The sequence below is a fragment of the Xanthomonas sp. AM6 genome (genome assembly GCF_025665335.1).
Taxonomy (GTDB): domain Bacteria; phylum Pseudomonadota; class Gammaproteobacteria; order Xanthomonadales; family Xanthomonadaceae; genus Xanthomonas_A.
Map to the genome: position 1 here is coordinate 3,025,903 of NZ_CP106869.1, position 57,671 is coordinate 3,083,573.

General features: G+C 70.6%; 41 protein-coding genes and 2 tRNA genes (1 of these 43 running past the window's edge). 10 read left to right on the top strand and 33 right to left on the bottom strand.

What is annotated here, in order from left to right; all coding sequences use genetic code 11:
• Positions 1–5 precede the first annotated feature (5 nt).
• From OCJ37_RS12710 to OCJ37_RS12725, 4 genes are all read right to left on the bottom strand, one after another.
• A complete protein-coding gene (locus tag OCJ37_RS12710; RefSeq protein ID WP_263109821.1) occupies positions 6–2,843 on the bottom strand; it encodes a TonB-dependent receptor domain-containing protein in 2,838 nt (945 codons plus the stop codon).
• Between the two features lie 336 nt (positions 2,844–3,179).
• Positions 3,180–5,549: a glucosidase family protein gene (locus OCJ37_RS12715; RefSeq protein WP_263109822.1), complete on the bottom strand. Its 2,370-nt coding sequence runs from the start codon at positions 5,547–5,549 to the stop codon at positions 3,180–3,182.
• A gap of 259 nt (positions 5,550–5,808) precedes the next feature.
• Positions 5,809–6,117, bottom strand: coding sequence for a flagellar basal body rod protein FlgC (locus OCJ37_RS12720; protein WP_263109823.1), 309 nt, complete (start codon positions 6,115–6,117; stop codon positions 5,809–5,811).
• Positions 6,118–6,603: 486 nt separating this feature from the next.
• Entirely contained in the window at positions 6,604–6,771 is a 168-nt protein-coding gene (locus OCJ37_RS12725; protein ID WP_263109825.1) for a hypothetical protein, read from the bottom strand.
• 194 nt (positions 6,772–6,965) lie between these two features.
• On the opposite strand from OCJ37_RS12725, the gene OCJ37_RS12730 reads away from it, so the two are divergent.
• Positions 6,966–7,397, top strand: a complete 432-nt coding sequence (locus OCJ37_RS12730) for a hypothetical protein (protein WP_263109826.1) — start codon at positions 6,966–6,968, stop codon at positions 7,395–7,397.
• A gap of 139 nt (positions 7,398–7,536) precedes the next feature.
• Here the strand turns inward: OCJ37_RS12730 and OCJ37_RS12735 are convergent, their stop codons facing one another.
• The 11 genes from OCJ37_RS12735 to OCJ37_RS12785 all read right to left on the bottom strand — a co-directional run bounded on the left by OCJ37_RS12735 (position 7,537) and on the right by OCJ37_RS12785 (position 22,808).
• On the bottom strand, positions 7,537–9,867 hold the full coding sequence (locus OCJ37_RS12735) for a S9 family peptidase (RefSeq protein WP_263109828.1): 2,331 nt from the start codon (positions 9,865–9,867) through the stop codon (positions 7,537–7,539).
• A gap of 114 nt (positions 9,868–9,981) precedes the next feature.
• Entirely contained in the window at positions 9,982–11,553 is a 1,572-nt protein-coding gene (locus tag OCJ37_RS12740; RefSeq protein WP_263109829.1) for an APC family permease, read from the bottom strand.
• A gap of 193 nt (positions 11,554–11,746) precedes the next feature.
• On the bottom strand, positions 11,747–13,570 hold the full coding sequence (locus OCJ37_RS12745; protein ID WP_263109831.1) for a DUF885 domain-containing protein: 1,824 nt from the start codon (positions 13,568–13,570) through the stop codon (positions 11,747–11,749).
• Positions 13,567–15,402: a DUF885 domain-containing protein gene (locus OCJ37_RS12750; RefSeq protein WP_263109832.1), complete on the bottom strand. Its 1,836-nt coding sequence runs from the start codon at positions 15,400–15,402 to the stop codon at positions 13,567–13,569. Before OCJ37_RS12750 ends, OCJ37_RS12745 begins: the two co-directional genes overlap by 4 nt.
• Before the next feature lie 79 nt (positions 15,403–15,481).
• A complete protein-coding gene (locus OCJ37_RS12755; RefSeq protein ID WP_263109834.1) occupies positions 15,482–16,690 on the bottom strand; it encodes a M24 family metallopeptidase in 1,209 nt (402 codons plus the stop codon).
• Complete coding sequence (locus tag OCJ37_RS12760) at positions 16,687–18,279, bottom strand: aldehyde dehydrogenase family protein (RefSeq protein ID WP_263109836.1); 1,593 nt, start codon at positions 18,277–18,279, stop codon at positions 16,687–16,689. The genes OCJ37_RS12755 and OCJ37_RS12760 overlap by 4 nt, the downstream gene beginning before the upstream one ends.
• A 1-nt stretch (position 18,280) precedes the next feature.
• Positions 18,281–19,186 carry a dihydrodipicolinate synthase family protein gene (locus OCJ37_RS12765; protein ID WP_263109838.1) on the bottom strand — a complete coding sequence of 302 codons (906 nt, stop codon included), beginning with the start codon at positions 19,184–19,186 and terminating at the stop codon, positions 18,281–18,283.
• A complete protein-coding gene (locus OCJ37_RS12770) occupies positions 19,183–20,532 on the bottom strand; it encodes an FAD-dependent oxidoreductase (protein WP_263109839.1) in 1,350 nt (449 codons plus the stop codon). Before OCJ37_RS12770 ends, OCJ37_RS12765 begins: the two co-directional genes overlap by 4 nt.
• Positions 20,525–20,773 (bottom strand): 2Fe-2S iron-sulfur cluster-binding protein, encoded by a 249-nt coding sequence (locus tag OCJ37_RS12775; RefSeq protein WP_263109841.1) that lies wholly within the window; start codon positions 20,771–20,773, stop codon positions 20,525–20,527. Before OCJ37_RS12775 ends, OCJ37_RS12770 begins: the two co-directional genes overlap by 8 nt.
• Positions 20,770–21,870, bottom strand: coding sequence for an NAD(P)/FAD-dependent oxidoreductase (locus OCJ37_RS12780; RefSeq protein WP_263109842.1), 1,101 nt, complete (start codon positions 21,868–21,870; stop codon positions 20,770–20,772). Before OCJ37_RS12780 ends, OCJ37_RS12775 begins: the two co-directional genes overlap by 4 nt.
• Positions 21,867–22,808, bottom strand: coding sequence for a 4-hydroxyproline epimerase (locus OCJ37_RS12785; protein WP_263109843.1), 942 nt, complete (start codon positions 22,806–22,808; stop codon positions 21,867–21,869). Before OCJ37_RS12785 ends, OCJ37_RS12780 begins: the two co-directional genes overlap by 4 nt.
• 175 nt (positions 22,809–22,983) lie before the next feature.
• Between OCJ37_RS12785 and OCJ37_RS12790 the strand changes: the two genes are divergently transcribed.
• The 4 genes from OCJ37_RS12790 (at position 22,984) to OCJ37_RS12805 (ending at position 26,709) form a co-directional block, all read left to right on the top strand.
• Entirely contained in the window at positions 22,984–23,691 is a 708-nt protein-coding gene (locus OCJ37_RS12790) for an AraC family transcriptional regulator (RefSeq protein ID WP_263109844.1), read from the top strand.
• 162 nt (positions 23,692–23,853) lie between these two features.
• Positions 23,854–25,185: a signal recognition particle-docking protein FtsY gene (ftsY, locus tag OCJ37_RS12795; RefSeq protein WP_263109846.1), complete on the top strand. Its 1,332-nt coding sequence runs from the start codon at positions 23,854–23,856 to the stop codon at positions 25,183–25,185.
• Between the two features lie 153 nt (positions 25,186–25,338).
• On the top strand, positions 25,339–26,400 hold the full coding sequence (mutY, locus tag OCJ37_RS12800; protein WP_263109848.1) for an A/G-specific adenine glycosylase: 1,062 nt from the start codon (positions 25,339–25,341) through the stop codon (positions 26,398–26,400).
• Between the two features lie 30 nt (positions 26,401–26,430).
• Entirely contained in the window at positions 26,431–26,709 is a 279-nt protein-coding gene (locus OCJ37_RS12805; protein WP_263109849.1) for an oxidative damage protection protein, read from the top strand.
• A 562-nt stretch (positions 26,710–27,271) separates the two neighbouring features.
• Here OCJ37_RS12805 and OCJ37_RS12810 read toward each other — a convergent pair.
• Complete coding sequence (locus OCJ37_RS12810; protein WP_263109850.1) at positions 27,272–27,730, bottom strand: DUF6491 family protein; 459 nt, start codon at positions 27,728–27,730, stop codon at positions 27,272–27,274.
• Between the two features lie 476 nt (positions 27,731–28,206).
• On the opposite strand from OCJ37_RS12810, the gene OCJ37_RS12815 reads away from it, so the two are divergent.
• Positions 28,207–29,679 (top strand): vWA domain-containing protein, encoded by a 1,473-nt coding sequence (locus OCJ37_RS12815; protein ID WP_263113682.1) that lies wholly within the window; start codon positions 28,207–28,209, stop codon positions 29,677–29,679.
• A gap of 66 nt (positions 29,680–29,745) precedes the next feature.
• Here the strand turns inward: OCJ37_RS12815 and OCJ37_RS12820 are convergent, their stop codons facing one another.
• Positions 29,746–30,657 carry a M48 family metallopeptidase gene (locus OCJ37_RS12820; protein ID WP_263109852.1) on the bottom strand — a complete coding sequence of 304 codons (912 nt, stop codon included), beginning with the start codon at positions 30,655–30,657 and terminating at the stop codon, positions 29,746–29,748.
• Positions 30,658–30,739: 82 nt separating this feature from the next.
• Positions 30,740–32,632: a formylglycine-generating enzyme family protein gene (locus OCJ37_RS12825; RefSeq protein ID WP_263109853.1), complete on the bottom strand. Its 1,893-nt coding sequence runs from the start codon at positions 32,630–32,632 to the stop codon at positions 30,740–30,742.
• A 104-nt stretch (positions 32,633–32,736) separates the two neighbouring features.
• Here OCJ37_RS12825 and rnd point away from each other — a divergent pair, with 104 nt between their 5' ends.
• The gene (rnd, locus tag OCJ37_RS12830) at positions 32,737–33,822 is read left to right on the top strand and encodes a ribonuclease D (protein WP_263109855.1); all 1,086 of its coding nucleotides are present in this window, start codon (positions 32,737–32,739) and stop codon (positions 33,820–33,822) included.
• 427 nt (positions 33,823–34,249) lie between these two features.
• Here rnd and OCJ37_RS12835 read toward each other — a convergent pair whose 3' ends face one another.
• The gene (locus tag OCJ37_RS12835; protein ID WP_263109857.1) at positions 34,250–34,654 is read right to left on the bottom strand and encodes an H-NS histone family protein; all 405 of its coding nucleotides are present in this window, start codon (positions 34,652–34,654) and stop codon (positions 34,250–34,252) included.
• Positions 34,655–35,053: 399 nt separating this feature from the next.
• Between OCJ37_RS12835 and OCJ37_RS12840 the strand changes: the two genes are divergently transcribed.
• Positions 35,054–35,129 (top strand) — tRNA-Ala (locus OCJ37_RS12840).
• 128 nt (positions 35,130–35,257) lie between these two features.
• Here the strand turns inward: OCJ37_RS12840 and OCJ37_RS12845 are convergent.
• From OCJ37_RS12845 to OCJ37_RS12860, 4 genes are all read right to left on the bottom strand, one after another.
• Complete coding sequence (locus OCJ37_RS12845; protein ID WP_263109859.1) at positions 35,258–35,425, bottom strand: hypothetical protein; 168 nt, start codon at positions 35,423–35,425, stop codon at positions 35,258–35,260.
• Positions 35,426–35,620: 195 nt separating this feature from the next.
• The gene (locus OCJ37_RS12850; RefSeq protein ID WP_263109861.1) at positions 35,621–36,151 is read right to left on the bottom strand and encodes a chemotaxis protein CheW; all 531 of its coding nucleotides are present in this window, start codon (positions 36,149–36,151) and stop codon (positions 35,621–35,623) included.
• Positions 36,152–36,161: 10 nt separating this feature from the next.
• Positions 36,162–37,829 carry a methyl-accepting chemotaxis protein gene (locus OCJ37_RS12855; protein ID WP_263109863.1) on the bottom strand — a complete coding sequence of 556 codons (1,668 nt, stop codon included), beginning with the start codon at positions 37,827–37,829 and terminating at the stop codon, positions 36,162–36,164.
• 464 nt (positions 37,830–38,293) lie between these two features.
• Complete coding sequence (locus tag OCJ37_RS12860) at positions 38,294–42,652, bottom strand: DEAD/DEAH box helicase (RefSeq protein ID WP_263109864.1); 4,359 nt, start codon at positions 42,650–42,652, stop codon at positions 38,294–38,296.
• A gap of 581 nt (positions 42,653–43,233) precedes the next feature.
• On the opposite strand from OCJ37_RS12860, the gene OCJ37_RS12865 reads away from it, so the two are divergent.
• Positions 43,234–43,551: a DUF3175 domain-containing protein gene (locus OCJ37_RS12865; RefSeq protein ID WP_263109865.1), complete on the top strand. Its 318-nt coding sequence runs from the start codon at positions 43,234–43,236 to the stop codon at positions 43,549–43,551.
• Positions 43,552–43,667: 116 nt separating this feature from the next.
• Positions 43,668–45,041, top strand: a complete 1,374-nt coding sequence (locus tag OCJ37_RS12870) for a sensor domain-containing phosphodiesterase (RefSeq protein ID WP_263109866.1) — start codon at positions 43,668–43,670, stop codon at positions 45,039–45,041.
• A 437-nt stretch (positions 45,042–45,478) separates the two neighbouring features.
• On the opposite strand, the gene pnp is transcribed toward OCJ37_RS12870, so the two are convergent.
• The 10 genes from pnp to OCJ37_RS12920 all read right to left on the bottom strand — a co-directional run.
• Entirely contained in the window at positions 45,479–47,587 is a 2,109-nt protein-coding gene (gene pnp / locus OCJ37_RS12875) for a polyribonucleotide nucleotidyltransferase (RefSeq protein ID WP_263109868.1), read from the bottom strand.
• Positions 47,588–47,751: 164 nt separating this feature from the next.
• Positions 47,752–48,012 carry a 30S ribosomal protein S15 gene (gene rpsO, locus OCJ37_RS12880; RefSeq protein ID WP_003467392.1) on the bottom strand — a complete coding sequence of 87 codons (261 nt, stop codon included), beginning with the start codon at positions 48,010–48,012 and terminating at the stop codon, positions 47,752–47,754.
• Between the two features lie 209 nt (positions 48,013–48,221).
• Positions 48,222–49,148 (bottom strand): tRNA pseudouridine(55) synthase TruB, encoded by a 927-nt coding sequence (gene truB, locus OCJ37_RS12885; protein ID WP_263109886.1) that lies wholly within the window; start codon positions 49,146–49,148, stop codon positions 48,222–48,224.
• Between the two features lie 244 nt (positions 49,149–49,392).
• Positions 49,393–49,800 carry a 30S ribosome-binding factor RbfA gene (rbfA, locus tag OCJ37_RS12890; protein WP_263109888.1) on the bottom strand — a complete coding sequence of 136 codons (408 nt, stop codon included), beginning with the start codon at positions 49,798–49,800 and terminating at the stop codon, positions 49,393–49,395.
• 135 nt (positions 49,801–49,935) lie between these two features.
• Positions 49,936–52,635: a translation initiation factor IF-2 gene (infB, locus tag OCJ37_RS12895; RefSeq protein WP_263109890.1), complete on the bottom strand. Its 2,700-nt coding sequence runs from the start codon at positions 52,633–52,635 to the stop codon at positions 49,936–49,938.
• Between the two features lie 95 nt (positions 52,636–52,730).
• A complete protein-coding gene (nusA, locus tag OCJ37_RS12900) occupies positions 52,731–54,242 on the bottom strand; it encodes a transcription termination factor NusA (protein ID WP_263109892.1) in 1,512 nt (503 codons plus the stop codon).
• Positions 54,239–54,847, bottom strand: coding sequence for a ribosome maturation factor RimP (rimP, locus tag OCJ37_RS12905; RefSeq protein ID WP_263109894.1), 609 nt, complete (start codon positions 54,845–54,847; stop codon positions 54,239–54,241). The genes nusA and rimP overlap by 4 nt, the downstream gene beginning before the upstream one ends.
• A 207-nt stretch (positions 54,848–55,054) precedes the next feature.
• A tRNA-Met gene (locus OCJ37_RS12910) sits at positions 55,055–55,131 on the bottom strand.
• 211 nt (positions 55,132–55,342) lie between these two features.
• Positions 55,343–56,818: an NADH-quinone oxidoreductase subunit NuoN gene (nuoN, locus tag OCJ37_RS12915; RefSeq protein WP_263113683.1), complete on the bottom strand. Its 1,476-nt coding sequence runs from the start codon at positions 56,816–56,818 to the stop codon at positions 55,343–55,345.
• Between the two features lie 37 nt (positions 56,819–56,855).
• On the bottom strand, positions 56,856–57,671 hold the 3' portion of the coding sequence (locus OCJ37_RS12920) for an NADH-quinone oxidoreductase subunit M (RefSeq protein ID WP_263109895.1). It continues 687 nt past the right edge of the window; the window shows 816 of its 1,503 coding nt (coding positions 688–1,503); its start codon lies off the right edge, out of view — the gene reads right to left on this strand; the stop codon is at positions 56,856–56,858.

The following is a 57,671-nucleotide window of genomic DNA, read 5'->3' on the forward strand; positions in this document are numbered from 1 at the left end:
CAGGCTCAAAACTCGGTCCTGAGCCGCGCCCAGAAATACCGCCCCAGCGTGTCGTAGGTGAACGCGTCGGTGTTGGCCGCGCTGGCGTAGCCGTAGTACTGCGGCGGCTTGCGGTTGCCGACGTTGTTCGCGCCAGCCGACAGCGTGGTGTGCAGGCTTTCGAACTTCCGGCTCAGCGACACGTCGTGGTAGGTCACCGTGCCGACCCGGAAATAGACGCAGCTGCCGTCGGCGGCGGTGTTCACGCAGAAGTCCTCGTAGGCGCTGCCGACCGTGGTCGGACCGAGCAGGCGCGTGTTCCAGCTCGCGTGCCACGGCCCGTTGTCCCAGCCCAGGTTGAAGCTGGCGCGCCAGCGCGGCATGTTGCCGTAGCTGGAGGTCTCGCCGACGTAGTTGTGGCTGTCGCCGCTGAAGGTGTAGCTGGACAGGAACGTGGCGTCCACGCCGGCCTGGAAGCTGCCCCAGGCGGTGTCGCGCAGTGCGTACTTGATGCCGATGTCGTAGCCGCGGATGTCGACCTTGCCGCTGTTGATCGCGAACGGCACGGTCACGCTGACCAGCTGCCCGCTGGCGTTGCGCTGGATCAACGGACAGTACGCGCTCTGGCCGTCGTAGCAGTTCTGCAGCACCTGGTCCAGGCCGGAGCCGTTGATCATGTCGTCGAGCGTGACCCGCCAGCTGTCCAGGTTCAACGACAATCCCTCCGCCCAGCCCGGATCGTAGACCGCGCCGAGGTTGTAGGAACGGCCCTGCTCGGGCTTGATCGCGAACCCAGCGTTGGCCGAACCGGTGGTCAGCACGGTGAACGAGGAGGTGTTGGCGAAGCTGCCGTCGGTGGGCACGTTGGCGCAGGCCGCGGGATTGCCGCCGCCGGTGTAGCCGACGCACGGATCGGTGAAGTCGCCGGTGGCGTCGACCACCGCGTTGAACGGCGAGCCGTACAGGTCGCCCAGCGCCGGCGCGCGGAACACCTCCGAGCCGGTGGCGCGGATCAGCAGGTTGTCGATCGGCCGCCATTCCAGCGCGATCTTGCTGTTGGTGGTGTCGCCCCAGTAGTCGTACTTGGAATAGCGCGTGCCCAGGTTGAGGTTCAGCGCCTGCGCGCCGGGCAGGTCCTTGAGCAGCGGGATCAGCACTTCGGCGTAGGCCTCCTTGATGGTCTCGTCGTGGCCCTGGTTCATGATGCAGCCGTCGTTGTAGTCGCAGTTGCCGCCCGCATCGGCGGCGGCGACCGGATTGCTGGTGCCCTGCGAGAAATCGTTCTTGCGCAACGACAAGCCGAACGCGGCCTGCACCATGCCTGCCGGCATCTTGAACAGGTCGCCGTTGACGCTGGCCTCGGCGAACTTCATCGTGCTCTCGTCGATCAGGTCGACCGCGCTCTGGGTGGCCTTGATCGCGGCGATGGTCGCCGGGTCGTCCGGGTTGAACACGTTGATCGGGGTGCAGCCGGCGATCACGTTGCCGGGCGTGCCGCACTTGACCACGCCGTCGCTGTCCAGGAACGAAGCGCCGGCCGCGTTGTTCAGCGCCGAGGTGATCGAGAAGCCGTTGCGCACCAGGGTGTCCTTGTAGCGCGCATAGCCGGCCGCCGCGTCCCATTGCCAGCTGCTGCTGTCGGCGAACTTGCCGCGCAGCCCGGCCACGATGTTGGTCTGGTACATGGTCGAGGAATAGACGCGGGTATTGGCCGGCACCGAGCGCAGCAGGTAGCGCGACAGGTCGGCGCCGAACGGGTTGTAGTAGTTCTGCGCGGCGTTGGGCAGCTCCAGGCCGTAGGCGGTCAGCTGCGAGGTGGTCTCGCTGCGGGTCCAGAACATGTCCAGGTAGCCCTGCACGTTCGGGGTGAAATCGAAGCTGGCGTGCGCGGAGAAGTTGGTGCGCTGCACCGGGGTGATCAGGTATTGGCCAGTGTAGGAGTTGTAGCCCTCCACCGCCTGGTCGTAGGGATGGAAGTCGCCGGCGTCGACCGCGCCGGGCGCCAGGCCGCTGTTCGGGGTCAGCACGCGGCCGTCGCCGAGGAAGGCGCGGGTGCCGTTGCCGCGGCGTTCCACCACCTGGCCGTTGAGATAGTTCACCGCGGTCCTGGCGTAGCTGCGGTCCGCGTCGAACAGCGCGTTCATCGAGCTGCGGCTCAGGCCCAGGATCAGCCCGCCGCGCTCCCAGGTCTTGCCCCACTCCAGGCCGACCGAGCGGCGGTTGCCGTCGCCGTGGGTGCTCTGGCCGTAGTCGACGGTGGCCGCGGCGCCGTCGTACTTGTCCTTGAGGATGATGTTGACCACGCCGGCGATCGCATCGGAGCCGTACACCGAGGAGGCGCCGTCGGTCAGCACCTCGATGCGCTCGACCATCGCCGCCGGGATCGCGTTGATGTCCACGCCCGGCGCGGCGGAGACGCTGCTGGCCGGCCCGGCCATGCGGTGGCCGTTGACCAGCACCAGGGTGCGCTCGGCGCCGAGGTTGCGCAGCGACACCAGCGCGCGGCCATGGCTGAAGCCGGAGTTGAGCGAGATGTTGGGCATGTTGCCGGCCATCGCCGGCAGCTGCTGCAGCAGTTGCCCGAGCGTGTTCTGGCCGCTGTCCTCGATCCGCTGCCGGTCGATGGTGATCACCGGGCTGGCGGTCTCCGCATCGACGCGGCGGATGTGGCTGCCGGTCACGGTGACCCGTTCCAGCGTGGTCGCCGCCGCGTCTTCGCCGGCGCCGGCGTCCTGCGCCGCTGCGGCCGGCGCAGCCGCGGCCACGACCAGGGCGGTACAGATCGCCGCAGCCAGCGGGCCGCGCCGCTGCGCGTGGCGCCAGGACGACGGGAACAGCGCTGCGCGTTCAGACAAAGACGACATCGGAATCTCCTGGGGCGGGCGACGCATGGCGATCGGCAGGGCCGGCGCGCCCATCCCCAGGCGGCCGTCCCCATCGCCACGGTCGTTGGCGAGTACGGAAGGACGTCGTCGTGGCGCGCGGCTGGCAGGACATTCCCGTCGTCGCGCGCACGGCGACGCGGGTGACTGCGCGTTGCGTGCGGCACTGCTTCGTGCAGGAATCTCCCCCGGAGAATTCACTGCACGGCCACAATGTGCGCGTAGGGTGACGGCCCCGTCTTGTCGTATTTATCGGGAAAATGTGCGGAATATCGCACTGCGCGGCGCGCAGCGGGACGTTTCCGACTTTTTCGCCACTCAGCCGTAGGCGGCCGAAATCGTCATTTGCCGCGCGGCGCCGGCAGGCACCGCCACGCGCTCGTTGCGCGGCCCGGACACCGCCACCGCGCGCCCGTCGATCCGCACCTCGCGCAGCTGCGTGCCGGCCGGCACGCGCAGGGTCAGCCAGGTCCGCGCCGGCGCCTGCGCCGGCAGGGTCAGCGTGCCTTCGATGCGCTTGCGCGCCGGATCGCCGCGCAGGGCCAGCGACACCGGGCCCCAGCGGGTCGGCGCGGCCTCGATCGCGATCGCCTCGCCGCTGCCCAGCCACGCGCGCGGCAGCGCGCGCGCTAGGAACAGTCCCTCGCCGGCGCTGTCCTCGAACACCAGCATCCAGCGCAGCAGCAGCGGGATGGTCATCTGCGCCGGGATGCAGAACAGCGGCATGCCGCCGGTGATGCCGCTGACCTCGCCGGCGGTCCAGCTGCCGCGGGTGTGCACGTGGTAGCGGTGCGCGTACAGGAACAGCAGGTATTCCTCGATCCGGTCCAGGCGCAGCAGCTGCTGCGCGTAGCCATAGGAGATGAAGCCGAGCAGGTCGCGGCCTTCCGGCGTGGGCGGGGCGATGTTGCCGACCACGCCCAGGCTGGTGCCGCCGTGGCCGCGCACGCAGTCGATGACCAGGTGCGCCAGATCGTCGGGCAGCACGTCGGCCTGCAGCAGTTCGGCGTAGACCCGGTGCGGCCAGCCCTGTTCGCTGGGCTTTTCCTGCAGCAGCGACTGGCGGAAGGTCAGCGTCACCCCCGGCAGCGGGCCGATGTAGGGCGGGCTCAGGTCGCGGCGGATGTTGCCGCGCAGGGTCTTGTGCAGCTGCGCGGTGAGCTGCCGCGCGCGCCGCTGCCATTGCGCCGCGGTGCCCTGCGCGCCCGCGCCGGCGATCGTGGTCCACACCGCGGCGATGTCCTGCCAGCCGCGCACGGCCAGCGCGCTGTTGGCGTAGTACGGCTTCCACCACAGCGTGGGATCGGGGAACAGGCAGGCGTCGGATTCGTTCCAGCCGTGGATCAGGCCGTACCCAGGCGCCTTGGCCGGCAGTTGCAGGCTCGCGTCGTGCAGTTCCAGCAGGAGTTGCGCGGTGGCCTCGATCTTGCCGCGGTGCTTGCGCAGCAGCGCCGCATCGCCGGTGTAGCGCAGGTAGCGCGCCAGCAGCGACAGGGTCAGGCCGAACTGGCCGGTCTCCGCGCCGCGCATGTTGACCATGCCGTCGTCCTGCACGAAGTCGCTGAAATAGCCGTCGAGCACCGCCGCGGCCTGCGCGAAGCGGCCCCACTCCAGGTTCGCGTACAGCGAGCTGGTGAAGGTGTCCTGGAAACCGTCGTATTCGTTGCCGTAGTAGTCGCGGTCCACCGCGCCGTATTTCGGATAGGTGCCGCCGGGGCGCACCACCAGCTCGCGGGCGAAGGCGAAGCGCGCCATGTCGCTCCAGCTGGGGTCGGGCAGCGTCGCCTGCACGGTGTCGGCCAGCAGCCCCTGCCAGTAGCCGGCGAAGGCGAGCAGGCCGCGGTAGAAGTCCTCGGCGCTGCGCGGGCCGCGCCGCGGCGGATAGTCGGGGTAGCTGTAGCCGTACACCACCTTGGTCACCTTGCCGTGCTCGACCAGCGCGCTGCGGTGCCAGGTCTGCACGATGAAGCGGTCGGTGGCCAGCACGTCGGCGAACAGCAGCACGTCGTAGTAGCGGCCCTCGCCGGCCGGCACCACCTTGCGCACCGCCGGCATCCAGCCGCCGATCAGGCCCTCGTGGCGGCGTTCCACCAGTTCGGCCTTGCCCAGGTCGGGAAACGCGTGCAGCGCGCGATAGCAGCGGGTGCGCCCGTCCGGGTACACCGGCATGGTGTCGGCGCATTCGCGGGTGCCGACGAAAGTGGTCCACGGCAGGCGGCCGTTGTAGTCCTTCGGATCCAGCTTGGAGGCCGGCGGCGGCGCCGCGTCGCGCACCTCCTCCGGGCGCGGATCGCCGTCGCGCAGCAGGCGGTCGGCGAGCAGGTCGGCCTCGGCCATCGCCACCTCGGCCAGCTGCATGCCGAAGTACGGCGGCTGCGCGCTGGGGTAGACCGGTTCGGTGCGCTTGCCGAGCACCAGCGCGCCGCCCGGGCCGAGCAGGGTCAGGTCGCCGTCGGCGCTGCGCAGGTCCTCGTACACCTGCCATTGCGCGCCGGCCTCGACGAAGCGGCATTGCAGGGTGTGGCCGGCCAGCGCGTCGGCGGCCAGCGGCTGCAGCCGTGGTGCGGCGGGCGCGGGCGCCGTCGCCGGTGCCGCGTTGGCGGACGCCGCGACGCTGCCGGCGAGCGCCTCGACCCCGGCCACCGCGCCGACCGCCAGCCCCTGTCGCAGGAAATCTCTCCGATCCATGTCCCGTCCCCGATGAGCAATAGCGCATCATCGTGCGCCGCAGGCGCGGCGACGTCTTGTGCGCTGTGCCGAGGATCGGTGCGGAAAATCGCATAGCCGGACGAGGTGGAAGCGGCGGCACGCGGCTCCGCGCGCGCCCTCATCCGCCCGTTCGGGACCTTCCTCGAAAGGGGGCCATGGGCCGAGGGAGAGAGCTGAAGCAAGCCTGCCTAGCCCTTTCGGGGCACCACTCTTCCGGTGGAGAAGCGAGCGGCGCGACTCAGGCGAGGATGTCGAGCAGGCTGCCGATGGTGTCGTCGGCCGCGCGCAGCACGCGCGCGTTGGCCTGGAAGTCGTTGCGTGCCGACAGCCCGCCGACCATGTCGTCGACCAGGTCGCTGCCCTCGCCGCCGGCCGCCTGCACCTGGACGCGCACGCCGCCCCCGGCCGCTTCCTGGTTGGCCGTGACCTGGCGCTGGAAGCCCTCGGTGGCGGCGTTGGCCACGTTGTGCGCGCGCGCCTGCAGCCCGGACGCGGCGGCGCGCATGCCGGACAGGGCGATCGAGGACACCGAGGCGATGGAACTCATGCGCGTTTGCTCGTCGGGCGGCCGCGGTGCGGCCGCAAGGTCGGTAGGGTGCCACAATCGCCCGCGGCACGGCGGATCGCTGCATGGGTACCGAGCCTGCAGTCGGCCCGTCGCCGTTCGCCAGCGTACGAACCGATCACTGCCATCGACGCGGCGGCCCTGCTCCATGCGCAGCGGTTGTCCATCCTCGGCATCGGCACGACCGCGGACAACTTCAATCCGGGAATTCAAACCTGTGACCAGGGCCACATTCGACTGCCGTTCCCGCGCCAGCGCGCGCGGCAAAGGCGCGCATATCGACGTACACGTTCGCCTCCGGCTCGCCCTTGGCGCGCTACGCGCGAATGGAAGAAGGGATCAGCGGTGATCCATTTCAGCATGTAGCGCACCCGACGCCGGCGTCATGGCCGGAAGCCACCGCTCGTTCGTCGCGACTGAAGTCGCTCCCGCATCTTCCGGTTCTTCCGTTGCCGCGCGGCAGCGCGATCAAGCGCAACCCGATGACGAGGTCGATTTCTTCCGGGAGGTTCCTGCCGTGCGCGCAGTGCGACGCGGCCAATGCTTCGACGCTTCGATCGTCGTCATCGCCAGGCCGGCTGCGAATGCTTCCGGTGCACCGGCAACTTTCAGCACGACATCGATCAGCTGCACCATGCGCAGCACCTGCGCAGACCCGGTCGTTTCTCGACGGCACGATCACGACGCTGTACGGCGCACCTCGATGGACAGCTGCACCGCTACCGCGTGCTTGTCGGGTATGCGAGGCTGGCTCGGACAGAACGCATTTTTGCGTATGCGAAAGCAACGGAGACAGCGTGGCAACAGTACAGACGAAAATGCTCGGGAAGATGCTGGCGATCGTCGCCATGGCCGCCGCCGGATCGACCGCCGGCACAGCGCTCGCCAGCGCCGACACCTCGCCCAAGCCCGGCGGAGTGTTCCTGCTCAAGCCCGGGGTCTTCGTGGCGGACGGCCAGCGCTGTTCGGATCCGGCCAATGCCGGGATCCGCATCTACGACGGCAAGGGCATCCACGGCTCGGCCACCCACGCCTGCGTCGCCAAAGTCGTCGAGAAGCGCGGCAACCGCTATCTGGTGGACCAGTCGTGCATCGACACGCCGGCCGGCGATGGCCCAAGGACGGTCGCACGCGAGTCGATCGTGGTACAGGACGCCCTCACCTTCGTCATGGGCAAGGGCCGGAAGGCGGCGAAGTTCAGCTACTGCCCGGCTTCGGAACTGCCTTCCTGGCTCAAGCCTTCGGCCAAGACCCACGATTGAACGGCACCGCTGCGCGAAGCGCTTGATCCGCTCCCTGTAGGAGCGGCTTCAGCCGCGACAGGATGTCCCCGCGCCGCCATCGCGCGGCTCCGGTGCCGCGGCTGAAGCCGCTCCCACAGGCGAGGCGACGCGTGGCTCGTCACCGCGCACGTTGCGACGGCAGCGCATTCCAGCGCGGCGTCGGCGCATCCAGCAGGTGCCGCACGAAGAAGTCGTACTGGCGGCGCTGCACGTAGTCGATCGGGCCGCTGGAGCGGCCCACCGAATGCTCGCCGCCGGGCACGTTCAGCAGGTCGAAATCCTTGCCGGCCTTGATCAGCGCATCCACCACCTGCGCGGTGGAGGCCGGATCGACGTTGCTGTCCTGCTCGCCGACGATCAGCAGCAGCTCGCCGCGCAGCTTGGCCGCGTTGTCCACGCCGGAGGCGGCGGCGTAGCTGGCGTCCACCGGCCAACCCATCCACTGCTCGTTCCAGCTGATCTTGTCCATGCGGTTGTCGTAGCAGCCGGCATAGGCCACGCCGACCTTGTAGAAGTCCGGATGCCGCTCCAGCGCGCCCAGCGTGCTCTGCCCGCCGGCCGAGGCGCCGTAGATGCCGACGCGGGAGACGTCGTAGGACGGATCCTGCGCGGCCAGCGCCCTGTGCCAGGCGATGCGGTCGGGGAAGCCGGAGTCGCCGAGGTTCTTCCAGGCCACGTCGTGGAACGCCTTGGAGCGGTTGGCGGTGCCCATGCCATCGATCATCACCACGATGAAGCCCAGGTCGGCCTGCGCCTGCATGCCGATCTGCTTGTCGCCGCCGGAGTGGTAGCCGAACGGCCAGAAGGTCTTGGGCACGAAGCTGTCGTGCGGGCCGGCGTAGATGTTCTCGATCACCGGATACTTCTTGGCCGGATCGTAGTCGCGCGGGCGCACCACCATGCCCCAGATGTCGGTGCGGCCGTCGCGGCCCTTGGCCACGAAGGTCTGCGGCGCGCGCCAGCCGGCGGCCTGCAGCTTGCCGATGTCGCCACGCTCGACCACCTGCAGCAGCGTGCCGTCGATGGCGTGCAGTTCCATCACCGGCGGCAGGTCCGGGCGCGAATAGGTGTCCACGTAGTGGCGGCCGTCGCCGGCGATGGCCACGTCGTGGTCGGCATCGGCCTGGGTCAGGCGGGTCAGCCCGCGGCCGTCGAAGCCGACGCTGAACAGCTGCCGGTAGTACGGGTCCTTGCCCGCGTCCATGCCGCTGGCGGAGAACCAGATGCGCCGCTGCGCATCGTCCACGCGCAGCACCTCGCGCACGATCCATTCGCCCTTGGTGATCTGCGTCTTGACCTTGCCGCTGTCGCCGTCGAACAGGTACAGGTGGCGCCAGCCGTCGCGCTCGGAGATCCACAGGATTTCCTTGCCGAGCCCGTCCACGTCGTGGCGAAAGCTGCGGTCGGCGTAGACGAAGGTCCTGGCGTCCTCGCCCACCGCCACGCGCGCGCGGCCGCTGGCCGCGTCCACCGCGATCGCGCGCATGCGCTGGAAACCGCGCTGCACGTAGTCGAACACGAAGCTGCGGCCGTCCGTGCGCCACTGGATCGGCGAGAGCTGGTACGGATTGGCGAACAGCGCATCGTCGATGGCGATGCGGCGCACGCCCGCGCCGGCGGACACCCCGGCGAGATCGAACAGCACCGGCCGCTCGATGTCCACCGCGTCGCCGGGCTTGGGATACAGCTGGGTGCGCACCCGCGGCTGGCCGCCGCCCGGCGGCGCCGCCTCCACCCGTGTCACCCGCCGCGCGAAGCCCGGGCGCACCCGGTACAGCGCCAGCCGCTGCGAATCGGGCGACCAGGCCAGCGTTTCCGGATCGTAGAAATCGTCGGCGCGGCCGTCCTCGCTCAGGCGCCGCAGACGGCCGTCGGCGACGCTGCGCAGCACGATGTCGTGGCCGTCGGCGAACGCCTCCCAGCGCCCGTCCGGCGAGCGCCGCGGCGTGTTGTCGGCGGCCACCGCCGGATCGCGGACCACGCCGAAGCCGCGCGGCCGCGGCGGCGGACCGCCGTCCAGGCGCGCGCACACGTAGTCGATCAAGGTGCAGCGCCACGGCGCGTAGTCGATCTGGAACTCGATCGCCGCATTGTCGCGACCGGCCTCGGCCGCATAGCTGAAACGCTCGAACGGCAGCCGCAGCGCCGGGTACTCGGTCCCGGCCGCGGCGCTCAGCGCGCGCGCCAGCCGCGCCGCATCGAACGCCGGCTGCTTGCGCTGGCCGGCCACGTCCTCGAGCACGAAGGCGAAACCGCCGGGCACGGTCTTGCGGTAGTAGAACGCGCCGCCGTCGCGCCACTGCGCCGGCCACGCGACGTTCTCGGTCAGGCCCATCCACGCCTCGCGCAGGCCGAGCGAGCGCTGGTAGTCGGCGGCGCTCGGCGCGGCCTGGGCGTAGCCGGCGCAGGACGCCGCGGCCAGCACGATCGATGCAACCAATCTGTTCATTGTGTTCCGATATCCCCTGAATTCCCTGCCTTTCTGTAGGAGCGGCTTCAGCCGCGACAGGCGCTCTGCAGCATGCTGTCACGGCTGAAGCCGCTCCTACAAAAAGCGAGCAACCTATTCCCCGTCGTCCTCTTCCAGCGCCAGCTCGTCGCTGCGCAGGCCGGTGCGCGCGCCCCAGTGGTAGCAGACGAACGCGATCGCCGCCACGCCCAAGGTGTCCCAGGGATGCGCGATCTGGCCGGTACCGCCGAAGGTGCCCAGGTAGGACACCAGCAGCACCAGCACGAAGAAGCCGATCAGCCACAGCGCGCCGCGCACCTGCCGCCACAGCTGCGCGCGCGCGGCCGCACGTGGCAGCTTGTACAGCACGTACAGCGCGAACATCGCGATCTGCAGGCCGAGCAGCCACGACAGCGTCTTCCAGGTGGACCAGTACACGATCAGCGCGGCGACAATGAACGACAGCGGGCCGAGCACGCCCATGCCGCGCAGCAGGAACGGCCGCGGCAGGTCCGGCGCGCTGCGCCGCAGCGCGGCCACGGTCACCGGCGCTACCGCATAGCTCAGCACCAGCGCCGCCGACACCACCTGGATCAGCGTCTCCCACGACGGGAACGGCAGGGTCCAGAACACCGACAGCGCGAAGCTCAGCCACAGCGCCGGGCGCGGGATGCCGGACTTGGCGTCGACCCGGGTCAGCACCGGCAGGAAGCCGCCGCTGCGCGCCCAGCCGTAGACCACGCGCGGGGTGGCGTTCATGTAGATGTTGCCGGTGCCGCTCGGCGAGATCATCGCATCGCAGATCACCAGCGCCGCCAGCCAGCCCATGCCCAGCGCCAGCGCGATGTCGTGGTACGGCAGCGCGAACGCCTTGTCGATGCCGCCCCAGCCCTGCGCCAGGGAGGCGCCCGGCACGCTGCCCAGGAACGCCAGCTGCAGCAGCACGTAGATGACCGTGGACAATGCGACCGACAGGATCAGCGCGATCGGAATATTGCGCTGCGGATCGCGCACCTCGCTGGCCACCGACACGATCGGGGTCAGCCCGAGGTAGGCGAAGATGATGCCGCCGGCCGAGATCGCCGCTTCCACGCCGGCCGCGCCGAACGGCGCGAAGCCCTGCACATGCAGGTTCTGCGGATTGAAATGCGCCATCAGCAGCACGATGATCAAGACCGGCACCAGGAACTTGAACACGCTGACGATGTTGTTGGCGGTGGCGAAGGTCTTGACGCTGAAGTAGTTGAGCAGGAAGAACACCACCAGCAGCGCGAACTGCAGCAGCCAGCCGGCCACGCTGGGATGGCTGCTGCCGGCCTGGTTCAGCGACGGGAACCAGGCCGCGGCGTACTGGCGCGCGGCCTCGACCTCGATCGCGATCAGGCTGGAGAACGCGATCAGGGTGATGAAGCCCATCAGCCAGCCGAGCAGCGCGCCGTGCGAGTACTCCGGGTAGCGCACCACGCCGCCGGCGCGCGGCAACGCCGCGCCCAGTTCGCAGTACACCAGTCCCAGCAGCAGCACCGCCACGCCGCCGGCGATCCACGACACGATGCCGGCCGGGCCGGCGATGGCCGACACGTGGCTGGCCGAGAACAGCCAGCCGGACCCGAAGATCGAACCGAGCCCGATGAAGGTCAGATCGGTCAGGCTCAGACGCTTGTGGAACTTGCCTTGTGTGGCCATGGTGCCCCCGCTGGAAAGGTTGTAACCGGCGATTCCCAACTACTGCAGCTGTCCCCTTCTCCCTTCGGGAGAAGGTGCCCCGAAGGGGCGGATGAGGGTACGGGCGCAGCCTCGTGGCGTTTCGACCCTGCGAGGCTTCGCTCCGTACCCTCACCCCAACCCCTCTCCCGATGGGAGAGGGGCTTTAGCGTGCCTACTGCTTTGGCGCCTCCTGCGCCCATGGCGATTTGCCGCCTTCGGCGATGAAGCGGTCGATGCGCTGCTCCAGCACCGGCAGCGGCACCGAGCCGGTTTCCAGGATCGCGTCGTGGAAGGCGCGGATGTCGAACTTCTCGCCGAGCGCGGCTTCGGCCTTGCGCCGCAGCTCGATGATCTTCAGCTCGCCCAGGTAGTACGACAGCGCCTGCCCCGGCCAGGCGATGTAGCGGTCGACCTCGGTGGTGACCTCGTGCTCGCTCAGCGCGGTGTTGTCGCGCAGGTAGGCGATGGCCTGTTCGCGGCTCCAGCCCTTGTGGTGGATGCCGGTGTCGATCACCAGCCGGCAGGCACGCCACATCTGGTAGGTCAGGTAGCCGAAGCGGTCGTACGGGGTGTCGTACATGCCCATCTCCTGCCCCAGGTATTCCGAGTACAGCGCCCAGCCCTCGCCGTAGGCGGAGATGTAGCCGTAGCGGCGGAAGTCCGGCAGGCCCTGCTGTTCGGCCGCCAGCGGCATCTGCAGCGCGTGGCCGGGCGAGGATTCGTGCAGGGTCAGCGCGGTCAGGTTGTACAGCGGCCGCGACGGCAGATTGTAGGTGTTGACCAGGTAGATGCCCGGGCCGCCGCGGCCGCCGGTGTAGAACGGCGCCAGGTCCGGCGGCACCGGCTCGATCGCGAAGCGTTGCCGCGGCAGCCGGCCGATGTAGTCGCCGACCTTGGCGTCCACGCGCTTGGCGATCCACGCCGCCTGCTTGAGCAGTTCCTCGGGGGTCTTCGGATAGAACTGCGGATCGGTGCGCAGGAACTTCAGGAACGCGGGGAAGGTGGCCTGCCCTTTCGGCGCGACGAAGCCGCTGGCGGCGATGGTCTGGTCCATGTCCTTGCGCAGCTTGGCCACTTCGCGCAGCCCGATCCGGTGGATCTGCTCGGGCGTCAGGTCCAGCGTGGTGAACTCGCGGATCTGCGCGCGGTAGTAGTCCTTGCCGTCCGGCAACGCTTCGCCGGCGAGCGTGCTGCGCGCCTTGGGCTGGTACTCCTCGCGCATGAAGCGCAGCAGCTTGGCATAGGCCGGCACCACGCTGTGCGCGATGGCGTCCAGCGCCTGCTGCCGCAGTTGCGCCTGCACCTGCGCCGGGATGCTGGCCGGCATCTGCTTGAACGGGGTATAGAACAGGTTGGCCTCGCCGCTGGCATTGGCCACGTCGGCGATCGACTGGTCGCGGCCGGCCAGGGTCACCTTCGGCTGGCTGAAACCGCGCGCCAGGCCGGCGCGCATGTTGACGGTCTGCTCGTCGAAGTAGCGCGGGATGTCGGCCAGGATCTTCAGGTAGCGCTGGTAGTCGTCGCGGGTGCGCAGCGTGGCGCGGGCGCTGAAGCCGAGGTTGCTCCAGAACGCGGTGTCGCTGTTGAACGGCATCTCCCAGGCGCGGAAGCGCTGCTGGTCCAGGAATACCGCGATCTGCTGGCGGTAGACCTGGTAGTTCACCTGGTCCTGCGCCGACAGCTGCGCCGGCGCGATCGCGTCCAGGTCGCGCAGCACCTGCTGCCAGTACGCGGTGCGCTGGTTCTGCGTGGCCAGGTCGACCTTGGGCAGGTGGTCGGCGGCGGCGCCCTGGCTGTCCTCGTCGTCGGCGCCGGCGGACTGCTCCTGGCGCCATTTCCACTCGCGCAGGTACAGCGCCTTGAAGCGCGCGCCGGCGTCGCTGGACGCCGCCGCGGCGGCTGGCGCGGGCGGCGCGGCAGTGGCGGCGCCCTGCCCTGCGAGCGCACAGACCAGTGCCAGCAGCAGCGGCGCGCGGAATCGGGAGTTCAGGCTCATTGCGGTTTCTCCGGAGGGGCGGACGCGCCGGCCTTGGCCTGCGCGATCCAGGCGTCGATGCGCGCGTCCAGCAGGTCCAGCGGCATCGCGCCGCCGCCGAGGATCTGGTCGTGGAAGGCGCGGATGTCGAAGCGCGCGCCGAGTTCGCGCTTGGCCTTCTCGCGCAACGCCAGGATGTCCAGTTCGCCGAGCTTGTAGCCCAGCGCCTGGCCCGGCCAGGCGATGTAGCGGTCGGTCTCGGCCTGGATGCTGGGCTCGTCGTCGGACGGATGCGCGTGGAAGAAGTCGATCATCTGCTGCCGGGTCCAGCGCTTGTAGTGCACGCCGGTGTCCAGCACCAGCCGGTTGGCGCGCAGCAGTTCGCCGGCCAGGCGGCCATAGTCGCTGTACGGGTCGGTGTAGAAGCCCACGTCCTTGCCCAGCCGCTCGGCGTACAGCGCCCAGCCTTCGACGTAGGCGTTGTAGCCGGACTGCTGGCGGAACGGCGGCAGCGGCAGGGTCTGCGCCAGGGAAATCTGCAGGTGATGGCCGGGCACGCCCTCGTGGTAGGCGGTGGCCTCGATGTTGACCAGGGTGCGCTGCGCGTAGTCGCCGGTGTTGACCATCACCAGCGCCGGCTTGCTGCCCTGCGCGTCGCTCTGCCAGTACTCCGCGCCCGGCGCGGTGCTGCGGAACTCGGCCATCGCGCGCACGTCCAACGGCGTCTTCGGCAGCTTGCCGAACAGCTTGGGCAGCTGCGGCTGCATCTGCGCGATGTCGTCGCGGTAGCGCTGCAGGATCTGCTCGCGCGAACTGGCGAAGAACCTGCGGTCGCGCGCCACCGCCTTGCGCAGCGCGGGCAGATCGGCGTAGCCGAGCTGCGTGGCGATCGCGCGCATCTCGCCTTCGATGCGCGCCACTTCGGCCAGGCCGATCTGGTGGATCTGCTCGGGCGACTTGTCGGTGGTGGTCTGGGTATGAATCGCGTAGCGGTAGCGGCGCTCGCCGTCGGGCAGCGACCACAGCCCTTCGTGGGCGCGGCCCTGCGGCGCGTATTCGTCGGCGACGAAATCGGCCAGCCTGCCGTAGGCCGGGCGCACCTGCTGGTCGATCGCCGCCAGCATCGCCGCGCGCAGGCGTGGGCGCTCGGCCGCCGGCACCGCATCGGGGAAGCTCTTCAGCGGCAGCGCGAACGGGCTGTCGGCGCCGGCCGGCGCGGCGATCTCGCGCACCTGCGCCGGAATGCGCTCGAGCAGGTATCTCGGCTGCACCAGCCCGTCCCTGGCGCCGGCGCGCGACAGCGCCACCACCTGGTCGAGCAGCGCCGGGATCGCCTGCAGCCGCTTGATGTAGTCCTCGTAGTCCTTGACGCTGGCGAACGGGAATGCCTGCGCATAGCCCGGCAGCGCCAGCTGGATGCCGCCGACCGGCTCCAGCGGCATCGCGTCGTTGTTCAGCGCGATCGCCTCCAGCCGGTCGCGCAATTGCCGCAGCATCATCTGCAGGCTCAGCTGGTCCTGCGCCGACAGCGCCTTGGCGTCGATCGCCTCGAAGCGCTCGAGAAAATCCGCGGTCGCCTGCCGCTCGGCCTGCAGCGCCGCCGGCGAGTAATCGCTCCAGCGGTCGTTGTAGCGCGTGTCGCCGATGATGCTGGCGAATTCGGGATGGTGTTCGAGCTGGTACTGCCACTGCGCGTCGAGCAAGCCGGCGAAGGCCCGGTCGGGCGCCTGCGCCGGCGCGGCGGTGGCCGCGGCCGCCGTTGGCTGCGGCGGCGCCGGCGGCGTGGCCGGCTGGCAGGCGCCCAGCAACGCCATGGCCAGCGCGCTGGGGACGAACAGGCGGACGCATCTCATCGGCAGACTCCCGTAACCAGCTGCAACATGGGCGGCGGCACGCGCGATCGGCGCAAGGCGCTGGCGGCCGCCGCGCGCATCAGGCGAATGGCCGGTCGATCGCCGGCGACGGCGGCGTGAACCACTGCGCGCCGTCTTCGGTGACGTAGAAATGGTCCTCCAGGCGCACGCCGAACTCGCCCGGCACCACGATCATCGGCTCGTTGCTGCAGCACATGCCCGGCGCCAGTTCCAGCGCGTTGCCGCGCACCAGGTACGGCGCCTCGTGGATGCTCATGCCGCAGCCGTGGCCGGTGCGGTGCGGCAATCCCGGCAGGCGGTAGTCCGGCCCCAGGCCGGCGGCCTCGAGGACGTCGCGGGCCGCCTGGTCCACCGCCGCGCAGCTCACGCCCGGGCGCACCGCGGCGAACGCGGCGGCCTGCGCATCGTGCTCCAGCTGCCAGATGCGCCGCTGCTTCTCGCTCGGCTCGCCGAAGACGTAGGTGCGGGTGATGTCGGAGTGGTAGCCGTGCACGGTGCAGCCGGTATCGATCAGCACCAGTTCGCCCGGGCGCAGCGCCTGCACGCCGGGAATGCCGTGCGGGTACGCGGTGGCGTGGCCGAACTGCACGATGCAGAAGGTGGAGCCGTTGTCGGCGCCGAGCGCGCGGTGCGCCTGGTCGATGAAGCGCACCAGTTCGGCGGTGGTGATGCCCTCGTGGACCAGTCCGGCGGCCAGCCGCTGCACCTGCAGGGTCATGTCGCAGGCCTGCTGCATCAGCGCCAGTTCCGCCGCCGACTTGCGCATGCGGCAGCCGTCGACGATCGGCGCCGCGTCGCGGATCGCGATCCTGCCCAGCACCGCGGCCAGGCCGCTGTGCACGGCGAAGGCGATGCCCGGATCCAGCGCCAGCGCCTGCGCGCCGAGCTCGCTCAGCGCCTCGGCGACCAGCGCATGCGGGTCCTCGTGTTCTTCCCACAGGCGCTTGCGCACCGGGATGCGCAGCACCGCATCCAGCGAGCCTTCCTCGAACGCCGGGCAGATCAGCAGCGGATCGCCCTCGGCGGTCAGCAGCATAGCCACCAGGCGCTCGCTGGCGCCCCACGGCACGCCGGTGAAATAGCGCAGGGAGGCGCCGGCGCCGATCAGCAGCGCATCGGCGCCGTGCGCGCGCAGCAGCTCGCGCGCCCGCGCCAGCCGCTGCTGGTACTCCTGCGGCTGGATCGGCGGCGCCGGCGCCGGCCACGGGGCCAGCTGCGCCTGCGCCATCGCCAGGCTCAGCCCGCCGATCTGCGCCGCCGCGCTCATGCCGCCTGCCCCACGTCGGCAGTGCTCCACTGGCCGTCGATCAGGCGCTGCACGCCGCCGGGATTGCGGTCGCGCAGCAGGTCCGGCAGCAGCGCATCGGGCAGGCCGTCGTAGCTGTGCAGCGCGGCGAAGCGGCGGATCGCGGCCGGCATGCCGACCGCGGTGAAGCCCGGATGGCCGGTGCTCGGATACGGCCCGCCGTGGTTCATCGCCGCGCTGACCGCCACGCCGGTCGGCATCTTGTTGCAGATCAGCCGTCCCACCCGCGGCCGCAGCGCCGCGGCCACCGCGGCGAACAGCACGTCGTCGCTGCCGTCGGCTGCACGGTACACGGTGCCGGTGAGATTGCCTTCCAGGCTGTGCGCCAGCGCGGTCATCTCCGCCAGGCCGGCCGCACGCACCACCAGGCTGACCGGGCCGAACGCCTCGGTCTGCAGCGCCTCGGGCTGTTGCAGGAAGGCCTGCGCCGAGACTTCCAGCAGGGTCGGCGCATGCCGGTAGCCCGGCGCCGGCGCGGCCTCGCCGCCGGCCAGCAGCGCGGCGCCGGCATTGCGCAGCGTGGCCACGCCGCGCTGCAGGTGCTCGAGCACGCCGCGCGAGAACAGCAGGCTCGGTGCGGCGCCGGCGAAGTGCGTGCTGGCCGCGGCGACGAACGCATCGCCGGCCTCGCCCTCGGGCACCACCAGGATGCCCGGGTTGGTGCAGAACTGGCCGCTGCCCATCGTGCACGAGGCAAAGAATTCCTGCGCCAGCGCCGCGCCGCGCTCGGCCAGCACGCCCGGCAGCAGGAACACCGGATTGACGCTGGACAGCTCGACGTAGGCCAGCACCCCGGCCCGGTCGGCCGCGGCCTTCAGCGCCAGCCCGCCGGCACGGCTGCCGGTGAAGCCGATCGCGCCCAGCCGCGCGTCGCCGGCCAGTTCCAGGCCCAGCGTATTGTCGAAGTGGTACAGCAGTTGCACCGCCGCGGCCGGCAGGCCGTTGTCCAGCAAGGCCTGATGCGCGAGCTGCGCCAGGCGCTGGCTGGTGGCCGGATGCGAGGGATGCGCCTTGGCGATGACCGGATTGCGCGCGGCGATCGCCGAGGCGAAATCGCTGCCGGCCACCGCGTTGAACGCGAACGGGAAATTGTTCGGCCCCAACACCAGCACCGGCTTGTGCAGCGGCCCCAGCTGCGCGCGCAGCCCGGCCGCGGTGTCGATCACCGGCTGCGTCCAGCTATGGCTGCGCACCGCCTGCGCGGCCTGGCGCAGCTGGCCGCTGGCGCGCGGCAGCTCCACCTTGGCCAGGCGCGGTTCGGCCGGCAGGCCGGTCTCGGCATGCGCCAGCGCGACCAGCTGCTCCGCGTCGGCCTCGATCGCCGCGGCATAGGCGTCGAGGAAACCGGCGATGCGCTCGGGCGAGGCCGCGGCCAGCGCATCGGCGACCAGCACCGCCGCGCTCAGCGCCGCTTCCAGGTCGGCGGCGCCGCTGACCGGGAACTCCGGGCCGAAGGCGTTGCCGTCGCGCGGATCCTCGGCGCGGAAGCTGCCGCGCAATTCCAGCGATGGTTGCCATTGGCCGGCAAGCAACAGCGGCTGCATGCTCATCTCAGAGCCCGGGGTGGGTGGCGATGGCGTGGTCGATCACCTTCAGCGCCGCTTCGCGCTCGGCGCCGTCGATGACCAGGCGCGGGGCGCGCACGCGCTCGCTGCCCAGGCCGACCTTCTCCTGCACCAGCTTGATCAGCTGCACGAACTTGGGCACGGTGTCCAGGCGCAGCAGCGGCAGGAACCAGTCGTACAGCGCCTTGGCCGCCGGGTAGCCGCCGTCGCGGGCCAGCTCGAACAGCTTCACCGACTCCTTCGGATACGCATTGACCAGACCGGCGATCCAGCCCTTGGCGCCCATGCTGATGCCTTCGACGATCGCATCGTCCATGCCCACCAGCAGCACCAGGCGGTCGTTGAGCAGCTCGCCCAGCGCGGCGAAGCGGCGCACGTCGCCGGAGGATTCCTTGACCGCTTCCAGGTTCGGGAATTCGGCGGCCAGCTCGGCGATCTGCACCGGGCTGAAATCGGTCTTGTAGGCCACCGGGTTGTTGTACAGGATCACCGGCAGGTCGGTGGCGGCGATCACCGCGCGCGCATGCGCGCCCATCTCGCGCCAGTCGGTGGAGTACACGTACGGCGGCAGCACCATGATCCCGCCGCAGCCGACCTGCTTGGCCGCCTGCGCCAGGCGCACCGCCTCGTCGGTGGACAGCGCGGCGATGCCCGGCACCACCGGGATGCGGCCGTCCAGCGCCTGCACCAGGGTCTTCAGGATCGCGACCTTGTCGTCGAAGCTGAGCGTGGCGGCCTCGCCGAGCGAGCCCAGCGGCACGATCGCGGTGCAGCCGGCGTCGACCATGACCTGCGCATGCTTGGCCAGGAACGCATGGTCGATGCTGCCGTCGGCGTTGAACGGAGTGGTGATGGCCGGCAGCACGCCGTACCAGAAGGAAGCCTTGCTCATGGGATGACACCTTGGTCTAGGGTTGCGAGGGGAAGTGCGGAAGCGAGCGGATCGGCCGGCGCATGCGCGAGCGCATCCAGCCGCACCGGGAACAGCGGCGGCCGGCGGCCGTCGTCGGAGAAATCGTCGGGCCGCGGCGCCAGCCCCAGCTCGGTCAGCGCGCTGCCGCAGATGCGGCCCTGGCAGGCGCCCATGCCGCAGCGCGAGGCCAGCTTGGCGTCGCGCAGGTCGTGGTAGCCGCGCAGCGCCGACAGCGGCACGTCCTCGCAGCGGCACACCAGCGTGTCCGGCGCGGCCAGCGCGTGGATGCGCCGGTCCAGCGCGAAATGGCGCTGCAGCAGCGCGGCGAAGGCGCGCGCGCGGCGCCGCCGCGGTTGCAGCGCCTGCGCCGCGGCGCCCTGCCCGGCCGCCATGTGCCCGGCGATCGCGCCTTCCACGCGCGCGCAGTCGCGGCCGCCGATGCCCAGCGCTTCGCCAGCGGCGTAGACGCCTTCGACGCTGGTGCGCAGCTGCGCATCCACCGCCACGCACGGATGCGCGCCGCTGTGCGCCAAGCGGCAACCCAGCAGTTGCGCCAGTTCCACGTTCGGCACCAGGCCGTAGCCCACCGCCAGCTGGTCGCAATCGATGCGGCGGCGGCCGCGCGGGCCGTCGATCTCGACGGACTGCAGCTGGCCATCGCCCTGCGCCGACAGCACCACGCTGCCGCTGTGGTACGCGACGCCGGCCAGCTGCGCGCGCAGCGCCAGCGCCTGCAGCGCCTTGTCCGGCCAGCGCCACGGCAACTGCGCGGCGAAGCCGGCCAGCGCGCGCAGCGGGGCCTGTTCGACGATGCCCAGCACCTGCGCGCCGTGGCGGCGCAGCGTCGCCGCGCTGGCCAGCAGCAGCGGGCCGCTGCCGGCGACCAGCACGCGCTTGCCGACCAGCGGCCAGCCCTGCTTGGCCAGCGCCTGCGCGCCGCCGGCGCCGGTGACGCCGGGCAGGGTCCAGCCCGGGAACGGCAGCAGCAGTTCGCGCGCGCCGGTGGCCAGCACCAGCGCGTCGTAGCCGAGCCAGCGCGCGCCCTGCGGGCCGTCGGCCAGCAGCTGCCGCGGCTGCGCCATCAGCAACTGGGTCTGCGCCAGGAACTCGATCTTGCTCGCCGCCAGCTGCGCCAGCACGCGCGCGGCCAGCCGCGGCGGCGCATGCGCCACGTCGTGGCGCCAGATCTGGCCGCCGGCGCGCGCCTGCAGGTCGACCAGCGCCACGCGCCGGCCGTGTCCGGCCGCGGCCAGCGCCGCCGCCAGCCCGGCCGGGCCGGCGCCGGCCACGACCACGTCGTAGTGCAGCGCGCGCGGCTCAGCCATCGGTCCACACCTGCATTCCGTCGCGTGCGGGAGTGACGCAGGCGCGCAACTGACCGACGCCGTCGATGCGCACCCGGCATTCGCTGCACACGCCCATGCCGCACAGCGGCGCGCGCGGCTGGCCGCTGCGCGAGCGGCGGAAATGCACCGCGACCTGCGCCACCGCCGCGGCCACGCTGCTGCCGGCCAGCACTTCCAGGCTCTGCCCGTTGACCTGCAGGCGCAAGGTCGGCGCGCTCACGACAGCGCCCGCGCCGGTGCGAACGGCGCCGGGTCCAGCGCCGGGGTGCGCTGCAGCAGCAGGTCCAGCAGCAGCCGCGCGCTGCCCAGCGCGGTGGTCACGCCCAGCCCTTCGTGGCCGGCCGCGACCCACACCCCGCTGCGCTCGGGCACTGCGCCCAGGTAGGGACGCCCGTCCGGCGTGGCCGGGCGCAGCCCGGTCCAGACCCGGATCGCCTGCAACTGGCGCAGCCCGGGCAGGAACGCGAACGCGCGCTCGAGCATGCGCTGCAGCATCGGCATCGACACGCCGCGGTCGCTGGCGTCGAACTCGCGCGAGGAACCGATCAGGATCTGCCCGGTCGGCCGCGGCTGCACGTTGAACGCCACGCTGCTGCCGTCGCTGCCGTGCGCGCTGTCGGCATAGCCCAGCTCCAGCAACTGGTGGCCGACGAAGCCGGGATAGCGGTCGGTGATCACCAGTTGGCCCTTGCGCGCGCGCATCGGCAATTCCGGCAGCAGTTCCGGCAACGCGCAGCCGGTGGCGACCAGCACCGGCCCATGCAGGCGGGTGCCGTCGTCCAGGCGCACGCCTTCGGCAGCCAGCGCCAGCGCGCGGCGCCCGGCGAACAGCTGCGCGCCGGCAGCCAGCGCGCGCTCGACCAGGTGCCGCGCCATCCGCGGCGGATACACCACCGCCTCGGCGGCCACGCGCATGCCGCCGGCCAGGCCCGGCACCAGCGCCGGCTCCAGCCGGTACAGCGCATCGGCGTCGATCGCCTCGGCGCGCACGCCGGCGGCGGCCAGGCGCTGGATCTTGGCCGGGATCGCCTCCAGCTCGTGCGCCTGCCGCGCCACCCACAGCGTGCCGCAGCGGCTGTACTCGGCCGCCGGCAACTGCGCGAATTCCTCCCACAGGCGCAGCGAATACGCCGACAGCGCCAGCTCCGCCGGGTCCTCGTCCATCGCCACCAGATGGCCCATCGCCGCGGCGGTGGAACCGCCGCCGATGCCGCCGGACTCGACGATCGCCACGCGCAGGCCGGCGGCCGCGGCCGCATCGGCGCAGGCCGCGCCGACGATGCCGGCGCCAACGACGATCAGGTCGAAACCGCTCATTCGGCGCCGATGCCCCAGGCGAACGGATCCTGCGCATCGATCAGCAGTTGCGCGCGCGCGGTGATGTGCGCCTGCCCGGTGATCCGCGGCAGCACGCCGCGGGTGCCCGGCACGTAGCTGCCTTCGAACAGGCTGCCGAGGATGCCTTCCTGGCGCCACACCTGGCCGGCCGCCAGCTTGCCGTCGGCGGCCAGGCACGCCAGCTTGGCGCTGGTGCCGGTGCCGCACGGCGAACGGTCGTAGGCCAGGCCCGGGCACAGCACGAAGTTGCGCGCGTCGGCGCCGGCGCCCGGCGCCGGGCCGTTGATCTCGATGTGGTCGATCTCGCCGTCGTCGGCGCCGCGGATGCCGGCCGCCTCCAGCGCCAGCCGCAGCGCCTCGGTGTAGGCGGTGAGCTCGCGCTGGTTGCGCAGCTCCAGCGCGCACGGGGTCTGCTCGGTGATGAAGAACCAGTTGCCGCCCCAGGCCACGTCGCCGCGCACGCGGCCGTAGCCGGGCACCTGCACCTCGACGCCGGCGGCGTGGCGGTAGCTCTCCACGTTGTCCACCGACACCCGGCCGTCGCCGTGCAGTTCCACCCCGACCGTGCCCACCGGGGTCTCGATGCGGTGCGTGCCCGGTGCCAGCCGGCCCAGGTCGGCCAGCGTGCGCACCAGGCCGATGGTGCCGTGGCCGCACATGCCCAGGTAGCCGACGTTGTTGAAGAAGATGACCCCGGCGCAGGCGTCGGCGGCGATCGGCGGCAACAGCAGCGCGCCGACCATCGTGTCCGAGCCGCGCGGTTCGCAGGCGATGGCGCTGCGCCAGCGATCGAAGCGATCGCGGAACAGATCGCGCCGCTGCGCCAGCGGCCCGGAGCCCAGGTCGGGGAATCCGGCGACGACGACACGGGTCGGTTCGCCGCCGGTATGCGAGTCGATCACATCGAGTGTATGCATAGGTCCATGCTCACATTCCGGGCTGCGGCGGGCTAGCAGCGTTTGCCTGTCATAAATGCGGAAGTTCGCACAACCCCGGTCGCCCTCGGCGCCACACATAGGCTAGGATCGGCCATACAGGGGTACGCCGCGGCGTACCTGCCGCAGCCGCCCTACAACCGCCCGGTGAATGCAGATGGAGACGATGATTTCGGCGCTGGAAATGCAGACGCTGTTCGATGCATTGCCGGACGTGGTGTTCTTCGTCAAGGACCGCGACGGCCGTTACACCCACGTCAACCTGACCCTGGTGCGGCGCCTGGGCAAGAAGTACCGCACCGACCTGATCGGCAAGTCGGCACTGGAAGTGTTCCCGCTGCCGCTGGGCGGCAGCTACCTGATGCAGGACCGGCGCGTGCTGTGCGGGGAGATGATCGAGAACCAGCTGGAAGTGCACCTGTTCCCGAACCGCACCCCCGGCTGGTGCCTGACCTTCAAGCGCCCGCTGTGCGAGCACAACGAGGTGATCGGCGTGGTCGGCATTTCCCGCGACCTGGGCCAGCCCGACAGCCGCCATTCGGCCTACGAACGCATCAGCCGCGCGATGGAGCACATGCAGGCGCACTACGGCGACAACCTGCGCGTGCAGACCCTGGCCGACCTGGCGGAACTGTCGGTGGCGCAGCTGGAGCGGCACTTCCGCCGCGTGTTCCAGCTGACCCCGCAGCAGCTGCTGACCAAGATGCGGATCGAGGCGGCGATGCGCCTGCTGCACGGCGAGGAGAGCATCGCCAGCATCGGCCAGGCCTGCGGCTTCGCCGACCAGAGCGCGTTCGCGCGCCAGTTCAAGGCCACGGTCGGCATGACGCCGCGCGATTACCGCTCCATGAAGGGCAAGCTCTGAGGGGCCGGGATTGGGGATTGGGGATTCGCAAAGGCGCCGCATTGCGGTGCCGCGGGATCGCCGCTTTTACGAATCCCCAATCCCCAATCCCCAATCCCGGCCCCACAAGGGCCTAACAGGCGCAAGTGGTAGCATTCCCGGTTTCCGGTTCACGCGTTACCCATGGTCAGCCTATTCCGCCGCAACAAGCCCCAGGACCACGCCGGCGACAGCCGCAGCACCCAGCGCTACAGCGTCGAGGAACTGGCCGCCGCCTTCCCCAAGCCGGCCGCTGAAGCCGCCACTGCGGCGCCTGCGCCTGCCGCACCTGCGGCGCCAGCGGTCGAAGCCGCCCCGGCATCGCCGCCGTCGGAGGTAGCCGCGCCCGTCGCCCTGCGCGAGGCGCCGACGGTCGCACCCGACCCGATTCCCGCGCCCGGCCACGTCGCGCTGCCGCCGCAGGCGCCCACGCCGCCGCCCGAGACGCGGGTGCCGGCGCCCGCGGCGGCCCCGGCCGCCGCGCCGCTTCCCGATCCGGCCGCGGCCTTCGCGGCGGCGTTCGACGTGCGTGCCGACGCGCCGCCCGCCGCCAGCGCCGGCAAGACCGGCTGGCGCGAGCGCCTGCGCAACAGCACCATCGCGCGCAGCTTCGGCGGCCTGTTCTCGCGCAATCCCAAGCTCGACGACGACCTGCTCGACGAGATCGAGACCGCGCTGATCACCGCCGACGTCGGCGTGCCGGCGACCACCGCCCTGATCGAGAACCTGCGCAAGCGCATGAAGGCCCGCGAATTCGTCGATGCGCAGGCGCTGCTGCGCGCGCTGCGCGCCGACCTGATCGCGATCCTGCAGCCGGTGGCCAGGCCGCTGCAGATCGACCGCAACGCCAGACCCTTCGTGGTGCTGACCGTCGGCGTCAACGGCGTCGGCAAGACCACCACCATCGGCAAGCTGGCCAAGCGCTTCAAGGACGAGGGCCACAGCCTGATGCTGGCCGCCGGCGACACCTTCCGCGCCGCCGCGGTGGCGCAGCTGCAGGCCTGGGGCGACCGCAACGGCGTGACCGTGATCGCGCAGGGCCAGAACGCCGATGCCGCCTCGGTCGCGTTCGACGCATTGCAGGCCGGCAAGGCGCGCGGCACCGAGGTGCTGATCGCCGACACCGCCGGGCGCCTGCACACCCAGACCGGGCTGATGAACGAACTGGGCAAGATCCGCCGCGTGCTCGGCAAGCTCGATCCGGCCGCGCCGCACGAAGTGCTGATGGTCATCGACGGCACCACCGGCCAGAACGCGCTGTCGCAGCTGCGCCAGTTCCACGCCGCGGTCGGCGTCACCGGTCTGGTGGTGACCAAGCTCGACGGCACCGCCAAGGGCGGCGTGGTGTTCGCCCTGGCGCGCGAGTTCGGCATCCCGATCCGCTTCGCCGGCATCGGCGAGCGCCCGGAAGACCTGCGCGTGTTCGACGCCGAAGCCTTCGTCGACGCCCTGCTGCCGGAAGCCCTGGGCGCCTGACCTAAAGCCCCTCTCCCATCGGGAGAGGGGTTGGGGTGAGGGTACGGCGCGAATGCGTCTCGCTGCCCCAGCTACACGGGACTTCGCCCGCACCCTCATCCGCCCCTTCGGGGCACCTTCTCCCGGTGGGAGAAGGAACGACCCAATGCCAGCATGCGCCAGCCCCCAGACACCTTCGCCCCCCGCCTGCTCGCCTGGTTCGACCGCCACGGCCGCCACGACCTGCCCTGGCAGCATCCGCGCAGTCCCTACCGCGTGTGGCTGTCGGAGATCATGCTGCAGCAGACCCAGGTCGCGGTGGTGATCCCGTACTTCCTGCGCTTCCTGCAGCACTTCCCGACCCTGCCGGACCTGGCCGCGGCCGACAGCGACGCGGTGATGGCGCAATGGGCCGGGCTGGGCTACTACGCCCGCGCGCGCAACCTGCACGCCGCGGCCAAGCGCTGCGTGGAGCTGCACGGCGGCGAGCTGCCGCGCGATTTCGACGCGCTGCACGCGCTGCCCGGCATCGGCCGCAGCACCGCCGGCGCGATCCTCAGCCAGGCCTGGAACGACCGCTTCCCGATCCTGGACGGCAACGTCAAGCGCGTGCTGACCCGCTACCACGGCATCGCCGGCTACCCCGGCCTGCCGGCGGTGGAGAAGCCGCTGTGGGCGATCGCGCAGGCGCACGTGGCAGCGGTCGCCGACGGACGCATGGCCGACTATACCCAGGCGCAGATGGATTTCGGCGCCACCCTGTGCACCCGCGCCAACCCCGCCTGCGTGCTGTGCCCGCTGCAGGACGACTGCGTGGCACGCCGCGACGGCCTGGTCGACGCGCTGCCCACGCCCAAGCCGGGCAAGATCCTGCCCGAACGCGAGGCGCTGGCGCTGCTGCTGGAGAACGCCGCCGGCGAACTACTGCTGCAGCGGCGCCCGCCGAGCGGCATCTGGGCGTCGCTGTGGACGCTGCCGCAGGCCGAGAGCGAGACCGAACTGCGCGCCTGGTTCGAACGCGAGACCCGCGGCCGCGCCTTCGACGACGCCGAACCGATGCCGCCCATCGTCCACACCTTCAGCCACTATCGCCTGCACCTGCAGCCGCTGCGCCTGCGCAAGGTCGCCTTGCGCGACGCGGTGCGCGACAATGACGGCCTGCGCTGGGTCGCGCGGGCCGGCCTGTCCGCGCTCGGCCTGCCCGCACCGATCCGCAAACTGCTCGACGGCCTCTGATCGTCGCCCGCCGCGCCACCAGGAACCGCCATGTCCCGCACCGTCTTCTGCCAGTACCAGCAACGCGACGCCGAAGGCCTCGACTACGTGCCGTATCCCGGCGAACTCGGCCAGCGCGTGTTCGCGCAGATCGGCAAGGCCGGCTGGCAGGCGTGGCTGGCGCACCAGACCATGCTGATCAACGAGAACCGGCTGTCGCCGCGCGATCCCAAGCACCGCGCGTTCCTGGAGGCGGAGCTGGAGAAATTCCTGTTCCAGGGCGGCGCGCCCAAGCCCGAGGGCTACGTGGAACCCGAACGGGAATCCTGAGCGCGGCGGAAGACCGCCGCGCTGCGCCGCGCCGACGGCGCCAGCAGCCGAACGCGCGTGCGGCACTCCCATCCCAGCCGCCGCAAGCCCCTGCAGGAGCGACTTCAGCCGCGACGCATGAAACCCTGCACCGCAGTCCACCGCTCCCTGCAGCAACGATCCCGGGTCGCCGCGCCCATCCATCACGACGGGCCACGTCCCTGTAGGAGCGACTTCAGTCGCGACCCATGAACTCCTGCACCGCAGCCCACCGCCCCTTGCAGCAACGATCCCCGTCGTCTCGGCCCATCCATCACGATGTGCCGCGTCCTTGTAGGAGCGACTTCAGTCGCGACCCATGAACCCCTTGCACCGCAGTCCGCGCTCCTCTCAGCAGCCATTTCGGATCGCCCCGGACCACCCATCGCGATGGGCTGCCGGTATCGCGCGTCGCGACTGAAGTCGCTCCTACAGGGACTTGCGGCGAACTATCCCGACGGCGTATGCGAGCGACTTCGGCCTACCAGTCGCTGACGCCGACCGGCCCGCCGGACCGCATCTCAGCTGCAGGCCCCCGGGCCGCCTACCCGCCCTGCCCCTGCTGCGCCCGCTCCTGCACCTTGGCCTCGCGCAGTTCCTTCTCCGAGGTGCGCAGCGCCTTGACGTCCAGCGGGCGGATGCTCTGGATGCGGCACGGCAGGCGGATCGCGCCCGGGCTGCCGCCGATCACCAGCACGTCGTCGAAACGCGCCGAGACGCGGTCGCCGAAATGGGTAATGGCGATCGTCGGCGCGTAATCCAGGTCGGCGCAGCGGCCGCTCAGCTCGAGCAGGTAGGCCTGGTTCGGGCGCGTCCACACCGCCAGCGCGCTGTCGCCGAGCGCGGTCCAGCCGCTGATCCGATTGAAGTACTGGAAGTCGCGCACCGGCGCGGCGGCATGGGCGCGGTACAGCGCCAGCCGCTCGTCGTCGCCGAGGCGGTTGGTGGCGCAGCCGGCCAGCAGCGCGGCCAGCCCGAGCGATGACAGCAAGAGGCGTTTCATGGCGAATGCTCCCGTGGCGATACGCGCATGATGCACCCGCCCCGATGCCACGCCGTGCGCGCGCAGGCGGGGCATTCAGCCGCAAGGCAGCAAGACGGGATGGCCCCGAGTCCAACCCCGATCCTGCCCGTCGCGCGTTTGCAGCCTCGGACCATCACCGAGCGCCCGCCATGCACCCACGCCCGTACCGCCCCGCCCTGCCGTCCCTGCTCCTTGCCGCGCTGCTGGCAAGCTGCAGCACCGCCGACGATCGCGCCGACGTACGCGCGCCGGCACCGAGCGACGCCTTCGTCCGCGTCAAGGCGCAGGCATCCCCCGAACCCCTGGTTGAAACCACCGCGCAGCCGGCGTCGCAATCGCCGATGACGCCGCCCGCGCCACCCGCGCCGCCGGCACGGGCCTTGGCGCCGGCCACGCCTGCCGCGCCTTCGCCGATTCGCCAGCGGGCCGTTGCCGCCCAGCGCGCGCAGCTGTCGATGGACGCCGCGCAGATGCCGCCGTTGGACCGCGAACACTACGAACGCCCGGCGGACAACCCGGTGCACAGTGCGCGCGAACAGCCGCTGTCCACCTTTTCGATCGATGTGGACACCGGCAGCTACGCCAACGTGCGGCGCATGCTGCGCGACGGCCAGCGCCCGCCGGCCGACGCGGTGCGCGCGGAGGAATTCATCAACTACTTCGACTACGCGCACCCGGCGCCGCGCGACCGCGACGTGCCGTTCCGCGTGTCCACCGAACTGGCGCCCGCCCCGTGGAACCCGCAGCGGCAGCTGCTGATGATCGGCATCAAGGGCTACGACGTCCCGCGCCAGGCCTCGCCGCCGGCGAACCTGGTGTTCCTGATCGACACCTCCGGTTCGATGGCCTCGGCCGACAAGCTGCCGTTGCTCAAGCAGGCCTTCGCCATGCTGGTGCCGCAGCTGCGCGCGCAGGACCGGGTCTCGATCGTGGTCTACGCCGGCTCCGCCGGGCTGGTGTTGCCGCCGACGCCCGGCGACCGCCATGCCGAGATCCTCGCCGCGCTGGAGCGACTGCAGGCCGGCGGCAGCACCAATGGCGGCGACGGCATCCGCCTGGCCTACGCGACCGCCCGGCAGGGCTTCGTCGCCGGTGGCAGCAACCGGGTGATCCTGGCCACCGATGGCGACTTCAACGTCGGCACGGTCGACCGCGCCGCGCTGGAGACGCTGGTCGCCGACCAGCGCCGCAGCGGCGTGGCGCTGAGCACGCTCGGCTTCGGCCGCGGCAACTACAACGACGCGATGGCCGAGCGCCTGGCCGATGTCGGCGACGGCAACCACGCCTACATCGATTCGGCGCGAGAGGCGCACAAGGTACTGGTGCAGCAGATGCAGGCCACGCTGCTGACCATCGCCCGCGACGTCAAGATCCAGGTCGAGTTCAATCCGGCGCAGGTCGCCGAATATCGGCTGATCGGCTACGAGAACCGGCTGCTGGCGCGCGAGGATTTCGCCAACGACAAGGTCGATGCCGGCGAGATCGGCGCCGGACACAGCGTCACCGCGCTGTACGAGATCACTCCCGTGGGCAGCGCATCGCGGCGCCTGCCGGCCCTGCGCTACGCCGGACCGGCGCAGCCGCAGACGCCGCTGCATGCCGGCGAATTGGCGCAGTTGCGCCTGCGCTACAAGCTGCCCGGGCAGGAGCGCAGCCGCCTGCTGCAGAGCACGGTCGCCACGGCCTCGGCGATGGCGCAGCCGAGCACGGATTTGCGCTTCGCCGCCGCGGTCGCCGCCTACGCCGACCTGCTGCGCGGCGGCGCGCACATCGATGGCTGGGACTGGGCGCAGGTCACCGCCGCGGCGCGCGCGGCGACCGGCGCGGATCGCAGCGGCGAGCGCCGCGAGTTCGTCGAGCTGCTGGCGATCGGGCAACGCCTGGCCCTGCCGGAGGCGACGCCGCCGGTGCAGGTCTCCACGCGCTGAGCGCAGGCGCGCGGGCTGCACACGCCACGGCGTGCGCAGCTCAGCCGCCCGCGCCTGCCGCCTCGCTCAGCGCTGCGCGGTCTTGGCCGACTCGCAGAAACGCTGCCGGTACTCCAGCGCTTTGGGCATCAGCGCCTGCAGGTTCTGAATGCGCGTGCCCGGATTGGGATGCGTGGACGAGAACTCCGGCGGCGCCTGGCCGCCGCTGCTGGCGCTCATCCGTTCCCACAGCGGCACCGCTTCGCGCGGATCGAAGCAGGCCGCCGCGGCCAGCATCAGCCCGACCTCGTCGGCCTGGGTCTCGTGGCTGCGCGCGTACGGCAGCAGGTAGCCGTAGCCCATCGCCGCCATCGCCATCTGCTGCTGTTGCGGGTCCATGCCGCTGGCCGCGCCGGCCATCTGCCCGATCTGGGTCAGCTTCTGCTGCGCCATGCGCTGCGCGCCGTGGCGCAGCAGCGCGTGCGCGATCTCGTGGCCCATCACCACCGCCACCGCATCGGCGTTCTTGGCCACCGGCAGCAGGCCGGTGTAGACCGCCATCTTGCCGCCGGGCAGGCAGAACGCATTGGCCTGCTCGGACTCGATCACGTTGACGTCCCAGTCGAAGCCGCGCGCGTAGTGCTTGGCCTGCATGCCGTGCTCGGCGGCCAGCGCGTCCTCGACCACGTCGACCTTGGCGATCAGCCGCTGCGCGATCGCGCGCACCTGCTGCGCCACCTGCGACTGCGGATCGACCGGGCGCTCCTGCGCCAGGATCTCCTGGTAGGCCTGCAGGCCCAGCGCCTTCTCGTCCTCCACGCCGAGCGAACTGTCGATCAGCACCTTCTCACCGGTGTACGGATCCTCGCTGCGGTTGGAGAACCAGTAGAACCCCGCGTATACCGCGAAGCCCAGCAGCACCAGCCAGCGCACGCCGCCCAGCGGCCCGCGGCGGCTGCCGCCCTGCTCCCCGCCCTGGCGGCCGAAGACGTTGCTCATGTCCAATCCCCTTGCTGGCTGGTGGGCGGCGATGGCGCATGCCCGTGCGCGGCACTGTAGCCGCGGCGGCGGCGCGGCCGTGTCAAATTCCGCGCACTAGGCGGAACCCGACCCGGGCGCTGGTGGTGTCGGAGTCCTGCATCAGCCGCCAGGCGGCACGGGTCTGCTCCGGCGCGTTGGCCCAGTTGCCGCCGCGCACCACGCGCGAGCGGCAGCCGGGGTTGTACCAGGCGTTGCCGTCGGCGGGCGCGCGGCGGTAGCTGGAATGCCAGCAATCGGCGACCCACTCGCTGAGATTGCCGCCCATGTCGTGCAGGCCCCAGGCATTGGCCTTGAAGCTGGCGACCGGCGCCGGCCCCCAGAAGCCGTCGGCATAGCCGACGAAGGCGTTGTTCCAGTGCCGGCCGCTGGGCGAGACGTCGCCGCCGCCGGTGAAGTTGCCGGCGCCGCGCGGCGGCACGCCGGCGTTGCCCCACGGGTAGCGGCCGCGGCTGCCGGCGCGCAGCGCGTATTCGAACTCGGCCTCGCTGGGCAGCCGGTAGTGGCGCCCGGTCTGCTGCGACAGCCATGCCGCATAGGCTTCGGCATCGCGCACGCTGACGTGCATCACCGGACTGTTCGGCGCGGCGCGCGCGCCGTTGTAGTCGGACTGCCAGTCGGTGCCGCTGCGGCGCACGAAATTGCCGCTGCGCTCGTCGTAGACGATCGAATGCCCGCGCCGGGTCGCGCGCGGCCGCGCGCCGCTGGCCTCGACGAAACGGCGGAACTCGGCCACGGTGACTTCGGTAATCGACATCGCGAAGCCGCGCTCGAAGCGCACGTAGTGCAGCGGCTGCTCGGCCGGCACCGCGCCGGGCTCGGTCGCGCTGGCGCCCATGCGGAAACCGCCGTGCGGCACCACGATCATCTGCGGCCCGCGCTCGCCGCTGCTCATGCCGTCGGTGAACACCTGGCCGGGGCGGAAGCTGCCGTAGTGGGTGGCCAGGTCGATGCGCTCGCGCAGCATCGCCGCCACCGGGTCGCCCGGGTCGGCGATGCGCAGCACCTCGCCCAGCTTCTCGCGCGCGGCCTTCAGCCCGGCTGGCGTGGCCAGGTCGCGCAGGCCGGCATCGCGCAGGCCGGCGATGCGCGCGGTGCGCACGCCTTCCACCCGCACCCGCGCATCGTGCACGGTGGCGGCGCCGTCGCGGATGCGCGCGGCGCGCGCCAGCCAGCTGCCGGCGGCGGCGAAATCGGACGCCGCCGCGGCCGCCTCGGCGCGCCGGATCACCGCGCTCTCCACCGCCGCCACGCCCTGCCGCGCGCGCGCATCGTCGGCGTCCAGCTGCAGGGCTTCGCGGAAATTGGCCAGCGCGCCGTTGCCGTCCTCGCCGAGCCGGCCGGCGCGCAGATCCTCCTCGCCGGCGCGGTTGTAGGCCAGCACCCGCAGCGCGATCTCCACCCGCTGCTGCAGGCGCCGCACCGCCGGATCGTCGGCATCCAGCGACAGCGCCACCATCGCGATGCGGCCGGCGCGCTCCAGCGCCTGCTCCTGCTGCTCCGAGGCCTGCAACAACGCATCGCCGAGCTGCAGCAGGCGCAGCCGCGCCTTGCGCAGGCCGTCGCGCGCCACCCGGTCCTGCGGCGCCAGCGCGCGGATCGCCAGGTACAGCGGAATCGCCGATTGCGCGTCCTCGAACAGGCGGTCGTCGGCCAGAGCGCGCGCGGCATCGCGCCGCGCCTGGGCCAGATCGGCGCGATCGAGCGTCGGCAGCGGCGGCTGCCAGCGCGCCACCGTCTCGGCGGCATCCTCGCCGCCGATGGTGACGCTGGGCGCCTGCGCCGGCTTGGCCGCCGCGGCCCTGGCCTGCGGCGCCGGCCCGGCAGGAGCCGGCGCAGGCGCGGGCGCCTGCCCGGTGCAGCCGCCCAGCAGCGCGGCCAGCAGGGCCCAGGCAATCGCAGAACCGCTCGTGCGCACGCATCCTCCCAACGACATTGGCCTTGCGACGGCGTTCGCGCCATCGGCGTCCGTGCGGCCGGCGGGCCGACGTTAGGCTATTCTCGCCTGCCTGAGCAAACCCTGCATTCGACGGAAACCACGTGCCCTATTGGATCAAGCAACCCGCCGAGCTGGCCGAGCGGCTGGCGCAGCGCCCGGCCAGGATCGGCCTGGATACCGAATTCGTCCGCGAACGCACCTACTGGCCGCAGCTGGCGCTGGTGCAGATGGCGGTGGCCGACGAGATCCTGCTGATCGACCCGCTGATCCCCGGCATGCCGCAGGCGCTGGCGCCGTGGCTGTCGGATCCCGCCATCCTCAAGGTCATGCACAGCGCCAGCGAAGACCTGGTCGCGTTCAAGTGCGCCTGCGGCGCGCTGCCGCGGCCGCTGTTCGACACCCAGATCGGCGCCGGCCTGGCCGGCATCGGCGCGGGCATGGGCTACCAGAAGCTGGTGCTGGAGATCACCGGGGTGCACCTGGCCAAGGGCGAGACCCGCTCGGACTGGCTGCGCCGTCCGCTGTCGCCGGCGCAGCTGGAATACGCCGCCGACGACGTGCGCCACCTGTTCGCGATCCACGACGCCCTGCAGCAACGGCTGCAGGCGCTGGACCGCAGCGCCTGGCTGCACGAGGACGGCGAGCGCCTGCTCGGCACCGTCGAGCACGACGAAGGCGAGCGCTGGCCGCACCTGGGCATGCGCGCAGCGCAGTTCATGGATCCGCCGGCGCAGCAGCGCCTGCTGCGCCTGCTGCGCTGGCGCGACGTGCAGGCCCGGCACAGCGACAAGCCGCGCAGCTGGATCCTGGACAACGAACTGGCCGCCACCCTGGCGCGCTTTCCGCCCGACGACCGCCACGGCCTGCAGGCGCTGCTGGACAAGCATCCCAAGGCCCCGCGCAAGCTCGGCGAGGCGCTGTGGCAGGCGCTGACCACGCCACTGCCCGACGAAGCCGACGCGCCGCTGGCGCTGGCCGCCAGCGACGACAACAAGGCGGCGCTGAAGCGCCTGCAGGACGCGGTGTCCGCCCGCAGCGCCGAGCTGGGCCTGCCCGACGGCCTGCTGGCCTCGCGCAAGCACCTGGAAGCCTTGCTGGAAAGCGGCCAATGGCCGCAACCGCTGGCCGGCTGGCGCCGCCGCGAACTGGAAGCGACGCTGCAGCCGCTGCTGGGCAGCGCTGGCTAGGCGTCGGCTCAGGCAAAGTCAGCGAAAGCGTTTGTAGGAGCGACTTCAGTCGCGACGGGCTCTACCGGTAAAGCCCGTCGCGACTGAAGTCGCTCCTACAGGGTCTGGTCGCCCGGACAGACGCAAGGTGGTGAGCGGCCGCGGCGCATTCGCAGCTGTGGGGCGCAGGATCCGTCTTCGCCCAGGCGTGCTGGTCCCGCGCTGGCGCGATCAGATTGGAACGACTCAGTCTCACAGCGCGGTGTCGGACGTTTGCGCCACAACCACCGACATGCCGGCGAGTAAGCCTTCCGGCATGCAGCGTATTCCGTTTATCGCGTGCCCTCGCCCGCTTATTCACAGCGAAAGCGCGACACCGCCTGAAAACCATCGCCCATAAAAAAGGCCAGGAAACCCCTGGCCTTTTTGCGACCGATCAGTAAACCGATCAGTATTTGACCAGCGGGAACTTCAGGTCCGGGTGGCGCGCCTTCCATTCGTTGTAGGCGGCGGTGCCTTCCCACGCGGCGAACGCCTTCGGCGTGCGGCCACGGCCGGACCAGGTCTCGCCGGTGTGCGGCAGCTGGTACTTCGGCTTGACCTCGCTGCGGCCGCCGGCGGACTTGGCGCTGGCGGGCTTCGGCGCGGCGCTGGTCACGTAGGCGGCGATCTCGTTGCGCTGCTTGGCGCTGAAGAACTCGGCGAACTGCTCCAGCAGCGACAGCACGTTGGCATGCGCGGCGCTGGTCTCGCCTTCGCGCGCCTGCTTCTCCTGCTCTTCCAGCTTGCGCATCTCTTCCTGCAGCTTGGCCTTGGCTTCGGCGATTTGTTGCAAGTTGCGAACTTCCGTCATTTTTCAAGGACCCGTGGATAAAAAGATTTGGAACGGACGGAATATCTCATCCGGAACGACGAAACCGTCTGACGAGGATTTCGGCCCACGATTATATCGACTCTCCCCGCCGGCTGCCGGAATACGGGCGTGCATTTCCGCCTTCACGCCAGCGGTCTGCAGGTTGCCGCGTATGGGTGCCCGAGGGGCACGCGTCAGCATCGGGCGCGCACGCCCGGCCAAGCGCGCCTTGTCGTCGAGCGTGCGCGTGCCGCCACCTGCGCGCACCGCCGCGGCCTGCGCGAAGCGCTAGTGGCGCAGCCGTGCGTGCGCGACCGCGAGCGCCAGCGGCCAGACGCGCGGGCCGCATCGCCCTCTTGGCACGCACGCCCCGGGCCAGTTAGACTATGCGTCTGATGTGGGGCGGTAGCTCAGCTGGGAGAGCGTCGCGTTCGCAATGCGAAGGTCGAGGGTTCGATCCCCTTCCGCTCCACCACTTCTTCAGACGAAAAGCCCCGGAGTCGCCTCCGGGGCTTTTTTGTGTCTGCGGACGGCGCCTGCTGGGTAGCGGCGCGCCATTGCGCGCACGCCGCCGCACCGCGGCCCAGGCAGCCTGCGGACGGCTCAGCCGGCCGCTTGGTCGCCGCCGGACTTGGGCCCGCGTTCGTGGGCTTCGCGCAGCTTCTCGTCCTCCCGGCCCGACCGCTGCTTGGCCACCTCGTCCTGCGCCCGGTCCTGTTGGCCTTCCTGGATCCCTTGCTGCTTGCCGTGTTGCGTGTCTTTGTCTGCCATGGTCCGGACCTCGCTGTGGGCGGATGCCCTGTCCCGGAAACACTAGCGGGGCCGCCGTGATGCGCATATCACGGCGCGGGTCTTCGCTGCAGCTGGCGTGGCGCCTCGCTGCCTGCGAACAGGGCGCGCGAGGTGCACACTGGCGCCCGCGCGCAGTGCCGGCGCGGTTGCCATGGAGCGGCCACCCTCTTTCGCTCAGGCCGCCGCCTGCAGCGCAGCGCCGGCGATCTCGTCCATGCGCAGCAGGCGCGCCCGGTCCAGCAGGATCACCAGGCGGCCCTCCAGCTTGCCCATGCCCTGCAGCAACTCCTGGCGGATGCCGCCGCCGAACGACGGCGCCGCCTCGATCTGCTGCGCCGGGATGTCCAGCACCTCGCTGACCGCATCGACCAGCAGGCCGAAGGCCTGGGTCGTGCCGGCGTCTTCGGCGGTCACGATCACGATGCAGCTGCGCCGGGTGACGCGGCTGGGCGCGCGGCCGAGCCGCAATTGCAGGTCCACCACCGGCACCACGGCGCCGCGCAGGTTGATCACGCCGCGCACGCAGGCGGGCATGGTCGGGACCGGCGTCGGCGCGCGGTATTCGATGATCTCGTGGATGCCGACGATGTTCAGGCCGAACAGCTCCTGTTCCAGCTGAAAGGTCAGGAACTGCGACGGCAGCGACGCCACCGCCGGATCCGCGTCCGGCGGCGCGGCCGCGGCATTGCCAAGTTGTGCGCGCATGGCGTGCTCCTCAGAAGCTGGCGAACTGCGATTCGTCCGGACCGGCCGCCATCGCATAGGCCGGCTGCGGCGCACGCGGGCGCACGCGCTTGGGCTCGACGCGACCGACGACCGCCCGGACGCCGGGCTTGTCCGCGGCGCGCGGCAGGCGCGGCGCCTCGCCATGGCCATGACCCAGGCGGAAGAACGCCATCGACTGCTGCAGGTTCTCGGCCTGCGTGCTCATTTCCTCGGCGGTCGCGGCCAGTTCCTCGGACGCGGTGGCGTTCTGCTGCGTGGTCTGGCTCAGCTGCACCACCGCCGAATTGATCTGCGCCACGCCGGAGGACTGCTCCTGCGACGCCGCGGCGATTTCCTGCACCAGGTCGGAGGTCTTCTTGATGCTGGGCACGATGGTCTCCAGCAGGCGTCCGGCCTTCTCCGCCAGCTCGACGCTGGAGCCGGCGACTTCGCCGATCTCCTGCGCGGCGACCTGGCTGCGTTCGGCCAGCTTGCGCACTTCCGCGGCGACCACGGCGAAACCCTTGCCGTGCTCGCCGGCGCGCGCCGCCTCGATGGCCGCGTTCAGCGCCAGCAGGTTGGTCTGGTAGGCGATGTCATCGATGATGCCGATCTTCTGCGCGATCTGCTTCATCGCCGCCACGGTGGCGACCACCGCTTCGCCGCCTTCCACGGTTTCCTTGGCGGCCTGCGCGGCCATGCCGTCGGTGATACGCGCGTTCTCGGTGTTCTGCCCGATCGAGGCGGTCATCTGCTCCAGCGATGCGCTGGTTTCCTCCACGCCCGCGGCCTGCTCGGTCGAGGCCTGGCTCAGCGACTGCGCGGTGGCGCTGACCTCCTCCGAGGCGCCGGCCAGGGTCTGCGCGCTGGCATTGACCTCGCCGACCACCTGCTGCAGCTTCTCGACCATGCGTCGCATCGCCAGCAGCAACTGCCCCGCCTCGTCCTTGGACGTGGTTTCGATCACGACGCTCAGGTCGCCGTCGGCCAGCGCATTGGCGGCATCCACCGCCTTGCCGATCGGCTTGGTCACGCTGCGGCTGATGAAGAAGCCCAGGCACACGCCGAGCAGCACGCCGACCACGATGATGGCCGTCAGCACCTTGGCGCCGCTGGTATAGATCGCATTGGTCTCGGTACTCGCGGCCGCCGCGTTGGCTTCCTTCATCTTGGCCAGCTCGGTCATCAGCGCGTCGACGTCGTCGGAGGCGCTGCGCGCGGCGGTGGACAACGCGATGAGTTCCGGATTGGCGTCCTGCAGCGGCTGCTGCGTCGCTTTCTCCAGGAACGCGCCGCGGCGCGCCAGGTACACCTTCCACGCTTCGTCGAAGCGCGCCAGGGTGGCCTTGGCCTCGGGGCCGTCCATCGAGGCGCGCGCCTTGGTCATGTAATCGACCATGCTCGCGGTGTACTTGTCGATGCTGGCGAGGTGCTTGGCGCGTTCTTCCTGCGTGGTGGCCAACTGCAGGTTGGAGCGCGCGCGGCCTGCGTAGATCAGGTTGATGTTGGCTTCCTTGATATTGGACACGCCGAGCAGCTCGCGCTCGTACAACAGCGTGGCGTAGTGGTTGATGCGTCCGGAATTGCGGATGCCGATGGCGCCGATGCAGGCGCCGATGGCGGCCACGATCAGGAACGCGCAGGTAAGCCTGATACCGATCTTCATATTGCCCAACATGGTGTCTTTCCCCGATTGTTTGGTAACGATCGCGCCCGACACGGCGCGCCCGGATGTCCTTCCCGCTACACCCACCTGGGCCGGGAACGATCATCGATGTGCGTAACGCAGCGATGTCCTGTCGTAGCGCTGTCGCTCGTTGCGTGAAAGCTATCGGCGCTCCCCAAGTCGCCTTTAATCGCCATCGCAACTGCGGAATTGAGCACACAGGCAAGTGCTGCGGACGTGCGCTGAACACGGACGGAGCCTTTCTGGGCGGACGTCATCGCATAGGCGACGGGCGCGGCGCGCACCCGCGCCGCATGCCGCACTTGTCCTCAACGGGAAATTTCCGCCCCGACGTCGCGGAAAAAACGGTGATTTGCACCACAACAAATTGTAGACAATACGTGAAGGAACCGACGTTCAAGCACCGCGGCGTCTCCGGGCGGCGACAGCAGCCAGCCGCTCCTGCCGTGGCGCGGTCAGCTCAGGCTGGCGAGCATCGCAGCGATGGCGTCGCGTGTGCTTGATGCTGCCGGTTCGGTCAGCCGCTGCCGCGCCATCGCGCTGTCGGCGGCGCTCAGTTCCTGCAACGGTTCGAAACGCTCGGCGACCCAGGTCGCCATCGGCACGCCGTCGCGGTACAGCACCCGCGCGCCGGGCACGCGCGGCACCCGGTTGCCCGGCAGCACGCCGCCGAGCAGGTTCGCCGGATCGGCGGCGGCCACGCACAACCAGGCGCCGTCGTGCGGCTGCCGGCGCACCTGGCGCAGCAGGCCGATCGCCTCGGGCAGCGCGAACTGCTCGCCGGACAGCCCGCTGATGAAACGCCCGCCGCGGATCTCGCCGCGCGCCTCCAGCCGGTGGTAGACGCGCAGCAGCTCGCGCCACGGCGGCAGCCACGCCGCCTCGCGCTCCATCAGGCGCCAGCAGACCACGCCGTAGCGGCGCAGCAGGGTCCGCGCCAGGTGCTCGATGGCCTCGCCGCGCGCGGTCGCGGCGGCGCCGTCGGTGGCGGTGCGCAGCAGCGCCCAGCGTCCCGCGTCCTGGATGCCGTACAACGGCACCCGGCGCCGCCGCCGCGACACCGCGGACGGCCGCTTGGAGGCCGGCACCAGCAACGCGCGCAACCCGGCGTAGCTGTCGCAATGGATGCGGCCGGCGGCCACCAGGTCCGCCAGCGCCTCTTCCAGTTCGGTGGACAGCAGCCGCGTGGCGTCGGCGATCTCGTCGAAGAACGAGGCGCCGTGCGCGTCCAGGTAGTCGGCGACCTTCTGCGCGCGCGAGCCGAGCGCGGCCGGCGCGGCCGCGGCCGGCAGCAACCGCGACCACTGCGCGGCGCTGCGCCGCGGCAGCAACAGGATCGGCGTGCTGCGCAGCGAGCCGGCGCCGCCCACGCTGGCCGCGGCCGGGCGCAGCCGCGTCCACAGCGTGCGCCCGGCGCTGCACAGTTCGTCCAGCCACGCCGGGGCGTAATCGCGCACCCGCGCCGGCAACAGCTCGCTTTCCCACAATGCCGCCGGCGCCTCGAAGCCTTCCAGCTGCGCCAGCACGCTGGCCAGCGCCTCCGCGCCGGCGACCCGGCCTTCGCCGTCCAGATGCTGCCAGCGGAACAGGAAGCGCGCGTAGTCGCGCGGCGCCACCGGTTCGATCTCGCGGCGCAAGCGGCCCAGCGTGTAGCGATGGATGCGCGCCAGCAGGTGGCGCTCGCACCATTCGTCGGCAGCGGCGTCGGCGCTGAAGCGGCCGGGCAGGACGTAGCCGTCGCGCTGCAGCGCCAGCAGGCCGGCCTGCACCTCGCGCAGCGGCAGCCGCAGCGGCGCCGCCAGTGTCGCCGCGCTCACCGGCCCCAGCGCGGCCAGGCGCAGGCGCAGCAGCTCGCGCAGCGCGCCGTCGCGCTGCCAGTCGTCGATCGCATAGCCCTCCGGCACGGCGATGCGCGGCTGCGCCTCGGCCTGCGGATACAGCGGCGCGACCAGCGCCAGCGACTCGGCCGCGACCCACAGCGCGGCGCCGTCGTCTCCTACGCCCTGCAGCCGGGTGGCGCGCGCATCGGCGGCCAGTTCCGCCAGCCACGCCGGCCAGGCCTCGTGCGCGGCGGCTTCGGCGGCGTCCAGCGCGCCGAGCGCGACCAGCGCCTCGTGCATCTCGTCGCGGCTGCGCGGCTGCGGCCAGGCCTCCTCGCGCACCGCGGCGATCGCCTCCGGGTCGAGCCGGCCCAGGTCGTCGGCGCTGTCCGGGTCCTGGTAGCGGCGGCTGTGCACGGCCTGGGTGCGGCGCTCCTCCAGCGGCGCGTCGTCGAGGAACGCGTACGGCCGCGCGTCCAGCGCCTCGGCCGCCAGCGGCGACGGCGCGGCCAGGTCGCGCGCCAGCACGCGCACGCTGCCGTCCTCGATGCCGCGCTGCAGCCGCAGCCAGCCGTCGCTGTCCATCGCCTCGTGCAGGCAGTCGTGCAGCGTCTGCGCGACCAGCGGGTGTTCGGGAATCTCGCGCTCGCCGACCAGGTTCTCGGCGCAGGCCACCTGGTCCGGGAACACCGTGGCCAGCAGGTCCTCGGACTTCATCCGCTGCAGCTGCGGGGCGACCTTGCGCCCGCCGGTGAAGCGCGGCAATGCCAGCGCATTGGTGGCGTTCCAGCGCCAGCGCACGCCGAACAGCGGCGCCTCCAGCAGCGCCTGCACCAGCACGTCCAGCGCCGATGCGCTGTGCAGATAGCGCGCGACCTCCTCCAGCGCGAAGCTGTGCCGGGTCGACAGCGACAGCACGATCGCGTCCTCGGTGGCCGCCGCCTGCAGTTCGAAATTGAAGGTGCGGCAGAAGCGCTTGCGCAGGGCCAGGCCCCAGGCGCGATTGATGCGGCTGCCGTGCACGCTGTGGATCACCAGCTGGGTGCCGCCGCTGTCGTCGAAGAAGCGCTCCAGCACGATGCACTGCTGCGTGGGCAGCGCGCCCAGCGCGGTGCGGGCGCGGCCCAGGTAGTCGACCAACTGCTGCGCGGCGGCGGCGTCCAGCGCCAGGTCCCCGCCCAGCCAGGCCAGCGCCTGCGCCGCGCCGCCCTGCTCCAGGCACTGCTCCAGCTGCGCGCGCAGCCGCGACACGCCGGCCGACAGCTCGTCGCTGCGCCCGGGCGCCTCGCCGAGCCAGAACGGGATGTTCGGCGGCGCGCCGCGCGCGTCTTCCACCCGCACCCGGCCCGGCTCCACGCGCAGGATGCGGTAGCTGGCGTTGCCGAGCTGGAACACGTCGCCGCTGAGGCTCTCCACCGCGAAGTCCTCGTTGACCGTGCCGATGGTCTCGGCCTGCGGCTCCAGCAGCACGCTGTAGTCGCCGGTCTCGGGGATGGTGCCGCCGGAGGTCAGCGCCGCCATGCGCGCGCCGCGCCGCTCGCGCACGCGGCGATGCACCGCGTCGCGGTGCAGGTAGCCGGCACGCGGGCCGAGCCGGGTGCTGAAGCCGTCGCTCAGCATCCGCAGCACCGCGTCGAAGCGCTCGCGCGGCAGCGTCGCGTACGGCCAGGCGCCGCGGACCAGCGCGTACAGCGCGTCCTCGTCCCATTCCTGGCACGCCACCTCGGCGACCAGCTGTTGCGCCAGCACGTCCAGCGGCGCGTCGAGCATGTGCAGCGCATCCAGTTCGCCGCGGCGCACGCAGTCCAGCAGCGCCGCGCATTCGACCAGGTCGTCGCGCGACTGCGGGAACAGCCGCGCCTTCGGCGTGCCGCCGACGGCGTGGCCGGAGCGCCCGGCGCGCTGCAGGAAACTGGCGATCGAACGCGGCGAGCCGAGCTGGCACACCAGGTCCACGTCGCCGATGTCCAGGCCCAGCTCCAGCGACGCGGTGGCGACCAGCACCTGCAGCTGGCCGGCCTTGAGCCGCTGCTCGGCGAGCAGCCGCGCCTCGCGCGCCAGGCTGCCGTGATGCGCCGCCACCGCGTCGTTGCCGAGCAGTTCGCCAAGGTGCCGCGCCGCGCGTTCGGCCATGCGCCGGGTGTTGACGAACACCAGCGTGGTGCGGTGCGCGCGCACCAGTTCGGCCAGGCGCGTGTACACCTGCTGCCACTGGTCGGCGGACATGGTCACGCTCAGCGGCGTCGGCGGCACCTCCAGCGCCAGGTCGCGGGCGCGCGCGTAGCCGATGTCGACGATCTCGCAATCGGGCTGGCCGTCGTGCACCGCCGCGCTGCCGACCAGGAAGCGCGCGACCGCGTCGATCGGCTTCTGCGTCGCCGACAGGCCAATGCGCAGCGGCGGCACCGCGCACAGCTGTTGCAGGCGCTGCAGCGACAGCGCCAGGTGGCTGCCGCGCTTGTTCGCCGCCAGCGCGTGGATCTCGTCGACGATCACCGTGCGCACGTGGCGCAGCGTGTCGCGGCCGGAGACCGAGCCGAGCAGCACGTACAGCGATTCGGGCGTGGTCACCAGCACGTGCGGCGGCCGCCGCCGCGCCTGCGCGCGCTCGCGCTGCGGCGTGTCGCCGGTGCGCACCGCGGTGCGGATCTCCACGTCGGGCAAGCCGAGCGCGGCCAGTTCGGCGCGGATGCCGGCCAGGGGCGCTTCGAGATTGAGCTGGATGTCGTTGGACAGCGCTTTCAGCGGCGATACGTACAGCACCTGGGTGCGGTCGGCGAGCGCGCCGTCGCGCAGGCCTTCGCGCAGCAGCGCGTCGAGCGCGGCCAGGAACGCGGTCAGGGTCTTGCCGGAGCCGGTCGGCGCCGCCACCAGCGTATGCCGCCCGGCCTGGATCGCCGGCCAAGCGGCCGCCTGCGCCGGCGTCGGCGCGGGGAAACGGCGCTCGAACCAGCGAGCGACGGCGGGATGGAAGCGTGCTTGCACGAAGGACATGCGGTCTCCTGCGGCGCGCGCCCTTGCCGGCGGATGCAAGGGCGGCGGAAGCGGAACCGTTCGATTGTCTCACGCGACAACCGCGGCAACGGCGTACGCAACAGGAGGTGGTGACGTTACCAGTCCGGTTCAAGCGCGGACGCGCGGCGCGGCTGTTTTCCAGGGCTTTTCCGGTTAATCGTTCATCGAAAACCGCACTGTCTACCACATGCCCCGGGATGCGCGGTTATGTTGTCGATGTCGTCACGTTTGCGCCCCCAGGATCGGCGCAACGGACCTGGTACTCGCTCGGGGAGTCCTGCATGCGGCATGGCAGCATGGTCGAACAGCAGCGTCGGCGTCGGCGGACATTCGCCCCGCATGCCTGCGCGCTCGCGCCAGCGTTGCGCGGCCAATGCATGCGCTCCGCTGGCCTTGCATCCCCGAACGCGGCGCCGCGTTCGCCCACGTCACCGGCCGGCATGCGCACAGCGCATGCATCGGCGCAGATCGCCGTTTCCTCGCACCGCCTGCAGCGGGCGCCGCGGAAATCCTGCAGCAACGCCTCCGTTCCACTCGTCACCCGCCAAGGAGCATCGTCAATGGCACACAGCAGCCCGAACGTTTCCACCGCCCACTGGGTCCAGCGCGTCAACGACGGCAGCGATGCGCTGGAGCTCACGCCCAGCGTGTTCGAACGCGACGATCCGGTGTCCATCGCCCGTTCGCTCAAGCACTCCGCCGACCAGAGCGCGCGCCGCCGCACCGGTCCCTACCGCTCGGCGATGTCGATGCTGACCTTCTACATCAACCGCGCAGGCAAGCAGCTGCCGGCGCAGCGCCGCGAAGTGCTGGAGCAGGCCAAGGACGAGCTGCGCAGCCTGTACGGCAAGCCGCGCAGGAACGGCGCGGGCGGCTGACGCGCGCCACGCGGCGCGGCGGCGCAGCGTGACGCGGGCCGCGATTCGGTGCCCGGTGGAGCGCGCCCGGGCGTTCCCGATTGCTCTGCGCCGACGCCTGGGCGCATGATCCGGACATGATCAAGCCACCCGACGTTTCGGACCGGATCGAGCGCCCTGGCGATGCCGCTGCCGGGCATGCTCCCGTCGCCTCGGCGATGAGTGAGGACGCGCTGCTGCTGTCGCGGATCATCCTCGCCCAGGGCGAGATCGCCGCGGCCGGCAGCGACCCGCTGCAGGTGGTCGACGTGGTCACCCGCCGCGCGCAGGAGCTGACCCGCTCCACCGGCGCGGTGGTGGAGATGCGCGACGGCAACGACATGCTGTACTGGTCGGCCAGCGGCGTCGCCGAACAGCACCTGGGCCTACGCCTGCCCAGCGACGGCAGCCTGTCCGGGCTGTGCATGCGCAGCGGCCAGGTGCTGCAGTGCGACGATTCGGAAGAGGACCCGCGGGTCAACCTGGCCGCCTGCCGCAAGGTCGGCCTGCGCTCGATGCTGGTGGTGCCGCTGCGCTACGGCGAGCGCGGCATCGGCGTGCTCAAGGTGATGTCGCCGTACCGCTGCAGCTACACCCCGCAGGACGTGCGCACCCTGGAGATGCTGGCCACGCTGGTCGGCGCGACGCTGGCGCTGGCGATGGATCGCGCCGCGCTGCAGACCGACATCGCGCGCCGCCAGAACGCGGAGAAACACGCGTTCCGCGAGAAGGCGGCGATCGCCACGCGGATCCGCGAGGCGATCGCCAACGAGCGCCTGCAGATCGTGACCCAGCCGGTGCTGGCGCTGTCCTCGCAGCGCATCGTCGGGGTCGAGGCGCTGTCGCGGTTCCCGTCCAATCCCACGCTGCCGCCGCTGCGCTGGTTCGAGGACGCGAGCAGGGTCGGGCTGGCGCTGGAGCTGGAACTGGCCGCCGCGCGCAAGGCGCTGGACCTGCTGGCGCAGCTGCCGGCGCCGCTGTACCTGGCGATCAACGTCTCCGCGCAGACCCTGCTGCATCCGCAGTTGGAGGCGCTGCTGCATGGCCACGACCTGTCGCGGGTGGTGCTGGAGATCACCGAGCAGCTGCAGGCGCCGGACTACCCGCGCCTGTCCGCGCACATCGGCGCGCTGCAACGGCAGGGCCTGCGCATCGCCCTGGACGACGCCGGCACTGGCTTCGCCAGCCTGCGCCACCTGCTGCACCTGTCGCCGGACATCATCAAGCTGGACCTGACCCTGACCCGTGGCATCGACGCCGAGCCGCGGCGGCAGCGGCTGGCGCTGGCGATCCTGTCCTTCGCCGCCGAGACCGACGCCAGCGTGATCGTCGAAGGCATCGAGACCGAGAGCGAACTGGCTACGCTGCAGGCGCTGGGCGCGCGCCACGGCCAGGGCTACCAGCTGGCGCATCCGGGCCCGCTGTCGGCGCACCTGGCGCGGTATCCGGCCATCGACGACGGGCCGGCCTGAGTCCGCTGCCAGCCTTGCCAGGGCGTTCCGGCCGGGCATCGTGGCCGGGGCGTTGCGGCTGGCACGATGTTGTGGGAGCGACTTCAGTCGCGACGGGCTGTACCGCCAATGCCCGTCGCGACTGAAGTCGCTCCCACACCGCTCCTCGCCTCTTGGTAGCTGGATCGCCAAGCCGAGATGCGCACTCTCGCCCGCGCCGCCCATAAACCCGAGAGCGCGCGGCAAACCTCATCAAGGCATCTGGATCGACATTGTAGGAGCGGCTTCAGCCGCGACCGTGCATTCACCGGGAACGCTTCGGTCGCGGCTGAAGCCGCTCCTACAGGGGATCGTGGCCTGCCGCCGCATCCAGGCATCCCACGGGCCCGCCCCCTCCCGCGCAAAAAAAAGCGGGCCGAAGCCCGCTTTTTCCTTGGTGCAGCGCTGACGCGGCCGGCTTACTCGGCCGTCACGCCCTCGCCTTCCTCGACGGCCTTCATCGACAGGCGGATGCGGCCCTGCTTGTCGACTTCCAGCACCTTGACCTTGACCAGATCGCCTTCCTTCAGCACGTCGCTGACCTTCTCCACGCGGTCGCTGGAGATCTGCGACACGTGCACCAGGCCGTCCTTGCCCGGCAGGATGGTGACGAACGCGCCGAAGTCCATGATCTTGGCGACCTTGCCTTCGTAGATGCGGCCCGGTTCCACGTCCGAGGTGATCTGCTCGATACGCGCCTTGGCGGCCTGCGCGGCGATCGCGTTGACCGAGGCGATGACGATGGTGCCGTCGTCCTGGATGTCGATCTGGGTGCCGGTCTCCTTGGTGATCGCCTGGATGGTGGAACCACCCTTGCCGATCACTTCGCGGATCTTGTCCGGGTGGATCTTGATCGTCAGCAGGCGCGGCGCGTAGTCGCTCAGCTCCGAACGCGGGGTGGTCAGCGCGCTGGCCATCTCGCCGAGGATGTGCAGGCGGCCGGCCTTGGCCTGCGCCAGGGCCTGCTTCATGATCTCCTCGGTGATGCCTTCGATCTTGATGTCCATCTGCAGCGCGGACACGCCTTCGGCGGTACCGGCGACCTTGAAGTCCATGTCGCCCAGGTGATCTTCGTCGCCCAGGATGTCCGACAGCACCACGAAGTCGTCGCCTTCCTTGACCAGGCCCATCGCGATGCCCGCGACCGGCGCCTTCACCGGCACGCCGGCGTCCATCAGCGCCAGCGAGCTGCCGCACACCGAGGCCATCGACGAGGAACCGTTGGACTCGGTGATTTCCGAGACCACGCGGATCGTGTACGGGAACTCTTCCATGCTCGGCATCACCGCCAGCACGCCGCGCTTGGCGAGGCGGCCGTGGCCGATCTCGCGACGCTTCGGCGCGCCGAAGCGGCCGCACTCGCCCACCGAGTAGGGGGGGAAGTTGTAATGGAACAGGAAGTTTTCCTTGTACTCGCCGCTGACCGCATCGATCACCTGGCCGTCGCGGGCGGTGCCCAGCGTGGTGACCACGATCGCCTGGGTCTCGCCGCGGGTGAACAGCGCCGAGCCGTGGGTGCGCGGCAGCACGCCGGCCTTGACGCTGATCGGACGCACGGTGTCCAGCGCACGGCCGTCGATGCGCACCTTGGTGCTCAGCACCGAACCGCGCATGGTCTGGTATTCCAGCTCGCCGAATTCCTTGGCCAGGTCGGCGGCGACCCAGCCTTCGACCGTGGCGCGCGGCGCCAGCTGCGCCAGCACGTCCTTCTTGATCGCCGAGATCGCATCGCGGCGCTGCAGCTTGTCGCGCACCTGGAAGGCGGAGGCCAGCTGATCGCCGACCGCTTCCTTCAGCGCCGCGATCATGCCTTCGTTCTTCGCCGGGGCGACCCAGTCCGACGGCTTGGTGCCGGCTTCGACGGTCAGCTCGTTGATGATGTTGATGACCTTCTGCATCTCGCGATGGCCGAAGGTGACCGCGCCGAGCATCACTTCCTCAGACAGCAGCGCCGCTTCGGACTCGACCATCAGCACCGCGTTGGCGGTACCGGCCACGACCAGCTCCAGCTGCGAGTCCTTCAGCTCCGACACGGTCGGGTTGAGGATGTACTCGCCGTTCTTGTAGCCGACCTTGGCGGCGCCGATCGGGCCCTTGAACGGGGTGCCGGCCAGCGACAGCGCGGCCGAGGCGCCGATCAGCGCGGCGACGTCGCCGTCGATGTCCGGGTTCATCGACATCACCGTGGCGATGATCTGCACTTCGTTCTTGTAATCCTCCGGGAACAGCGGACGGATCGGACGGTCGATCAGGCGCGAAATCAGCGTCTCCTTCTCGGTCGCACGGCCTTCGCGCTTGAAGAAGCCGCCGGGGATGCGGCCGCCGGCGTAGAACTTCTCCTGATAGTCGACCGTCAGCGGGAAGAAGTCCTGACCTTCGCGCGCGCTCTTGGCGGCGACGGCGGTGACCAGCAGTACGGTGTCGTCCATCTTGACGATGACGGCGCCGCCGGCCTGGCGGGCGATCTCGCCGGTTTCGAGGGTGACGGTGTGCTTGCCGTACTGGAAGGTTTTGGTGATTTTTGCCACGGGGTTTCCTTGGATGATGCTGTCTGCAAATGGACCGCTGACGGCCCATGCCGCTGGCGGGTGGCCGGGAGGATCCGGCCGGCGGCGCGGAGCATTCCCCGGGCCGCGGTACTACCCAAAACAAAACCGCGGCGCATCGCTGCGCCGCGGTCGGGTACGTTGGCTCAGCGACGCAGGCCGAGCTTCTCGATCAGCGCCTTGTAGCGCTCGCCATCCTTCTTCTTCAGGTAGTCGAGCAGGCTGCGGCGGCGGTTGACCATCTGCAGCAGGCCGCGGCGGCTGTGATGGTCCTTCTTGTGGGTCTTGAAGTGGCCGGTCAGCAGCTCGATGCGCGCGGTCAGCAGGGCGACCTGCACTTCCGGGGAGCCGGTGTCGGCGGCGCCGCGCTTGTTTTCTTCGATGACTTTCTGGGTGTCGATGGACATGAGGTTTCTCTAAGATGCGGGGCCGGCAGGAACGTGCGGATGACGCACCGCCTGGCTCGCCGATTGCGAAGGATGCGCCGGAGCGCAGGGATGCCGTAAAGGCCGCGGAATTGTACCGGTCCCGGCCCTGGCGGACAAGGTGTTAACGCCGCGTCACGATCTGCGGCCGTCCGCCCAGGCCTGCTGGACGCGCCCCACTCCGCCGCGGATCACAGGTTGAACATGCGCTGCGGCGCCAGCAGCCCGCTGCCATCGACCTGGCCCAGCCCCAGCGGCAGGCCGTCGGCGTCGAACACCGCCACCGCCCCTGGCGCCCAGGCGGCGTCGCGCAGGCGCTGGCCCATGCGGAAGCGCTGCGCCGCAGCATGGTCCAGGCGCAGCGGCGGGAAATCGGCCAGCCCGGCGGCCAGCGGCAGCAGCAGCGCGTCCAGCGCCGCAGGGTCGTGCGCGGCGAGGTGCTGCAGCTGCTCCAGGGTGGCCATCCGCGGCTCGCGGAACGGCTCCACCCACAGGCGCCGCAGGCCGGCGATGTGCGCGCCGCAGCCCAGCGTCTCGCCCAGGTCGCGGGCCAGGCTGCGGATATAGGTGCCGGAGCCGCAGGCCACGTGCAGGCGCAGGCGCTCGCCCTGGTGGGCGAGCACGTCGATGGCATGCACCTCGACCTCGCGTTCCGGCGCCTCGATCGCCTCGCCGCGGCGCGCCTTCGCGTACAGCGGCTCGCCGCCCTGCTTGAGCGCCGAATAGATCGGCGCGCGCTGGCGGATGCGCCCGCGCAGCGGCGCCAGTGCCGCCTGCAGCGTCGCCGCATCGATCGGCGGCACCGGCCGGGTGCGCAGCACCGCGCCGTCGGCGTCGTCGCTGTCGGTGGTGATTCCCAGCACGACCTCGGCCTCGTAGGCCTTGGCCGAGCCCAGCAGCAGCCCGGCCAGCTTGGTCGCCTCGCCGAAACACAGCGGCAGCAGGCCGGTGGCCAGCGGGTCCAGGCTGCCGGTATGCCCGCCCTTCTCGGCGCGGAACAGCCGCCGCGCCGCCTGCAGCGCCGCGTTGGAACTCATGCCGGCCGGCTTGTCGAGCAGCACGATGCCGTCGAGGCGGCGGAAGGAGATGCGGGGCAGGCGGGGGCCGAAGACAGGCATGGGGCTGGGAGCTTGGGGATTCGGGATTCGGGATTCGGGATTCGGGAATCGGACGGTAAGGCCTGCGGTCGTCGCAGGCCACATGGGATGGCAGGCCGGATGCGGGAAAGCAGGTCGGTCGGACGCACAGCCGGCGCTGCGGAAGCACAAGCCTCCACTGGACATGTGCGGCTTGCCGAGCGCTTCAGGCCACTCGCTGCGCCGATGCGGACGCATGCCGATGCGGATGCACCGGCGGAACGGCTCACGCCTTCGGCGGGGCCGTGTCGTCGCCGTCGTGATCGCCGTCTGCGTCTTCGGCCGCTTGCAGCTCGGGCATGTCGCGCAGCAGGTTGTCGATGCGCTCGCCGCGGTCGACCGAATCGTCGTAGTGGAAATGCAGTTCGGGCACGTGGCGCAGCTTCATCGCCCGCGCCAGTTCGCTGCGCAGCTGCGGCGCCAGCTCCTTCAGGCCCTTGACCGCCTCGCCGGAACGCTCCGGCTGCAACGCGGTGACGAACACCTTGGCATGGGCCAGGTCGCGGCTGATCTCGACATCGGACACGCTGACCGACGGCAGGCCGTGATCGCGCACGGCCGAATGCACGATCGCGCCTAGGTCGCGGCGGATCTGCGCGGAAACACGATCGGTACGGTGGAAAGTCTTGGGCACGGGAATTCGCGATTGGAAAAGGAGGTCGGAACGGATACCGGAACTGAGGCCACCGGCGTTACCGCCCGATGGCCCGATGGAGGCTCGGGACCGGGATTCACGAATCCCCAATCCCGCCCCCCAAATCCCGGCTCCTTACAGCGTGCGCTGCACTTCGATGCGCTCGAAGCACTCGATCTGGTCGCCCGGCTTGACGTCGTTGTAGGCCTTCACGCCGATGCCGCACTCGGTACCGTTGCGGACCTCGTCGACGTTCTCCTTGAAGCGACGCAGCGATTCCAGTTCGCCCTCGAACACCACCGTGTTGTCGCGCAGCACGCGGATCGGCTTGTTGCGCTTGACCACGCCCTCCACCACCATGCAGCCGGCGACCGCGCCGAACTTGGAGCTGCGGAACACGTCGCGCACTTCGGCGGTACCGATGATCTCTTCGCGGATTTCCACGCCGAGCAGACCGGAGGCCACCTGCTTCACCTGGTCGATCACGTCGTAGATGATCGAGAAGTAGCGCAGGTCGATGCCGTTGGTTTCGATGATGCGCCGCGCCGAGGCGTCGGCACGCACGTTGAAACCGATCACCGTGGCCTTGGAGGCCAGCGCCGAATTCGCATCGGACTCGGTGATGCCGCCGACGCCGGAGTGGATCACGTTGATGCGGATCTGCTCGTTGGACAGCGCCACCAGCGACTGCTTCAGCGCTTCCACCGAACCCTGCACGTCGGCCTTGATCACCAGGTTCAGCGACAGCTGGCCTTCGCCCTTGCCGAGCTGCGACATGATGTCTTCCATGCGGCTGCCCGCCGAGGACACCAGGCGCGACTCGCGGCGCTTGGTCTCGCGCTGCTGCGCCACGTCCTTGGCCAGGCGCTCGTCGTCGACCACGACGAAGTCGTCGCCGGCATCCGGCACGCCGGACAGGCCCAGCACCTGCACCGGGATCGACGGACCGGCCTCGGCCGGCTGGCCGCCGGTCTCGTCGAACAGCGCGCGCACGCGGCCGTACTGCACGCCGCACACCAGGTAGTCGCCCTTCTTCAGGCTGCCCTGCTGCACCAGCACCGTCGCCACCGGGCCGCGGCCCTTGTCCAGCGAGGATTCGATCACCACGCCGCTGGCGCGGCCGTCGAACACGGCCTTGAGTTCCAGCACTTCGGCCTGCAGCGAGATCGCGTCCAGCAGCGAGTCGATGCCCGCGCCGGTCTTGGCCGAGACTTCGACGAACTGGGTGTCGCCGCCGAATTCCTCGGCGACCACGTCCTGCGACAGCAGTTCGTTCTTGACCCGCAGCGGGTCGGCGCCGGACTTGTCGATCTTGTTGACCGCCACGATCAGCGGCACGCCGGCCGCCTTGGCGTGCTTGACCGCCTCGATCGTCTGCGGCATCACGCCGTCGTCGGCCGCCACCACCAGCACCACGATGTCGGTCAGCTTGGCGCCGCGCGCGCGCATCGAGGTGAAGGCCGCGTGGCCCGGGGTATCCAGGAAGCTGATGACGCCACGGTCGGTTTCGACGTGGTACGCGCCGATGTGCTGGGTGATGCCGCCGGCTTCGCCGGAGGCGACCTTGGTGCGGCGGATGTAGTCCAGCAGCGAGGTCTTGCCGTGGTCGACGTGGCCCATGATGGTGACCACCGGCGGCCGCGGCAGCTTCTCGCCCTGCCCGTCCTCGGTGTGCGCCAGCAGCGCGTCCTCGGCGTCGGCGCTGCCCGCGCGGACCGGCTTGTGGCCCAGTTCCTCGGTGATCAGCGCCGCGGTGTCGTGGTCGATGGACTGGGTGATGGTGGCCATCACGCCCATCTTGAACAGCGCCTTGACCACGTCGCCGCCCTTCAGCGCGAGCTTCTGCGCCAGGTCGGCCACGGTGATCGTGTCGCCGATCGCCACTTCGCGCACCACCGGCGCGGTCGGGCGCTCGAAACCGTGCGCGCCGCCGCCGCTGCGCGCCGGCTCGGCCTGGCGGCGGCCGCCGCTGTTGCCGCCGCGCGGCTTGCCGCGCACGTTGGAACGGCGCGCGCGATCGGCCGCGGACAGGTGCAGCTGGCCGGCGAAGCGGCTGGTGCTGTCGTCGTCCTCGACGCCGGCGACCATCACGTGCGAGCCGCGGGTCTTGTGCTTGTTGCCGGCGTTGCGGTCGTCGCTGCGCGGCGCGGCCGGCTTGGCCGGATGATGCGGCGCGGCGGCCGGGCGCGGCGCGCGCGGCGCGGCGGCGGCGCCGGTGCCGGCGTTCGGAGCGGCGGCGGACGCAGGCGCGGACGCGGCCGGCGGCGCCGACTCGGCTTCCACCGCGGCCTGCGCGGCCTTGCGTTCGGCTTCCACGCGGTCGCGCGCGTCCTGCTCGGCCTTGCGCTTGCGCTCGATCTCCTCGGCGCGCGCGCGGTCCTGCTCGGCGAGCTTCTGCTGTTCGGCCAGATTGCGCTGCTTGGATTCCTCCAGCTTGCGCAGGATCTCGGCGCGCTCGTCATCCACCCGTCCGCCCGACGACGTGCCCGCGCGCTCGGCGGCCAGATCCTCGGCCGACTTCACGTAGGTGCGCTTCTGCCGGACCTCGACGTTGACCGTGGTCTTGCTGCGACCGGCGCTGACCGTCACTTCCTGCAGCTTGCGCCGGTTCAGGGTGATCTTCTTCGGCGCGGCCTGGGCTTCTTCCTCGACCGGCTTGTCGGTCTTGCCGTGGGTACGGCGCAGGAAGCCGAGCAGCTTCATCTTTTCGGTACTGGTCACGACCTGGTCGGGACCGCTGAACTTCATTCCGGCCTCGGCCAGTTGAACCAGCAGTTTATCGACCGGCGTGTTCACCAGTTCGGCCAGCTTGCGGATGGTGGTTTGCTGCGACATTCGGATCCTATGATCTGGTTGGCGCCCCCTCGCCGCGTGCGAAGGTAGCGCGGATTCTAAGCCCTGATCGGTTCAGGGCGGCATTCATCGCTGACTCATTCGCCGCGCTCCAACCGGGCGATCTCCTCGGCACGGGCGGCCAGGATGAGCGCAGCGGCGCGCTCTTGGTCCAGGTCCTCGATGCCGAACTCGAGGATTTCGTCGGCTGCCAGATCCGACAGGTCCTCGCTGGTGCGCACGCCATGGCTGGCCAGCGCGTAGGCGGTGGCTTCGTCCATGCCGTCCAGCGCCAGCAGGTCAGCCGCCGGCACGCCGCTGTCGTCGCTTTCCTCGGCGGCCAGCGCCTCGTTGAGCAGCGCATCGCGCGCGCGGGCCCGCAGCTCCTCGACGATGTCCTCGTCGAAGCCTTCCACCGCCAGCAGCTCGCCGACCGGCACGTAGGCGATTTCCTCGACCGAGTTGAAGCCCTCGGCGACCAGGATCGCGGCGATTTCCTCGTCCACTTCCAGCTTGTCCATGAACAGCTGGCGGGCGACGGCCTGCTCGGCCTCGGACTTGGCCGCGACCTGCTCGGCGGTCATCACGTTGAGCTGCCAGCCGGTCAGGCGGCTGGCCAGTCGCACGTTCTGGCCGCCCTTGCCGATCGCCTGGGCCAGGCGGTCCTCGGCCACGGCCAGGTCCATCGAGTGCTTCTCTTCGTCGACGATGATCGACTGCACCTCGGCCGGCGCCATCGCGTTGATGACGAAGTTGGCCGGGTTGTCGTTCCACAGCACGATGTCCACGCGCTCGCCGTTGAGCTCGTTGGACACCGCCTGCACGCGCGAACCGCGCATGCCGATGCAGGCGCCGATCGGGTCGGTGCGGGTGTCGTGCGCCAGCACCGCGATCTTGGCGCGGTCGCCCGGATCGCGCGCGCAGGCCTTGATCTCGACCAGGCCCTGACCCACTTCCGGCACTTCCAGCTTGAACAGCTCGATCATGAATTCCGGCGCGGCGCGGCTGATGAACAGTTGCGGGCCGCGCGGCTCCGAACGCACCTCGGCCAGGTAGCCGCGCACGCGGTCGCCGGCGCGCAGCACGTCGCGCGGGATGCCCTTGTCCTTGGGGATGAAGGCCTCGGCGTTGCCGCCCAGGTCGACGTAGATGTTGCCGCGCTCGGCGCGCTTGACCACGCCGGTGATCAGCTCGCCGACCCGGTCCTTCCACGCGTCCACCACCTGCTGGCGCTCGGCCTCGCGCACGCGCTGCACGATCACCTGCTTGGCGGCCTGCGCGGCGATGCGCCCGAAATCCGGGTTCTCGATCTGCTCTTCGATGTAGTCGCCGACGTCCACGCCCTCGGCTTCGTCGACCGCGTCCATCAGGCGGATCTGCCGGTCCGGCGACTCCATCACCACGTCGTCGGCCACCACTTCCCAGCGGCGGTAGGTTTCGTAGTTGCCGTCCTTGTGGTCGATGGTGACGCGCGTCAGCACGTCCTGATCGGGGTAGCGCTTCTTCGCCGCCGAGGCCAGGGCGGCCTCGATCGCGTCGAAGATCACTTCGCGCGGCACGCCCTTTTCGTTGGCCACCGCGTCGACTACCAGCAACAGTTCCTTGCTCATTCTTTCACTCCGCGCGCAGCCTTGTCGGCCGCCGGTTCGTTGGATGGTTTCTTATTGGGTTTTGCGGTCTTGCCGTCCGGCTTCTTGGGAGCCTTGCCCGGCTTGGTCGGGGCCAGGCCCAGCGCCGCCCAGTCGGGCAGGATCCGCGCCTTGTCGATGTTGTCGAAGTCCACCGCCAGCTCGGCGCCGTCGACCTCGAACACGATGCGGCCGGCGTCCACGTCGACCTGGGCGATGCGCCCCTGCAGGCGGCGACGGCCCTGCTGCGGCAGCTTCAGCACCACCTTGGCCGACTCGCCCTGGTGGCGCGCGAACTGCTCGGCGCTGAACAGCGGGCGGTCCACGCCGGGCGAGGATACCTCCAGCGTGTAGTTGCCGCTGATCGGGTCTTCCACGTCCAGCTGCGCCGACACCTCGCGGCTGACCCGCTCGCAATCGTCGATGTTGACGATGCGCTCGGGCTGTTCGGCCAGCGGCACGTCGATGTACAGGCGCAACGTGGCGCCGCCCGGGGCCGGCAGGTATTCCGCCCCCAGCAGTTCCAGGCCCAACGCGTCCACGGTCGGGCCCAGCAGATTCGCGATTTCGTTTGCCTTGTCGCTCACAGCCTGCCTTGCATCAGAATGAATGGAGAATCGGCCCTGGCGGTTTTCCCGGACCCCGGAAACGACAAAGGGCCCGTTGGGCCCCTTATCCGGTACGACTCCGGTAACGCTGGATTCCGGTTGCAAAGACGGGAACATGCGTCTTCGCGAAGCCCAGATTTCCCTACTGCAGGCAACCGATGCACTGGTTGCCGCTGTAGACAAATATGGTAGCGGGGGCAGGATTTGAACCTGCGACCTTCGGGTTATGAGCCCGACGAGCTGCCAGACTGCTCCACCCCGCAGCAGAAGCGGAATTATGAAGAACCAGCGCGATGATTGCAAGCCCTGATTTTCCATCCGACCCGGTGGCGATGCCGCCGGTCTTCGGGCGACATGATAACCGCAAGCGACCGATAGCGGAATACCGATAGCATCGCTCGATGCAGAAACGACAACGCCGCCAGGACGGCGGCGTTGTCGCGAACGGCTTGAAACCAGCGCTTTCGCGCGGAATCAGGCCAGGTGTGCGAAGGCGCGCTGGCACCACGCCATCAGCGGGCTCCAGGCCAGGCCCAGCGCCAGCAGGCCGATCGAATTGACGCCCAGCACCACGCCGAGCACGCGGTCGTCGTTGGCCGGCAGCGGCTCGCCGACCGGCTCGTCGAAATACATCACCTTGATCACGCGCAGGTAGTAGAACGCGCCGATCACCGCGCACAGCACCGACAGGATTGCCAGGCCGGTCCACCACAGGTTGTCGGTCGGCACCGCGACCACTGCGCCGAGCACCGCCAGCTTGGCCCAGAAGCCCAGGAACGGCGGCACGCCGGCCAGCGAGGCCATGATGCACAGCACCAGCAGCGCCATCCACGGGTTGCGCGCGTTCAGGCCCTTGAAGTCGTCGATGTGCTCGGCCTCGAAGCCCCGGCGCGACATCGCGATGATCGCGCCGAACGAGGCGGTGGACATCACCGCGTAGCAGATCGCGTAGAACAGCGCCGCCGCATAGCCGCGCTCGCCGCCGCCGGCCACGCCGAGCAGCAGGAAGCCGATGTGCGAGACGGTCGAATACGCCAGCATGCGCTTGAGGTTGCTCTGCGCCAGCGCCATCAGGTTGCCGACCACCAGCGACAGCGCGGCCAGCCCGCCGACCACCCAGTGCCACTGCTCGGCCAGCGGGCCCACGCCCACTTCCAGCAGCCGGTAGGCCATGCCGAACGCGGCCAGCTTGGACGCGGAGCTGATGAACAGCGCGATCGGCGCCGGCGCGCCCTGGTACACGTCGGGCAGCCACATGTGGAACGGCGCCGCGCCGAGCTTGAACGCCACGCCGGCGATCATGAAGACGGTGCCGGTCAGCAGCAGGGTGCGCTCCTGGCTGGTGCCGATCGCCTCGTGGATGCCGGTCAGGCTCAGCGTGCCGGTGGCGCCGTAGATCAGCGACATGCCGTACAGCAGCAGGCCCGAGGCCAGCGAGCCGAGCACGATGTACTTCATCGCCGCCTCGGTGGCCATGCCGTTGTCGCGGTTCGACGCGACCAGCGCGTAGGAGCACAGCGCCAGCAGCTCCAGGCCCAGGTAGACCATCAGCAGGCTGCCGGCCGAGACCAGGATCATCATGCCGACCGTGGCGAACAGCACCAGCACCGGGATCTCGCCCTGGTACAGCTTGCGCTCGCGCAGGTAGCTCCAGCCGTAGATCAGGGTCAGCGCGCTGAGGCCGACGATCACCGTCTTCATCACGTCGGCGGCGGCGTCGCGCACGAACATGCCGTTGAACACCTCGCCCTGCCCGCCCACCCCGGCCAGCAGCATCGCGAACACCGCGACCAGGATCGCCACCGAGACGATGTGGGTCCAGGCCTTGTTGCGCTCGCTGACGAACAGATCGAGCATCAGCAGGGCGAAGGCGCCGGCGGTCAGCACCAGCTCGGGGAGCAGGGGCGGCAGGTCGACGGCGGTCAGGGGCAGCAGCGCAGGGGTGGTCATCATCAAATCTCTGGAATCATTTCGCTCGACGGCCCGATTACAGCTTGCTGGTGGCGATCTGCGCCGCCAGCTTTGCGATCGAGGGTTCCATCAGGTCGGTCAGCGGCTTCGGATACAGGCCCAGGGCCAGCACGCCCAGCGCGAACACGCCCAGCACCAGCGCCTCGCGGCCGTTGATGTCCTTCAGCTCGGCCACGTGCGCATTGGCCACTTCGCCGAAGAACACGCGCCGGTACAGCCACAGGGTATAGGCGGCGGTGATCACCAGGGTGGTCGCCGCGGCGAAGGCGAGCAGCGGGTGCGCCTGGAAGCTGGCCATGATCACCATGAACTCGCCGACGAAACCGCTGGTACCCGGCAGGCCGGCGTTGGCCATGAAGAACAGCATCGCGAACGCGGCGAACCACGGCATCACGTTGGCCACGCCGCCGTAGTCGGCGATGCGGCGGGTGTGCATGCGGTCGTAGAGCACGCCGACGCAGGAGAACATCGCGCCGGACACGAAGCCGTGCGAGATCATCTGCACCATCGCGCCCTGCAGACCCAGGCGCGCCGCGTCGGTGCTGCCGAAGCCGACCAGGGCGAAGGCGACGAAGGTGCCGAGGGTGACGAAGCCCATGTGCGCGATCGACGAATAGGCGATCAGCTTCTTCATGTCGTCCTGCACCAGCGCGACCAGGCCGACGTAGATCACCGCGATCAGCGACAGCGCGATCACCAGCCAGGCCCATTCGTTGCTGGCATCGGGCAGGATCGGCAGGTTGAAGCGCAGGAAGCCGTAGCCGCCGATCTTCAGCGCGATCGCGGCCAGGATCACCGAACCGGCGGTCGGCGCCTCCACGTGCGCGTCCGG

Bases quoted from the DNA above. Each gene is read 5' to 3' on its own strand.
- OCJ37_RS12710 (WP_263109821.1), bottom strand. From the start codon at position 2,843: ATGTCGTCTTTGTCTGAACGCGCAGCGCTGTTCCCGTCGTCCTGGCGC.
- OCJ37_RS12715 (WP_263109822.1), bottom strand. From the start codon at position 5,549: ATGGATCGGAGAGATTTCCTGCGACAGGGGCTGGCGGTCGGCGCGGTG.
- OCJ37_RS12720 (WP_263109823.1), bottom strand. From the start codon at position 6,117: ATGAGTTCCATCGCCTCGGTGTCCTCGATCGCCCTGTCCGGCATGCGC.
- OCJ37_RS12725 (WP_263109825.1), bottom strand. From the start codon at position 6,771: ATGGTGCAGCTGATCGATGTCGTGCTGAAAGTTGCCGGTGCACCGGAA.
- OCJ37_RS12730 (WP_263109826.1), top strand. From the start codon at position 6,966: ATGCTGGCGATCGTCGCCATGGCCGCCGCCGGATCGACCGCCGGCACA.
- OCJ37_RS12735 (WP_263109828.1), bottom strand. From the start codon at position 9,867: ATGAACAGATTGGTTGCATCGATCGTGCTGGCCGCGGCGTCCTGCGCC.
- OCJ37_RS12740 (WP_263109829.1), bottom strand. From the start codon at position 11,553: ATGGCCACACAAGGCAAGTTCCACAAGCGTCTGAGCCTGACCGATCTG.
- OCJ37_RS12745 (WP_263109831.1), bottom strand. From the start codon at position 13,570: ATGAGCCTGAACTCCCGATTCCGCGCGCCGCTGCTGCTGGCACTGGTC.
- OCJ37_RS12750 (WP_263109832.1), bottom strand. From the start codon at position 15,402: ATGAGATGCGTCCGCCTGTTCGTCCCCAGCGCGCTGGCCATGGCGTTG.
- OCJ37_RS12755 (WP_263109834.1), bottom strand. From the start codon at position 16,690: ATGAGCGCGGCGGCGCAGATCGGCGGGCTGAGCCTGGCGATGGCGCAG.
- OCJ37_RS12760 (WP_263109836.1), bottom strand. From the start codon at position 18,279: ATGAGCATGCAGCCGCTGTTGCTTGCCGGCCAATGGCAACCATCGCTG.
- OCJ37_RS12765 (WP_263109838.1), bottom strand. From the start codon at position 19,186: ATGAGCAAGGCTTCCTTCTGGTACGGCGTGCTGCCGGCCATCACCACT.
- OCJ37_RS12770 (WP_263109839.1), bottom strand. From the start codon at position 20,532: ATGGCTGAGCCGCGCGCGCTGCACTACGACGTGGTCGTGGCCGGCGCC.
- OCJ37_RS12780 (WP_263109842.1), bottom strand. From the start codon at position 21,870: ATGAGCGGTTTCGACCTGATCGTCGTTGGCGCCGGCATCGTCGGCGCG.
- OCJ37_RS12785 (WP_263109843.1), bottom strand. From the start codon at position 22,808: ATGCATACACTCGATGTGATCGACTCGCATACCGGCGGCGAACCGACC.
- OCJ37_RS12790 (WP_263109844.1), top strand. From the start codon at position 22,984: ATGGAGACGATGATTTCGGCGCTGGAAATGCAGACGCTGTTCGATGCA.
- ftsY (WP_263109846.1), top strand. From the start codon at position 23,854: ATGGTCAGCCTATTCCGCCGCAACAAGCCCCAGGACCACGCCGGCGAC.
- mutY (WP_263109848.1), top strand. From the start codon at position 25,339: ATGCGCCAGCCCCCAGACACCTTCGCCCCCCGCCTGCTCGCCTGGTTC.
- OCJ37_RS12805 (WP_263109849.1), top strand. From the start codon at position 26,431: ATGTCCCGCACCGTCTTCTGCCAGTACCAGCAACGCGACGCCGAAGGC.
- OCJ37_RS12810 (WP_263109850.1), bottom strand. From the start codon at position 27,730: ATGAAACGCCTCTTGCTGTCATCGCTCGGGCTGGCCGCGCTGCTGGCC.
- OCJ37_RS12815 (WP_263113682.1), top strand. From the start codon at position 28,207: ATGGACGCCGCGCAGATGCCGCCGTTGGACCGCGAACACTACGAACGC.
- OCJ37_RS12820 (WP_263109852.1), bottom strand. From the start codon at position 30,657: ATGAGCAACGTCTTCGGCCGCCAGGGCGGGGAGCAGGGCGGCAGCCGC.
- OCJ37_RS12825 (WP_263109853.1), bottom strand. From the start codon at position 32,632: ATGTCGTTGGGAGGATGCGTGCGCACGAGCGGTTCTGCGATTGCCTGG.
- OCJ37_RS12835 (WP_263109857.1), bottom strand. From the start codon at position 34,654: ATGACGGAAGTTCGCAACTTGCAACAAATCGCCGAAGCCAAGGCCAAG.
- OCJ37_RS12845 (WP_263109859.1), bottom strand. From the start codon at position 35,425: ATGGCAGACAAAGACACGCAACACGGCAAGCAGCAAGGGATCCAGGAA.
- OCJ37_RS12850 (WP_263109861.1), bottom strand. From the start codon at position 36,151: ATGCGCGCACAACTTGGCAATGCCGCGGCCGCGCCGCCGGACGCGGAT.
- OCJ37_RS12855 (WP_263109863.1), bottom strand. From the start codon at position 37,829: ATGTTGGGCAATATGAAGATCGGTATCAGGCTTACCTGCGCGTTCCTG.
- OCJ37_RS12860 (WP_263109864.1), bottom strand. From the start codon at position 42,652: ATGTCCTTCGTGCAAGCACGCTTCCATCCCGCCGTCGCTCGCTGGTTC.
- OCJ37_RS12865 (WP_263109865.1), top strand. From the start codon at position 43,234: ATGGCACACAGCAGCCCGAACGTTTCCACCGCCCACTGGGTCCAGCGC.
- OCJ37_RS12870 (WP_263109866.1), top strand. From the start codon at position 43,668: ATGATCAAGCCACCCGACGTTTCGGACCGGATCGAGCGCCCTGGCGAT.
- rpsO (WP_003467392.1), bottom strand. From the start codon at position 48,012: ATGTCCATCGACACCCAGAAAGTCATCGAAGAAAACAAGCGCGGCGCC.
- truB (WP_263109886.1), bottom strand. From the start codon at position 49,148: ATGCCTGTCTTCGGCCCCCGCCTGCCCCGCATCTCCTTCCGCCGCCTC.
- infB (WP_263109890.1), bottom strand. From the start codon at position 52,635: ATGTCGCAGCAAACCACCATCCGCAAGCTGGCCGAACTGGTGAACACG.
- nusA (WP_263109892.1), bottom strand. From the start codon at position 54,242: ATGAGCAAGGAACTGTTGCTGGTAGTCGACGCGGTGGCCAACGAAAAG.
- nuoN (WP_263113683.1), bottom strand. From the start codon at position 56,818: ATGACCACCCCTGCGCTGCTGCCCCTGACCGCCGTCGACCTGCCGCCC.